We start from the raw sequence: 57671 nt of genomic DNA, 5'->3' as shown, positions 1-57671 counted from the left end.
TGGCCGACTTTCTTGAGTTGAAACTGCAATTACAGTCTGTCCTATTATCTGTTTTAAGACGTCACTTTCAAGATTCAAAGTATTTTCTGCTGTAATTTCTGGTAAATGAGGATAGTTTTCTGCATTTAGCCCCTTAATTGAAAATGATGCAGATCCTGATAGGATTTCTGTCTGATAATTCTCGGTTACTTCCAAAGTTAGTGTATCTTCAGGAAGTTTTTTAATAATTTCACTAAATATTCTTGCAGCTAAGATAACTTGCCCAGGTTCTTCAACTTGTAGTTGTGCCTGATCATCTTCGGCAGGAATAAATGTTTCAATCGAAATATCCGCATCACTACCTGTAAGCGTTAATCCCTTTGCTTCTAAATTTAATTTTATCCCTTTCAGTATAGGAATAGTTGTTTTTGTAGAGATTGCTCTTTGAACATCTGTCAGACTTTTGATGAACGCAAGTCTATTTATTGTGAATTTCATGAAGTGCCTCCTAAGTGTATATATATTAATTATAAAGTAAATAGTAATAGTAGTAGGGCCTGTTGATTCTGTGGAAAACTAGAGAAAGACTTGGAATTTAAAAGATATGCACATGTGTATATCTTGTGTGTAAGTACGCTTTTTGTTCACAGTAATTCACAGCGTACCTATTTTTTTAATTTGCTTTTCAAGTCATTAACTTCCCGTTGCAATTCTGAATCAGTATTTAATGCACCTGCAATTTTTTCATGTGCGTGAATTACTGTTGTATGATCTTTTCCTCCAAATTCATGGCCAATCTTGGGCAAGGAAGCATCTGTGAGTTCTCGCGCAAGGTACATTGCTATTTGGCGTGGAATTACAATATTTTTAACTCTTTTCTTTCCTTTTAAATCACTGATAGTGATGTGATAGTACTTAGCTACTTTGTCTTGGATTACTGAGATTGAAATTTCAGTTGATTTTCCATTAAGTTTTAAATTCTTTAAGGCATCTGCTGCCAAACTAGTGGAGATGGGAAGGTGGGTCATTGAAGCGTAGGCCTGTACCCGCACTAAGGCACCTTCTAGTTCACGAATGTTTGAGTCAATTTGTCCCGCTATATAGCTTAGTGTATCGTCAGGAATATCTAAATCGTCAGCATCGGCTTTGTTGCGTAAAATTGCAATTCTGGTTTCAAGGTCAGGTGGGGTTATATCAACCGATAATCCCCATTTAAAGCGTGATACAAGTCTTTTTTGCAGTTTAGGAATTTCATTGGGTAAGCGATCTGATGAAAGAACAATTTGCTTTTTATCATCATATAAGGCATTGAAAGTATGGAAAAATTCTTCTTGGGTTCCTTCTTTATCAGCAAAAAATTGGATATCATCTACTAAAAGTAAATCAACGCTGCGATATTCTTTGCGAAATTCTTCTTGACGTTTTGTTTGAATTGAGTTGATGAAATCATTAGCGAAAGCTTCACTGGTAACGTATTTGACTGTTGCTTGCGGGTTATTAGTCAACATTTGGTGACCAATTGCGTGCATTAAATGGGTTTTACCTAAACCAACACCTCCAAAGAAGAAAAGAGGATTGTATAAGGCTCCAGGCTCTTCTGCAACTACTAGTGCTGCGGCGTGTGCCATTTGATTACCTTTTCCGATAACGAATGTATTAAAAGTATACTTTTCATTTAGTTTGGTCTCGCGCATAAAAGTTGGGCGCGAATCAACTAACTTAGTATTTTTTTTTGTTCTATTACTAGAAAAGCCGGAAGAAAGCGGATTAGGTTCTTCAGGTAACTTGGCAATCACTGTAATTGTTTGATTGATTGAATCAGCAACAAGAGCGACAACTTGTTTGCTTAGATTTGCTTTCCAATAATCTTTATGTAAGGCAGTCGGGACTTCAATAACAAGTGTTTGAGATGAAAAAGCAATTGGCTTAACGGCTTTAAGCCAGGTATTATAGCTGATTGTAGATAATTTTGTTTTGAATTCATCACAAATGTATTGCCATAGGGTTTCAAGATCGGGCACGTAGATACCTCCTTTATTGTAACGTTCATTATAATAGTCTAGCATTTTTTCTAAAAGTTTTCCACAGGTATGTATAAAAGAAATAAACAAAAAGCACAGGGTGTAAATTAATTATCCACAGGGTAAAAAAAGAAGTACGGATAGTATTTAATTTTTCAACTTATCCACAGCTGATTTGCAAAGCAGAAGTGCTATTAAATAAGGGTAAAAAATAGTTTTCCACAACTTGAAGTTTGTTTGTGGACAAATTAGTAACACCCTGTGAATTGGTGTAGAAGCTTGTTAAGTGTTTTGTGGAAATAAAAAAAGTAAAAAGAGAAATCCACAGGAGATAAGCACTTTTTAACTTTTTTGTGGATAACTTTGCAGGTTGTTTTTTTATTTACTTTAATCCGTAGATAATCTATGATAAAATATCTTGCGTAGATAAGGACTTGACAAAAGCTTGTTTTTTTAGTAAAATTTTCGTTATCATTGTTAAGTGTCTATCAAGGAGGTGGAAAATCCAATGAAGAGAACATATCAACCTAAGAAACGTCATCGACAAAGAGTGCATGGCTTCCGTAAACGTATGAGTACAAGTAACGGTCGCTCTGTTTTAGCACGTAGACGTCGTAAAGGTAGAAAAGTATTGTCTGCATAGGCCACTGACCGTCAGTGGTCTTTTATTTTGATGTAGATTTTTATACGACACATGGAGATGGATTATGCGAAAATCATACCGTGTCAAAAAGGAAGCAGATTTTCAAAAAGTATTCATGCAAGGAAAGTCTTGTGCGAATAGACAATTTGTTGTTTATGTAATTGATAAACCAGATCAGTTACATTTTAGGGTAGGGATATCTGTAGGGAAGAGAATTGGGAATTCAGTAGCACGTAATTGGGTTAAGCGAAGAATTAGGCAGAGTTTAACAGAACTAAAACCTAATTTACGGCAGGATTGTGACTTTATAATTATTGCTCGTCCACCAATTTCAGGCGTGTCAATGGCTGATACCAAGAAAAACTTAATACATGTCCTACGCCTGGCTCATGTTTTGCTGAAATAAGCTTGTGAAGTGAGGGGAATGTAGTGAAAAAAACAAAACGTATTCTCACACTATTATGTGTTGTGGGACTAGTTTTTATTTTAAGTGGTTGTAGTACGTCAACAGTAACTCAGAATAGCTCTGGCATATGGGATCATTACATAATTTGGAGCTTTGTCCAAGCAATCATGTTTTTAAGTAAGGTTTTTGGCAATAGTTACGGTTTAGGCATAATTTTGTTTACAATCATTATTCGTGTCATTCTTTTGCCTCTTATGTTTTATCAGATGAAAAGCATGAGAAAAACAACAGAGTTACAACCCCAGTTGAAAGCACTGCAAGGTAAATATTCCGCAAAGGATACGGAAACGCAGAATAAGTTACGTGCAGAGCAACAAAAACTATATGCTGAAGCTGGTGTTAATCCTGTTGCTGGTTGTCTACCAATGGTAATCCAGATGCCTATCTTAATTGCTTTATATCAGGCTATTTTGAGATCTGAAGTTTTGAAGAGTGGTACATTTTTATGGATGAAACTTGGAGATAAGGATCCATATTTTGTTTTACCTATCTTGGCTGCAATCTTTACATTTTTAACTTCTAAGCTGAGTGTGATGTCACAGCCAGAACAAAATGGGATGACGACTGCAATGACATATGGGATGCCGATATTTATCTTAGTAACTGCAATCTCCTTACCATCAGCATTATCGCTTTATTGGGTGATAGGAAATGCCTTTTCGGCAGGACAGACACTGTTAATAAGTAATCCATTTAAAATTAATCGTGAGCGTGAAGAAAAGAAAAAAGTTGAAAAAGATAAAAAGAGAGTTATAGCAAAAGCAAAGCGAAGAGCATATAAAAGTAAAAGAAAATAAAAATGGTCAGTTTTGAGTAATTGCAAAATTATTCATAAGCTTTAAAATCAGGAAAGAAGCTCATAATTATTGGACGAATAAGTCTAGCAATTATGAGCTTTTTTGTATCTTGATTATTTTGAATTAAAAATCAAATATCTTTACTGTTCTGTTGTTGATTGTATATCAAGGTAGTCTAATAGTTTTTAGTGTTATATAATTAAAAATAAAAATATATTCTTATTTTTTTGATTTTGAGATATGCTAAAATAATTATTGTCAATGATAACTCTGGGAGGATTTGTATTGAAGAGAACGAGGCATGTTGTAGTAAGTTTTGTGAGTATAATTTGTTTACTTGTGCTTTTTGCATTTATACGTTCACTAGGAACAACTTATATTGAATCAAGCCATACATCTTATGAAATTAATGGGATGAAAAATGGTCTCAACTCTACTAAGTTCAATCAAGCAATTGATAGTTATACGAAAAAACATAAGATCTCAGCTATTAAGGTTTTTAGTGTACCGATTGTAGATGGTGGAAATGATACAAGTACCAGGATGTATGTATATGGGGAAAAAAGAAGGCTTCCAGCAGGAACTAAAGCAACAAAGAATGAATTCATGACTAGTGATATTAGATACCCATTGTATTTTATTGGTCATACAAACAGTTCCTCAATTGAAAAAATGTTTAAGAAAAATGGAATTCAATATGAAAAAGTTAATGAGAGTTGGAACTGGGGAATTCTAAATTTCCTAGATATCAATCAAGTCTTTAATTTAATATTACTAACGTTTTTAATACTAGGTATAGTTTTATTACTGGCAAATTTAAGAGAATTAAAGAAAATAAATATTAGAAGTCTTTTAGGAATGTCAAACTTTGAAGATGCATTCCGCAGTTTTTTATCGGATCAAAGCTATTTTGTGAGTGTTTATTTAATTGGTTTGATGATACTAGCACTATATATGCAGTTAAGTGGATTTACAAATACGTACCACATAATGTTATATTTTGCGTTCGTATTATACGTAATTGCAGCAGTAGTAATGATCTTTGTAGCAGTAATTAGGGCAAGGATTCATTCAAGACAGACGATTGTTAATGCTATTAAAGGCGATATGCGGAGTCAAATGTCATTCTATATTAATATGGCAATCAAAATTGTTATTGAAGTTTTTGTTTGTGTAGCTTTTGTCTCATTACTTGGTACCTTAAAACAAGATCGTCAATTAAAAGACCAGCTATCAATTTGGACGAAAGGGAAGACTTATTATACTGTTAATTTAGCCTCGATACAGAGTACAGCTGAGGAAACAAAGCGATTAAATCACAAAGCAGCAATCTTCTTTAATTACTTAGAAAACCATGGGGGAATGTTAGCTAATTATCAAGGTTGGAGCAGTAATCAGGGTAATGTTTCAGATTTGTTTAGTGGGCATGTTTTGAGTGTGAATGCCAATTATTTAAAGGTAAATCATGTTATTGATCCAGATGGAAATCAGGTGATTTTACCAAAAGACACGCAGACAACTTATATTCTCATTCCTACCAACCAGTATGCTGGACGGCAGCAAATTTTAAAATCATACCGTGAATACTTGTGGCTTAATAGTGCTGAGAAAAAGATGGGCGTAAAATTACATATTAAAGCAATTGAAATTAAAAAAGGACAGCAGCTTTTTACCTATAGTACAGCGGCACTAGATCTAGGTTATTATGAAGGAACTGTCAATTCGGCAGTTGTAGCGGTGTTATCAAATGAATCTCTAGGTGGAACAAGTCAAAAGAATGTGGACGCAAATAGTGTTTGGTTAACATATCTTTCTAATGAGGCTTTTCTTAGTCCGAGTGTTTCAACGATTCAAAAGGGAATGAAATTTGCCAGAATAACAAATTATATAGGCAGCATAATTAATACGAAAAGTTATGCAATGAAGCAACTAGCGACAGTTCAGAATAACTTGCGACTTTTAGTAACGGTCTTTGGAATTGCGTTATCAATAGTAGTGATTGAGAATATAGCGCTAAACAGTGTCTATTTTAGCAATAATCGCAAGAAAATCGCCATTCAAAGATTGTTAGGAACGCACTTTTTAAAAATATTTAGAAAGTTTATTTTCTTAATATTTGTAATGAGCCTCGTTGAAGCAGGCATAGTTTTACTGATTACTAAAGATCAAACAATTGCATTGGCACTTTTCGGACTTTCAAATTTTGGTGAATTTATATTATTAAGAATTCAAAGCAGGCGTTTAAATAAGAAAATATCCAGTGTAATAAAGGGGGAATAGAAGAGTGGAACATTCTTTAAGAATTAAAAATGCAAAAAAGGTATTTGATGACTATGTTGTATTTAATAATGTAAACTATACTTTTGAGTCTGGGAAAATGTATGCATTAGTTGGACCATCCGGTGGTGGAAAAACAACGTTATTAAATAGCATCGGACGATTGAATAATTTATCAGCCGGAACAATTACATTGGATGATAAAAATATTAACACGATAAATATTTTAGACTATTATCGAAAAATTATCGGCTATTTATTTCAAAACTATGCATTAGTTGATGAAGACAATGTCATGCAGAATCTAAATATTGTAAAAAAATATAAACTTTCAGAATTACAGAAATATCTTGAAAAATACGGTCTTACTGATAGGTATCTAAAAAGAAAGGTTTATACGTTATCAGGTGGAGAAACACAAAGGGTTGCTTTAACGAGACTTAGTCTACAAAATCCTTCAATTATATTGGCTGATGAGCCGACAGGTGCATTGGACAATATAAATCGGCAATTAGTTTTAACTAGTCTGCAAGAAATGGCAAATGCTGGGAAAATAGTAATAGTTGCGACACATGATGATGTTGTAAAAGATTACGTCGATGAACAGGTTAATATCTTGGACTTTAAATAAAGAAGAGATGGAGTGTGAATGGCTTATCTCTAAAATATTAGATGTAGGTACTATGTAATTTGAACAGAAAACAATATTAAGTGAATCCAAAAAAGGTGCTAGATCAAAATTTCGATCTAGCATCTTTTTTGATTACTATGAATAGTTGTGTTTCTAAAGTCAAAACTTTCTCTCTTTTTGGAGATATCAGCAATTCTACCAGATTACAACTCGTTTTTCTTCTGGCAGATACATTCCATCTTCAGATGAAATATGGAATGTTGAGTAAAAATCGGCCAAGTTTTGCGGTTGAATATTTGCTCTTAATTCATGAGGTGCATGAACATCAATGTTAAGTAGTAATTTCTGCCTTTCTAACGAAGATTTGAGGCACCATACACGAGCCCAGTTGAAGAAGAAATCCTTGAGATTTACATCTTCTTCTTTTTTGGCAGCTTCAAGGGCACAACTTAGACCACCAACATCGGCAATATTTTCTGAAACGACTAATTTACCATTTACTTTACCTGCTGGAGTTTCAAGTTCGTTAAATTCAGCAATCATTGCATCAGCAAGTTTCTGGAAATGTTCTAAGTCCGAGTCACTCCACCAATTATTTAGGTTACCAAATTCATCGAAATGAGAACCATTATTATCAAAGGCATGTGAGATTTCATGTGCAATAACTGCACCTATTCCCCCAAAGTTCTCACTTGAAGATTGATTTAAACTATAAAAAGGTGCTTGTAAAATTGCAGCGGGAAAGACAATGATATTATAAGAAGGATGATAATAAGCATTGACAGTAGATGCACTCATTTCCCATTCTGTCCGGTCAACAGGCTTCTTCCACTTATTGTAGTGGTCAATAATGGATAATTGTGTAAACTTGAGAGTATTACTAAACAAATCATTATCTTCAACGATAAATTTCTTGTAAATTTCTGTTAGTTTATCAGGATAACCAACTTGAATTCCAAGTTTTTCTAATTTTAAAATAGCTTTTTTCCGGGTTTCTTCACCCAGCCAATCGTTATCTTGTAGGCGCTCTTTATAAACATCAATCATCTTTTTGACCATGTCAATCACGTCTGTTTTTGCTTCTGGTCCGAAATACTTATGTGCATAGTATAGCCCAACTACTTGACTATAGACATTAACAGCCTGATAAAAAGCACTTTTTTGTGGTGACATTGGTTCTTTGCTTCCAGAGATCGCCCTAGAATATTCACCTGAAATGATTCGTGCTTCATCGGAAAGAGAAGAGCTCACTGATAATAAAGTCTTTGAGAGGAGCCAACTGCGCATATTATCGAAAGTTTCCGGATTAATAATTTTATCAAAAGCTTCGTAAAATTTTGGTTCAGCAACAATAACTTGGTCAGGATTGTCATGGATTAGTGCAGCTACATATTTTTTCAAATTGACATTATTACTGAATTTAAGAAAATCAGCAAAAGTATACTTATTGTAGCTCTTTACGTAGTCTGCCAACTCGGTGCTATCTTTCACATAAGGAACAATTGATTTATCGAAAGCCAACGTGCCCGCAATTATTTTGTTGGTAGCATCTTCAGCATAGCCAGCAAGCTTAAAGAGCTTGGCCAGCATTTTAGTATAGATTCCAAGGAGAGCCTTAGAAGACTCGTTGTCAGCTTCATAGTAGGTTTTATCTGGGAGAATCAGACTGGGAACATCTGCTGTCAGCGCATAGGCAGTCGTATTTTTCATATCAGGTGCAAGATAAATTGAAAAAGGTGTCGGATAATCTGCCAATGTTAATGAACCAAGTTGTTTTTCCCAAGACGCGAAAGAGTCAAGCTTTTCAATCACAGAAAGGTAATTTTTGGCAGGTTCAAAGCCAGCAGTATCTCTTTTTTTAAAATTAGAAGTTAACGCATAGAATCTTATGAATTCTTTTAGATAAGGATCCGTTACATTATTGGGCTCTTTTAACATTTTTTCAAAATCAGACATTAGTACCTTTTCAATATTGTCTGCCAAGTCTGCGAAACCGCCAGTAGATGATTTATCTGAAGGAATTTTGGCAGTCTTTAACCATTCACCATTCACTGCCTGATACAAGTTTTCTTTTATTAAATCTTTATTTACTGTTTTTGTCATAAATGCACTTCCTTTTTTCAAACTGAATAGAAAAACTAAATTCAAAGATAATTTGATTTAGAACTCAGCTGTATCAGGATCTGCAACGTGGCCAACAATATCTTTTAAATTATCAATTGTAGCCATATCAGAATCAGATAATTCAAAATCAAATAAATGAGAATTTTCCTCGATGCGATCCTCATGAATTGATTTTGGCAGAGGTAAGAAATCGTGTTGTAGGGACCAACGAAGACAGACTTGAGCGACTGTCCTGTTATTTTTTTCAGCAATTTCTGCCATTATTTTATCTGTAAAAATCTTTCCTGTGCCTAGAGGGCTGTATGCCTCTAACAAAATGTTTTCATTCCTACAATAATCGATGAGTTCTTCATTATAATCTCCAGGACAGATTCGAATTTGATTAACCATTGGTTTAACTGTTTGTGTTTCTTTTAAAATATCGAAATGGTGTTCTTTAAAATTGGAAACACCAATGGCTTTTATTTTTCCTGCCTTATATGCATCTTCCAATGCGCGCCAAGTGTCTTGCAGATGTTTCTTCCAATCAGAATCACGGAACATCTTGGGGTTTGGCCAATGAATCAAAAAAAGATCGAGGGTTGAAACTTGCAGATCGCGCAACGATTTTTCAATGGCTGTGGCTGCCTTTTCATAACTATGGTCAGAATTGGATAACTTACTTGTTATGAACAGACTATTGCGAGAAACGCCGCTTTCTTTAATAGCGGCCCCAATGCTTTTTTCATTTCCATACATTTCAGCAGTATCAATATGGCGATAACCTGATGATAACGCTGATTTCACAGCTACTTTTGCAATTGCCCCATCGGGTGTTTGCCATGTGCCGAAGCCAACAATTGGTACCTTTACACCATTATTTAGAGTATAAGTATCTATCAAACTTTTCATCGAAAAACCTCGCTTCCAAGTAATTATGAATCGTTAATACTATTTTACTACATTAACAGATAATATGGTAAAATGCTAAACATCTTCAAAATAAAATAAAGAAGTTAACCAAGTTATTTTACGACTACTATGAAATAAAATGCTATAATAAAAAAGGTAGTGGTGGATGTGTTTTTTATGTAAAACATAACTCAAACAGAAATTTCATAAGAAGGCAGATCAGTCTAACAACAGAGGTTTGGTTTCTTATTAAAAAATATATCGGAATTGTGAGTGTTTAATTGTATAATAAATAACGATATCTTGCGGAAGAAGGAGAACGATGATGGGATTAGAGCATAAGCCGGATAAATTGGATGATGAGCTTTGTTTTGCCATTTATACAGCACAAAAAATTTATAATAAGTTTTACGCTAGTGCATTAAAAGAGTATAAGTTGACTTACCCACAGTACATTACCCTTTTAACATTGTGGGAAAACGGTGAGCCGATGATGATTAAAGAAATTGGTGCAAAGTTAAGTCTTGATAATGGAACATTAACGCCATTATTAAAGAGGATGGAAAAGGATGGCTGGATTGAGCGTAAGCATAGTGATGAGGATGGGCGTCGGGTTTACATTGCACTGTCAAAAAAAGGAAAGAATAAGAAGTACGAGATTAAGGGTAAGTTGACTTCATGTTTTGCGAATGTTGACATGACGTCACAGGAATATAAAAATGATGTCTCCTTGATAAAGAGTATCGGGAGAAGAATTGACCCAGAGAGTTAAAATTAGTTTAATTTTGGGATGTAAATGACGGACCGCTTTAAAATATGGATTATAGTTCTAATGTGTAGATAAGACGATAGAACCGTGTCAAAGATGATTCTTGACACGGTTCTATTACTGACTCTGGATATAATGTAATAAAATTTAATTTTTAATCCAGCCTTGGAGCCTAATTCTAAAAGCGTACGCATGTAAATATTAATTATGGAAATCCGATAGACGTTGCTTGAACGAAATTTCAGGTTATGAATCATAAGAAGATATGTGAAATTATGGGGACTAATAAATCAACAACTGCTCCAATTACAACAACGGCAATAGCTGCCATTGAGCCCTCTACAGAACCTATTTCAAGCGCAAATGCGGCTCCAATTGTGTGACCGGAAGTTCCTAGTCCAAGTCCAGCACCAATTGGATCAGCACCCAAGTGAAAGATTTTGAAGAGATACTTTCCAAGCGCATAGATAATGACAGCATTTAGGATACAAGCCATTGCGGTGATTGATGCATTGCCGCCAATGGCAGTGGAAATAGGCAATGCGATTGCAGTTGTTGCTGCTTGGGGAAGCATTGATGCGATACTAGTATGATTAAGTCCCATAAGTTTTGAAAAAGTGATAATCAATACTAAGGATAGCGTTGTTCCAATCAATAAACCGGCCAAAATATCTTTCCAGTATTTTTTAACAATGTCGTTTCTCTTGTACAAAGGAATTGCAAATGCGATAGTTGCTGGGCTTAAAAACCAGAAGAGGATATCTCCGCCCGGTTTGTATGCTTTCTGATAAAAGCTGGCGATATTTATATTTAGTAACTTTGAGAGTATGAACAGTATAAAAATACCTAATATCATTGCAACAAACAAAGGTTGGAATAAGAAGAAACCGTTAAATTTCTTGAATAGTTGCTGACCTATCAGATATACGAATAGTGAAAGAAAGATTCCAAAAAAGATGTTAGTAAACATTGCCATGACGATCATCTCCATTCGTTACTTGAGCTTTTTCAGCATAGATTTTCTTCGTAAGTAGTTTAGCTTGCTTAGTTTTTTCTTGGTGTGTGTGCAAGAAGATAAAGAAACGGGTTGTATACGCTGTAACGACTAACAAAATGATTGTTGAGAAAAGGACGACTGATACGAGTTGCACACCGGCAGTTTTCATTATATCTAAGTTGGCTGCAAGTGAAATACCGGAAGGTACAAAAAGAAACCCAATGATGCTGATAAGGAAAGTGCCAAGAGATTCGACCCATTCAATTTTGATGATCTTAAATGTTAATAGAGAATATAGAATTATTAAGCCAATAACTGGAGTGGGAACAGGCATTGATGCTGGGAATAGGTTAGAGATAATGTTTGAAACAAAGAGAATAGCAGAGTATATACCCATCTGTAATAAAACGGAAGCTCCATTCTTTTTTGAATTCATCATAAATCATCCTCCTTTAATTATTTTCAAGGTAAGGATAACTTAAGCTGAAACAAAAAAGCATATTTATTGGGTTAAATGTAAAAAAAGGGGAGTGAACAGTTCATTTGAAGGGATGAATGAAGTACTACATGTTTAGAATAGATTTTAAACTTTTTAAGTAAGAACGACCTACAGGGACACGTTGTTGATTGGTTAATATTAGTATGAAATTATGATTGAACCAAGGTTGAACTTCAGCGATGTTATTGATGTTAACAATTGAACTGCGATGAACTTGTACAAAATTTTGCTGATCTAAATATTCACGTAACCAAGATAGGGTTTCATGTGAAACGTAAGTATTGTCCATCGTATAAATTGATAGGAGCCCATTTTCTGTAACAGCTGAAACGACCTCGTTACTTTTTATTACAACCGTACGATCTTCTGTCGGAATTGAAATAAAGCGATTCTTGTCTGGTAGTACGGGTTCTTTTTTTGATTTATCCCTATTTAGAATAGCCACTTGAGCCTTCTTAATTGCTTGGTTAATCCGAGATTGTTCAAATGGTTTTAAAATATAGTCAAGGGCATTGATATCAAAAGCTTGGACGGCATAATTTGAATATGCTGTTGCAAAAATTACAAAGGGGGAAACGGCCAATTGATTGAGTTCATTTGCTAATTTGAACCCATTTTCGTTGTTTAAAGAGATATCTAAAAACAACAGATCAACTTTTTTACTTAAGATGATATCGAGTGCTTCTTGGATGCTCTCTGCTTGATATGTAGTTGTTACTGCAATATTTTGTTTTAAAAGGAATTCTAATTCATTACGTGCAAGCGGTTCGTCATCAATAATAAGTACTTTCATTTTATATTCCTCCAGAGAAATGGTGATGATAAGTCCAAGTTAATTATACAGCAAAGTCAACCACTAGCGAAGACGCAGAAAGACTAGGATTAAGTAACTTTGGACACAATAAAAAAAGCGCAGCAGGAGGAACCATGTAAAATCACGCCAAATCTCTTAAAATAAGCCTTGTCTTTTCGTTTTTTTGAATAAGTACATAAACATGTTTTCCTGGGATATCGTCTATTGAACCAAGATCTAATTCGTAGCCATCTTGGATAATATTTACAGCTAGTATTCGTTCTTTCAAAAATTGCTTCACAGCCTTGCCTAAAAGACTGTGCTCATTTGTTTTTTTAACGGCTGCGTTTAAAGTATAACCATCATTAATGAAGGTTTGAATCATTGAGACCTTCAAAAAAGTAAAATGGCTGTACTTTCGATGGCGGCCGTCACAGCTTTTAGAATCATTTTTATTATCTTCGGACTTTATATACCCTTTTTCTTCCCAATAACGAAGTTGCCGCTGTGAAACACCCGTTGCTTTTGCAATTTCGCCAATTCCCAAAAGAAAGTGTTCATGTTTCAAGATTTCTTTGAATCGATCAACGTAGATATTATTTTGTGCACTATCCATAATAGTCTCCCTTTGTAAGCTTCTATTCAATAATTGTAACTTTTATTACAGTTTTGTCAATTAATTTGACAAAGAAAAAAGATGAGTATATATTTAGAAAAGTGAGACTTGTATTTTTTTCATATAAAGAAAATTAATACTTAATATTAAATGACATTTGGCAAAAGGGAGAGAATTTAAATTGGATAAAGCAATTGATCAAAACGGAAAGCCCTATAATAGAGCACTTCTTGTGACTTTATTATTAGTTGGTTCGTTTTGTACGGTATTGAATCAGACAATCTTAACAACAGCATTTCCGACTCTTATGAAGAGCTTTGATATCAACACATCTACTGTTCAATGGCTGTCATCAGGTTTTATGATGGTCAGTGGTGTGATGATACCAATTAGTGCTTGGCTTACAACCAGAATGAACTCGAAAATGTTATATCAAAGTGCCATGTTTGTTTTTCTAATAGGGACGCTAATTTGTTACACGGCACCTAACTTTGGTTTCTTATTAACGGGTAGACTTGTACAGGCCTTGGGTGTTGGTGTAACAATGCCATTGCTACAGACCTTGATGTTAACCATTTTTCCTGCTAATAGACGTGGTGCGGCAATGGGAATGGCTGGGCTGGTTATTGGTGTAGCACCTGCTATTGGGCCGACTCTTTCTGGTTGGGTTATTGATAACTACAATTGGAGAGCATTATTTGGAATATTAATTCCGATTTCCGTAATTGTCTTTATTGCCGGTTTTTGGTTAATGAAGAGTGTTTTACCAACGAGCAAAATTAAACTTGACTGGTTTTCAGCTATGCTTTCTACAATTGGTTTTGGCAGCTTACTTTATGGATTTTCTGAAGTAGGTGAAAAAGGTTGGGGAAGTGCAGTAGTCTTAATAGGAATCATTGTTGGTGTGATCTTTGTGATTACATTTGGTATTCGTCAATTCCGTTTGGAAAAACCATTTTTAGATTTAAGGGTTCTAAAAAATCCTGAATTTTCAAGTGCGGCGCTTTTAAGCTCTGTTTTGATGATGGCAATGATTGGGGTTGAAATGGTATTACCATTATATCTGCAAACAGTTAGAGGAGAAAGTGCTTTTCATTCAGGGTTAACTTTATTACCTGGGGCATTAATGATGGGAATATTGAGTCCAATTGCTGGTCGGGCCTTCGATAGAATTGGTGCAAAACGTTTAGCAATTACAGGACTATTCTTACTAACAGTAGGAACAATTCCATTCATGTTCGTGACAAAGACAACACCTTTATTATATATAGTTACACTTTACGCAATTCGAATGGCAGGGATAGCAATGTCAATGATGACAGTAACGACCTCTGGGATGAACTCATTGCCTATTAAGATGATGAGTAATGGGACGGCCGTAAACAATACCATTCGGCAGGTAGCAGCTTCCGTGGGGACAGCTATTTTAATTAGTATTTTAACAAATGTTACAAAGAGTGATATGCCAGCTAAAGCAATGCTTAAATCTGATCCGTTAGCTTACAAAAATGCTGCTTTTTCAGCAACTTTAGGTGGTTATCATGCCGCATTCATTGTGGCTATAGGTTTCAGTGCAATTGGACTCCTAGTTGCTTTCTTTGTAAGCAGTAGCACTCCAAAAGAAATGCTGCATAAAAAGCAGTCAGTTGGGGGTGACAAATAATGATCATCTTTAGTTTAATCATTTGTGCCATACTTTTATTTGTTTCAATGATTAATATTGATAAAGCTCTTTTACGAAATGTTTTAAGTGTTATCTTTGCGCTAGGTTTGATCGTTTCAATGATTTTTTTGATTGAAAATGATAAACGTCATTTTGGAATGCATAAAGTGGAAAATGTTAAGACCAGTAAATTGGTTTCAACCGCTTCTTCAAAACAAATTAATTTGTTATTGTATCAAACGGTTGGTACTTCGGGTAAAGAAAAAGTGTATATCTATAAAGCTAAATCAAGTCAGAAAAAAGCAACGACAACTAATCCAGATCCTGCGAATACACAAAATAAGGTACGAAAAACAAGCGGGTCAGCAAAACTTGTTACGAGAACCCTTAGATGGGAATATAAGAGTAATTCTTATAAGTTTTGGTTTGGGATTTTAGGGAATGGGCACAAATTAATTCGCCATTACAATACTTTTAAAATAAATGACACTTGGGCTGTCCTCAGTACACAACAAGCTAAGAAATTGCAAAAATTAGCTAAGAACGAAGACCAAACTAAGGTTCAAGCTCAAGCCAAGGCATATATTAAGGCACAAGTTAAAGAAAAATTAACAGCAGCTATGACCAAGGATCCAACCATGTCGACACAAGAGCAACAGGCATTAACAGCTAAAGCTAGTCTACAGGCACAAAAGGATTTTAAGAAGCAAGCATTGCAAGAATTGATTAGTGAAGCAAAAAGATAAATTTGAGTAGGTTCACGACAAAATAATTGGGTATATGACATGAGTTAGTAAATTTGACTACTAACATGAAGTTACGAACAGCGAGGGTTTTGCTATAAGTAATTTGAAGTTAGATGGAGAATTTTGACGCATGTAACACGGCTACTCTAAATAAATAATGGAGCTAGATCAAAGTTTAACTTTTGGTCCAGCTCTTTTTATCATGTTAAAAGCTATCTGAAGGAGTTCTTTAACAAGTGTACTAATTTGAATAACTTAATTAGATAGTAGCTATATTGTTATTAGGAATATTAATCTGGATTGTTGTACCTTCCTCAGAACTTGTAATCTGTAGATGACTTTCATTTCCATATAGGCCAATTAACCGTCTATTCAGATTAACTAATGCTGTTCCTGTTCCTGTACTTGATGCGATTGTTTCTTGTCCTAAACGTGTGCGCAATTCTGGGTCAATTCCGACTCCGTTATCTTTGACAATGATAACAATATTTTGTTTTGTTTGACAGACCGTGATTGTTATCTTGTTGCCATTTTTTCTAATGGGAAAAGCATGTCTGATTGAATTTTCAACTAAAACCTGAATGCAAAATGGTGGAACCTTGGTTTGTGGACTTGCGGAAATTTTGTAATCAATTATATATTTTTCAGGGAACCTGGTTTGTTCAAGTGAAAGATATGAATTTACGTGTTTTTTTTCTTGCTCTAAGGGGATTTCCGTTTCGGAGATTCCCTGCAGACTTGAACGAAAGAATGTACTTAGCTGCATCAATGAACTGCGAGCTTGTTCAACATTTGTCCGCATGAGCGCACTGACGGTATTAATCGCATTGAAAAAGAAGTGTGGGTTTATTTGAGCCTGCAAAGCTTTAATCTCTGCATCGCTAATTAATTTTGCCTGTTCTTCAGCCATTCCTAGAGCTAGTTGACCAGAAAAAATTGATGCAAGGCCAGTAGCAAGATTTTCTTCAACGGGTGTGAGGCTCTCGGCTTTATTAAAATACATCTTAAGTGCACCAATGGTCTTATTATTGACCTTTAAGGGGAGTACTATTGCGGACGCAAGGGGACAGTCCGGATGGGGACAGCCTATCTCGTTGCGGTGGTAAGCATATTTAGTTTCACCACTTGAAATTACGTGTTTCGATAAATCTGTTAAAACTACCTGACCCGCAAGATGATGGTCTTCTCCAGCACCAATATGTGCAAGGACGTTCACTCTATCAGTAATTCCGACAGCATCAAAATTAGTGAACTCTTTGATGATTTTGCAGACTTGATGGGCAGAGTTGATATTAAGACCCTGTCTGAAATAAGGAAGGGTTTCGTTTGTTAGATTCAAGACATTATGAGTTTGTACAGCCATCAATTGTTGTTCATTTGAAAGGTATGCATTCAATATTGAGATGAATACTGAAACACCAATACTATTGAGTAAACACATTGGGATTATAATCAGCTTAACGAGGTCTAGTCCGCTAAAAACAGCAACGAAAGCCATCTGGATGAGTTCTGCAAATAACCCTAGGAGTGCTGCACTGAAAAAAGAAGGATAAAAGTTGTTTTGACGAAACTTTTTCGATAAAAATCCAATACAAAGACCAACCAAAGTAGAACTAAAGATATAAAAGAAATCTGAGAAGTTTCCTTGAATTACACGATGTATCCCGCCAAAGAAGCCAACAAAACCACCAACAAAGGGACCACCGATTATTCCAGCAACTGTAATCACGAGTGTTCGAGTATTCGCAATAGAATCAGATTGTGGTAAACCAGTTAGAAAAGGAGCTTGAATCAAAGTATTGTCTTTCGCTATTTCAACACCAGTTAGATTTGATATTATAGCAAAAATAGTAAAAATTAGGATTAGAAAAAGCTTAGCTTTACGTGTTTTTTTGTCAATTAGTTTGCGAAAAAAAGGGACGTTGACTAATAGAAATGCTAAAACAAGTATGATTCCAAGTCGTTGAAGTAACAGGATAAACAATGTGAACATTTAACAAGCTCCCTTCATAAATGACAATGTTATAAAGCGATTTTAACATACAGAAATATTTTAATCTATTAGTTGGTAAGCGTATATGATTAATTGACAACTTAAGTAATTTAGTTAGAATTAATCTAACTATAACGTACACCTTGTGAAAATGAGGTTACAGGTGAGATAGCTGTTATTTTAAGATGAACAAAAAAAATTTAGAAGGTGAACTTGAATGATTTTCGAAGATATTCATCATATTGCAATAATTTGCCATGATAGAAAGGAAACACTTAGTTTCTACGTTGATAAGCTTGGTTTCAAGATTATTTCAGATTATAGAAGAATTGAAAAAAATGATGAGAAAATTGATGTAGAAAAGGGGAACCTACGGCTAGAATTATTTATTAAACCAGATGCCCCTAAGCGCCTATCATATCCGGTTGGTGAAGGAACAGGACTAAGACACCTAGCATTCAAGGTTACGAATATTGAAGCGATTGTTGAAAATTTTAAGGCTCAAAAAATTAGAGTAGAAGAGATAAGAAGAGATGACTTTACGGGAGAGAAGATGACGTTTTTCTTTGATCCAGATGGATTACCACTGGAACTGCATGAATGATATTTCTCGAAAGAGTCCAGGCAGTATGCTTCCAAGGTTTAAAAGAAGTCGACTTCAATTTGCAGAAAAAAAGCAGCAATTATTTGAGTAATTAGATAATAATAAGGTTAGATTGTTACAGCAAGATAGAATTTTAACTTTTAACGCAGCTTTATGCTAAAATTACGGATGGATAAAAACATTATTTTTTATGGAACGTCGTTGTGACAGTGCTGTAGCTGGTTTTGATTTCTTCAGGATAGCTAATCGTTGTGACAGCTAGAACCTGTATTTTTGCTCCAATTTTTATAGGTTCAGCAATGGCTTCGACCTTGCCATCTTTTACGGTTGCAAGATGATTTGTATTGATGTTAATCCCAACAGCTGCAAACCCGACTGGGGCGTTTAGATTAGCCAATATACTGGCTGCTGTTTCGGCAAGAACAGCATTAATGCCGCCATGTAATAAACCATAGGGCTGCTTATGTATTTCATCAACCTCTAGGGAAAGGACAACTTGTTGTTTAGATGTTTTAATAGTTTTAATGTTTAAGTATTCAAGCAGATTCATTTGGAATGCCTCCAAGATTAATTTATTCTTATTGTAACAGAAAGGACTATGAAGATGACAACTAGAGAATGGACGAAGGTTAAGAACTACCAAGAAATAATTTTTGAAAGAACTGGGAAAATTGCTAAGTTAACGATGAATAGACCAGAAAAACGTAACGCTTTTACACCACTGACAATTGAAGAGTTAATTGACGCTTTTACGATTTGCCGAGATGACAGTACAGTTGGGGTGATTATTTTAACAGGTGCCGGAGATAAGGCATTTAGTTCAGGTGGAGATCAGAGTATTCGTGGAAATGGCGGGTACGTTGGATCTGATAAGATTGCCAGATTAAATGTGCTTGACTTACAGCATCTGATTAGAATAATTCCTAAACCAGTTATTGCAATGGTTAAGGGATGGTCAGTCGGTGGCGGCAATATTTTACAACTGGTCTGTGACTTAACAATTGCTGCTGATAACGCAATGTTCGGACAAACTGGTCCGAAAGTGGGGAGCTTTGATGCAGGTTATGGATCAGGATATCTTGCACGGGTAATAGGGCACAAACGTGCAAAGGAAGTTTGGTTTATGAACCATTGGTATACAGCTGATGAAGCATATGCGATGAACTGGATTAACAAGGTTGTGCCTTTGGAGCAGGTGGAAGAGGTAACACTTGAATGGTGTGATGAGATACTGACAAAGTCTCCAACTGCCTTACGCTTTATAAAGGCTGCAATGAATGCAGATACGGATGGTTTGGCTGGCATTCAGCAATTAGCTGGGGATGCTACAATGCTCTTCTATACTACCGATGAAGGAAAAGAAGGGCGCGATGCTTTCAATGAGAAGAGAAAACCAGATTTTGATCAATTTCCCAAATTCCCTTAATAATTGAAAGGGGATGCTATGTTTTGGAAAATTGGTTAAATAAACAAGCAGCACTTGTTCCTAATAAAACAGCGTTAGTTTTTGAAAATCGAAGCTGGTCTTTTCAACAATTAAAAGACGAAACAGGGATGCTTAGTGGTAAGTTACAGAATATAATTGACAAATCAACCGGGCGAATCGGATTTTTGGCTGCAAATACTCCTAGCAGTTACTTGACGGTACTAGCATTACAGGAACTGGGAGTACAGATTGTTTTACTTAACTTCAGGTTGAGTTTATTTGAATTATCAAAGCAGATTAAAATTGCAAATGTGGACCGTGTTTTGGTTGATGATTCTTTACAGACAAGAAATAAAGAGCTAGCAGAATTAACAGAATTTGCAGATGTCAGATGTTGGAAGCTATCACAAATAAAACAACTTGCCAAGCACGAACCTCATGTGGTAGAAGAATACAAAGATGACCAAGTAACAACAATCATGTTTACTTCAGGAACAACTGGGAATCCGCATGGAGTATTACAGACATTTAAGAATCATTTCTTTTCAGCTGTAGGTTCAGCTATTAATCTTGGTTTGCAAGCCAACGATATGTGGCTATGCGCAGTTCCAATCTTTCATATTAGTGGATTCTCAATAATGATGCGCAGCTTAATATATGGAATGCCAGTGTTGCTAGTCGAACATTTTCAGGAAAAGCAAATAACGTGGTTGCTGCAAGAACAACCTGTTACTTTGATGTCTGTGGTTCCGCAAATGTTGAAACGGCTGTTAGAATCGTTCCCTGCAGGAGGGTACAATCAGGATTTTAGATGTTTTCTTTTGGGAGGAGCTGCAATTGATGAACAGACACTGCGGCAGTGTATTGCCTTAAAGCTACCGGTTATTCAATCTTATGGTATGACAGAAACTTGTTCACAAGTCGTTGCATTGAGTTTTAGTGATGCGCTAAATGCAGTAGGGTCTGTTGGGAAACCACTGTTTCCTGTGCAGCTTAGAATTAATGAAAAAACAAAAGAAATTGAAATTAAGGCACCTAATGTTGTGTCTGGATACTTAGGAGCTACACATATTTTTGAAGAAAAATTAACAGAAGATGGCTGGTTTAAGACGGGTGATGTTGGACATTATGATGAGGCTAAATTTTTGTTTGTCGAGGGAAGAAAAGGTGAGATGTTAATTTCTGGGGGCGAGAATATTTTCCCAGATGAGATTGAGAATGCATATGCTGGATTTCCAACAATTACCGAATTTGCAGTCTGTGGTGTTCCTGATGATAAGTGGGGTGAAGTGCCGGTAGGATTTTATGTTGGTTCTCAAATGATTTCAGATAATGAATTGATTGCGTATGGGAGTAAAAAATTGGCTCGGTTTAAAATTCCCAAACAGTTTGTGAAAGTAGAAAGATTGCCACGAACAGCTAGCGGTAAGGTAAAGCGCTACGAATTAGCAAAGGAGTTAAGGCAATAAGCAAGTTAAAAGAGAACTTTATCCTCGTTGTTTTGAATTGCCATCCAAATTATAAATTGCAAAAAGTTGTTTATCCTTAGTGGATGATTCTACTAAAGATAAGCATTTTTTTATTTTTGACATTATATTGCCAATCTTTGTCCTAAAAACATAACTCTGATTAAGTGGTTGGTCATGTTTTTACACTATTATTTGGCGATAGTGGTAATTAATACATTGTTTTGAAAAAAAGTTGAAAAAACATTGGATTGTTAGAGAATGCGCTTTCAACTATATTAATCTGTGAACAAAGAAACAATGAGGAGGAAAATTTAAATGATTGATTCATGGATTAATATTTTTAGTAGGGTCTATATTGTAACGGGAGGATCATCGGGAATTGGCAAGGCAATTATAACTGAATTATTGAATAATGGGGCAATTGTTTATGATGCAGATTTAAATGAAGGGGGCTTTAAGGATAAGAATTTGCACTTTGTAAAGACAGACGTAACTAATAAAGCAGAAGTAAATTCTTTGGTAAATAAAGTTATTTCTGAACAAAAGCATATTGATGGATTGGTTAATAATGCGGGAATAAATTTGCCACGTTTGTTGGCGGATGCGACTGATCCAGAGAGTAAGTATGAATTTACAGAACAAAATTTTGAGAAAATGTTTGCAGTAAATGTAAAAAGTGTTTTTCTAGTATCGCAAGCAGTTGTTCATCAGTTTGAAAAACAAAAGTATGGTGTTGTTGTAAATATGTCTTCAGAGGCAGGATTGGAAGGTTCACAAGGCCAGAGCGTTTACTCTGCAACTAAGGGCGCAATCAATGGATTTACACGCTCGTGGTCTAAGGAACTAGGGGAACATAACATCCGAGTTGTTGGAGTTGCACCTGGTATTATGGAAGCCACGGGCTTGCGGACTCTATCATATGAAGAAGCACTAGCATATACACGTCATAAAACGGTTGCTGATATCCGTGCTGGTTACAAGAGTACAACAACAACACCATTAGGTAGAAGTGGAAAGCTTTCAGAGGTTGCTGATGCTGTCAATTATTTATTATCAGATCGTGCAAGTTATATTACAGGAGTAACAATCAATGTTGCCGGTGGGAAGAGTCGTGGCTAAATTAAAAATATGGTGAGATTATGGATAGACAAAATTTTGAAATGTTGGATTTCTTTATTAAAAATGAAGCGTTGGCTTTGGAGGAGATACAAACACGCTTTAATACTTCGAGGGTAACTATCGCAAAGAATATTCGCGAGATTAATAAGGAGCTTGATGGAGTTGCCAAGATTAATGTTAATAAATCAAAGTTTTATCTAACAATAGAAGATTATGCTGCTGTTGTTAAAATTCAAACTAATTTTTTAAAACAAGATTTGGACTTTAATGATCCAAACAAGAGACAAGCAGCAATTCTACAAAAGTTACTAATGCAAAATCAAAAATATATTGCGCTTGATGATTTGGCAAGTGAGCTATCAGTAAGTCATGGAACAGTCAATAATGATTTGAAGGCGTTGAAAGAATTAGTAGCTTTTTATGGTGTAACAGTACAAGCAAGACCTAATAACGGAATTCGGTTGAATACTGAGCATCTATACAGTTATGCGGTAGTCGCTAGGAACATAGTTGCAAAATATTATGACTTTGATTTAATTTTGAACAGTATATTTGATAGTGAGTTAACTGGAGCAGTCAAAGAAGTGGATGATAATAACGATACGGTTACGATGGTCAAACGGAACATTTCGATTATTGTTTGGTTAAGAAAATATGGCATTCAAATTAATAAGCCATGCAGATATTATCACGAAGTAGTCCGAAGTGAAATGATAAGAAAATTAAAAAAAGTAATTTCAAACATTGTTTCAGAAACTTTGAATGATGGGGAATGGGAATTTATCCTTTATCCGTTCAACATAAAAAAATTATCTGCAAGTGACGATGAACTGATTGAATATGCGCTAAACGATGTTGGTGAATTAATGAAGAATGTTTTTCCAGTTGTTAAAGAAAAGCTGGACGTGAATTTGGATTTCGATCGCTTGCTTATTGAATTAAGGTATCATCTATTATTTTTAATTAATCGAGCCATTTATGGGATAAAAGCAGAGGGAGTTATTTCGAGCAGTATATTGAATAAATATCCAGTTGCAGCTGAATTAGCACAAGAAACATTAATGTTGATGACTAAAGAAACCGGTATTAAATTTAACAAGAATGAATTAAGTTATCTAGGTATTTATTTTCAGATGGAACTTGAAGAGTATATGTCTTCACCAGTAATTTACAGAATTGCTATAGTTAAGCCTATAAGTAATGGGATGAGAAAGTTTATTATTGAGCAATTAAAAGAATTGTTAAATGAAAATTTAAAGATTGATTTGTTTAATTCACAGCTTGAATTAGAAACGAGTTCAAATAAATACTTGCTGATTTTTTCAAACAGTTTACCGATAGAGAATAAGTTAGTTAATAAGTCACCGGTAATTAGATTGAATTCGGTTTTTAATCAAGGAACTTTGCGTGAACGCTTGCAGATTTCATTAGTTGACGAAGCTATTAATAATGGTTTTTGCAGGTTTGATGTAACTAAATTTACTGGGAAAGATGATTCGTATACTGAACGAGTCAAACAGCTTATTGTTCATGAAATATCGATTGGACAGCTTAATGAGGAATTCTTAAATGATTGGATAAAGCGTGAGCGCCTTTCAAGTAATATTTTAAGTAGTGGTGTAGCTTTGCCGCATGTAATTGATAAATCAGGGCTTAATAGAATTTTAGTTACGGTTGGGCTTTTTAACAAGCCGGTTACTTATGATAGTAGGAAGGTCAAGGTTGTATTTCTTGTCGCAATTCCTTATAAGCTGGATGCAAACTTAAGCAGGATTTTGGCACAGGTTTATGACTTGATCAGAATCATAGCAACCAATGGCAATATCTTTAATAACTTGAAAAATTATGATCAAAACCGGGGATTAATTCAATTGATGGAGGCGATTTGATGTTACTTTACTTTGGTATAATCTTAGTGGCTGCCTTTTTATTACAAGGCTTACTGGGACTAAGACAGATAAAAAATTTTTCTAAAACGTTCCACAAGTTAAGAATGTTAGCACCAGTGGCAATTGGGAAAAACCCAAAGAAATTAAGATCAGGAACTTTAATTCTGATTGCTGTAGAAAACAATGGTGAAATTAAAGAAGCCCAAATGATGAAAGGGGTAACTATTTTTGCAAGGTTCAAAGAATTGAAAGCGCTTAAAAATAGAAACTTGGCTGAGGTTGCTTCTTCTTATGAACAGTTAAAAAATTTCGACAGATTGACAAGGGTATGTTTACTGGATGCCTATAAAAATTATATTAATTATAAAACCAACAAATTAAAGTTGCAGGATGTTGATACGAGTATCAAAATATGGAGCTTGCCAATGGTAGAGAAAATTAAGTCGCTTTATTACAAAGTATTAGGAAGTAAGCATAAAAAACAAATTAATTAATAAGGAGTCTTGAAATTATGAAATTTATAACAGAATTAGCTTCAGGCTTTATGGGTTTATTTGAAAGCGGCGGTAAAACATTAATTGGTTGGATGACTTCAATTATTCCGGTTGTTTTATTGCTGTTGGTACTAATGAATGCAATTATTGCATTTGTTGGCGATAAGAAAATGGTGAAACTAGCACAGGCTTCTTCCAAAAACCCATTTACGAGATATTTAGTTTTACCTTTTATATCAGCATTCATGTTGGGTAACCCGATGTCACATTCAATGGGACGTTTTTTACCGGAGTATTATAAACCAAGCTGGTATGCTTCAATTGCGCAATTTTGTCATACAAGTAATGGTGTTTTCCCGCATATTAATCCATCTGAATACTTCATTTGGCTAGGAATTGCACAGGGAGTTCAAAAACTAGGTTTGAATACGATGGATCTGGCAATTCGTTACTTGTTAGTGGGCTTAGTAATGAATTTTCTTGGTGGCTGGGTTACAGATTTTACAACTGCTTATGTTTGCAAGCAACAGGGAGTTACACTTTCTAAAAAAGTTGAGTTTAATAATTAACAGTATTGGAGGTTATAATAATGACAAAAGAATATCGGAGTATAAAAGTAGTTAAAGGTTCTGGCGGCTGGGGAGGCCCCTTAATAATTACCCCAACTACAAAAAAGCATAAGTTTATTTATGTAACTGGCGGCAATAAACCAGCTATTGTTGATAAGATTGCTAAGTTGACAGGAATGGAAGCAGTAGATGGTTTTAAAACTTCAATTCCTGATGAAGAAACTGCATTAGCAATTGTTGATTGTGGTGGAACTTTGCGGTGCGGCATCTATCCTAAAAAAGGAATTAAAACAATTAATATTCTGATGACTGGGAAAAGTGGACCTCTGGCACAATTCATGAATGAAGGTAATTATGTTTCTAATGTAGATGTTGACCAAATTACTCTATCCGATGAGTCGGCATCAAGCGAAGATAAATTTGAAGCTGATAATAACGATAGTAACGATGAATCAGTAAAATTTGATAATACTAAAACACTAACAGCTCAAACTAAAAATCCAGGAATTTTAACTAAGATTGGCTTAGGTGCAGGTAAAGTTGTTTCTACCTTTAACCAAGCTGGTAAAGATGCTGTTCAGACTGTAATTAATACAATTATTCCTTTTATGGCGTTTGTTGCCTTGCTAATTGGTATTATTAATGGTTCGGGGATTGGTAAAGTTTTCGCCAATGTCATGGAACCGTTGGCTGGAAATGCTTGGGGATTAATGATTTTAGGATTTATATGCTCTTTGCCATTTTTATCACCATTACTTGGTCCAGGAGCTGTTATTGGACAAGTTATAGGGACTCTGATTGGAGTCGAAATTGGGAAGGGAAATATTCCACCACAATATGCACTACCAGCACTCTTTGCTATTAATACTCAAAATGGTTGTGATTTTATTCCGGTTGGATTAGGGTTAGCTGAGGCCGATTCTAAAACGGTCGAAGTTGGTGTTCCTTCTGTTTTATATAGCCGTTTCATTAGTGGTGTACCGCGAGTCTTTGTAGCATGGCTTGCCAGCTTTGGATTGTATGCCAAATAAGACGTTAGATTTGTGAGGTGGATTTAGATGGCAACGAAGAAAGAAAAAGTAATTTTTTCAACACAGGTTCTTGAGATTGGAACTGAAGTAGATGATTTTAAGACAATTAATATGGCAATTCTTTTTGGAAATGAAGCTCCGAACGCATTACGTTCATCATGTTTTATTATTAATGTAGTGCCAATAACAGAGAAGATTAATCCTGAAATGAAAATAATGTTTGATAATCAAAAGTATATTATTACTGCAGTAGGTAGTGAAGTACAGCATAATCTTGGAAGATTAGGGCATACAACAATTAGTTTTACTTCAAAAGAAACAGCTAAGCTTCCGGGAACGATATATGTATCCGAAAATGATTATCCAGTAATCAAGGTAGGAACTAAAATACAAATCATTGATCAATGATAAACAGTTTTTTGCTCGTAAATAATAACAGAATTATTAAACAATTCAGCAAAATCTATTTAAAAATAGTTCCCATAAACAATGATTTAATGAAGTTGTGGAGTTCTCTCAAAAAGAGGGGACTTTTTATTTTCTCTTTTCCTTGCCGTTCCCATGCATCTTTGCTAACAAACCGCTTGCAAAGGCTGCGAATAAAGAACCAATCAGATTGAAAATTTCTTGCATAATAGTTTCATCTCTTTTTTGATTTGCAGTACTGAATTTAGTTTTAACTTTATATTCAAAGGATTCATTAAGCCAGTTGTATATCTCTTTTTTGGTTTAGAGTTGTGACATATAACGTAGCGCTTTACCCAAAATACGAATTGGATTTTCACGACTTGAAACAATTGGATGGTATTCTGGATTATCAGGTAGTAATAAAATTATGTCTTTAGAATGCTTAATTCTTTTTAAGGTTGCTTCGTTCTCATTGGTTAATAAAACAGCTGCAATTTCACCATCTTCAACATCAGGCTGCTGCCGAATCAATACATTAGCTCCATCAGGAATTGTTGGATTCATTGAACGCCCTTTGGCACGCAAATAAAAAAGTTTACCTGATGGCAAAGTTTCCTTGGGTTCTTCAATATAGCCATCAATATTTTCTTCAGCTGTAATTGGATCACCACAAGCAATTACTCCTAAGACGGGAATGTTGACCGTCCCGGTAATTGGCTGAAAATTACGAGGGATACCTAATAATTCTTCAGGTGTTACTTTAAGAGCTTTGGCAAACTGGTCTAAGCGGTTCAAAGGAAATGACCGTGTTTTATTAAAGTATTTTGAAACAGCAGATTTGGCCATCTTAGTTCTGCGAGCCAGTTCACTAATTGATAGGTTTTGTTCACGACTTAACCTGATAATTGTTTCAACCACCTCAGTATTGTTTTTCATCTTTACACTCCTCAGATTAAATATTTATTCTAAGTATATTATATCATTGTTCTCTAAAAGGAACAATGATATTCTTTTATTTCAATAGTTGACAATGAAGAACGGAGGGGTTAAGCTAATGCTGTTCTTTATTGAGAACGAAAACTGCAGCTATTTTTTAAGGTGGTGAGCTACATGGACAGAAGAATATGCTGGTATGCGTTATATCGTGGCGATGAATTTGTTGATGTTGGAACACTTAATGAATTGGCGATTCGTCATCATACTTCAATTAAGACACTGCGTTTCAAAGCAACTCCGACGTATGCTGCCAGAACAACTTATTCAGATACAATCAGGGTTTATAAACTGGTGGACTCTGCAGGAGGTGAAAATAATGATTGAGAGAATTTTTTTGGAATTATGTACGCTATGGGAAACAAACAGGCATCAACTTAATTTTTGGGTTTCTTTAATTGCTTTCGGTGGAATCATAATGTTGATGGTTGCTAAATGGATATGGCACGTAACGATTTCTGCGGCTGATATTTCGGTAATGATTAGTGCAATTGGTTCATTAATTATTTTAATCGGTAATATTTTGAATAATCAGATTTTAATTTCAACTGGAAGCAAGTTACAAAATCCTCAATTTAAACAAGCTTTGGAAGATGCTAACCGAACAATTGAATTGTTAACTAAAGAACTTACAGTTTTAAAGCAGCAACAAAAGGGAAAAATAGAGCAGACAAAAAGCAAATAGATTTTTGAAAAAAGCGAACATATGTTTGATTTAAAGAAAATTAGGGTTTAAGATAATGACAACCTAAAGGAAAGGAAGTTTTTTAGATGAATCAAATAGTATTAGAAAAGCCAGAGAATTTTTATGATGGCGAAGGTTCAAAGGTAAAAAGAACTGCACAGACAGTATCTTTTGAACAAGTTTTTGGTAGTTTGGGAATTCCAGTAATTGTAGGAGGTGAATATGTAAATCTTAGCGATACATGGTTTTTTGTTGATGCTCAGGGAAACAAGGTTAAAGGTTTAAATTTAATTGATGGCAACTTACAGTATTTTGATCAAACTTCGGGTGCACAAGTCAAAGGTGAGTACGTAAAAAGCGGAGGAACAACTTTTTATTTTGATAAGGATTCAGGAAATGCTATTCCATACACTCTGAAAGAAAATAGTAAAAAAACTGCTTATCAAGCAAATGGGCGACCAGCAGGTTCAGGTTTTTTCACTGACCAAGATAAGTTGACTTACTATTTTGACAAGCGTGGTTCATTTGTAACCGGAATCCAAAATATTGGTGGAAAAGTCTACTATTTCGATGAGGACGGTTATCTGGTTAAAGACCAAGTAGAAACAATTAAGGGTAAAGCCTATTATTCTGCAGCTGTGACCGGAAGGGTTGAACGGTTAGTCTTACAGCAGATACCAGCGAAAGTTGATTCAAACAAGGCTGTTAAAAGATTTGCGGTACACAATGGTGCAAAGACAAGAAATATCCAAAGTTTTGAGACGTTAAATGGTTATCTAACCGCTGATTCTTGGTATCATCCTAAGGAAATTCTAGCTGGTGGGAAAACGTGGAGAAAATCCAAATTTGAAGAATTCCGCCCACTTCTAATGGCATGGTGGCCAAATAAGGGTATTCAAGCAGATTATGTAAATTATATGATTGAACGTGGAGTTGTTGAAAGCAGTCATGTATTTTCCGCAACCGATAGTTGGTTAGGGCTTAATAGTGCTGTGCAGACTATTCAAATCGCTTTAGAAAAAGACCTAACCTTAACTAAATCTACTAAATGGTTACGTCAGTTAATGCATAGTTTTATCAAAACAGAGTCAATTTGGAATAAATCAACAGAAGATGTTAGCTCTGATGGACTGCAGTCTTTGCAAGGTGGCTTTTTGACATATCAGAATAGTGATAGAACACCCAAAGCAAACTCTGATTATCGGATTTTAGGTTATGTTCCTTCATATATTAAGGATCACGGTAATAAAGGTTCTGAGTTCTTATTGGCTAACGATATTGATAACTCAAACCCGATTGTTCAAGCGGAGGAATTGAACTGGCTTCATTATTTGCTGAATTTCGGTTCAATCACAGCAGAAGATTCATCTGCAAATTTCGATGGCATTCGTGTTGATGCAGTTGATAACGTTGATGCAGATTTATTGCAGATTGCTGCTGACTACTTTAAGGATGCCTACCATGTTAATGAAAATGAACAAATAGCGAACGCTCATTTATCAATCTTAGAGGATTGGGGTAGTGATGATCCACAGTATATCTATGACCAAGGTGCTAATCAATTGACGATGGATGATTATTTTGTCGGTCAAATGAATTCTTCTCTGGAAAATACACCGGGTTCGAATGATAAAATGGGCCGCTTTTTACAATGGTACTTGATTAACCGGGCGGAAGATAGCACTGACAACACAGCAATTCCTAACTATACATTTGTCAGAGCACATGATTCTAACTCGCAAGACCAAATTCAAAAGGCTGTTCAAGCAGCAACCAGTGGCGAATATGGCGACTTTACATGGGAGCAACTGGAGCAAGGGCTACAGCTATATTATGAAGATCAGGCAACAACTGATAAACAATATAATCGTTATAATATGCCGAGTGCTTATGCACTGTTGTTAACCAATAAGGATACCGTTCCGCGTATCTATTATGGGGACATGTATCTTGAAGGTGGACAATATATGGCTAATAAGACAATTTACTATGATACAATTACCAATTTATTGGCAAGTCGGATTAAATATGTTGCAGGCGGACAAACGATGGCAGTTGATAGCAATGATATCTTGACCAGTGTTCGTTTTGGAAAAGGGGCATTGACGGTCGATGATCAAGGGACAGCAGAAACTCGGACAGAAGGAATTGGAGTGGTTGTTAGTAACAATACCAGCTTGAGTTTAAACGATGATGAACAGGTGATACTGCACATGGGGACAGCACATTCTAACCAAGCCTACCGCGCAGCTGTTCTAACCACAAAAGATGGAGTCATTAACTATACTTCAGATGAAAGTGCACCAATTGCATATACTGATGATAATGGAGACTTGACTTTTACAAATCAAGACTTAGTAATTAATGGAAAAGTGGAGGCTAATACAAGTATTAAAGGCTATGCTAATCCGGAAGTTACAGGTTACCTAGCAGCTTGGGTGCCTGTTGGGGCAACCGTTGAACAAGACGCACGCACAGTAGCAGAAACAACAGCTTCAACTGATGGAAAGGTCTTTCATTCAAATGCAGCACTAGATTCAAATATTATTTTTGAAGGCTTCTCAAACTTTATTTCTTATCCAGATTCACATGATAGCAATACAAATGTAATTATCGCCAAAAACACTTCACTATTCAAAGCATTAGGTTTCACAAGCTTTGAATTGGCACCACAATATCGTTCAAGCGGTGATAAAACATTCTTGGATTCAAGAATTGATAATGGGTATGCTTTCACTGATCGCTATGATCTTGGCTTTGGAACTCCAACGAAATATGGTACGGTAGATGATTTGCGAAATGTTATTAAAGCATTACATGCAGTTGATATCCAGGCAATTGCTGATTGGGTCCCAGATCAGATTTATAACTTGCCTATTGAAGAATTGGTAACAGTCAATCGAACAGACGAAGAGGGAAATCAATTGGCAGACTCTGAAATTCATGAATTGCTGTATGTTGCCAATACCATTGGTGGCGGAAAATATCAAAAGAGATATGGTGGTAAATTCCTAGATGTATTGGAAATCGAACATCCAGACTTATTTAATAATATTCAAGCCTCAACAGGCAAAACGATTGATGCAAGTATAAAAATCGAGCGGTGGGCAGCAAAATATTTCAATGGAACAAATATTTTAGACCGTGGGATTGGATATGTGTTACGCAATGAAGACAATGAGTATTTCTTTGTGGATAAATCTAATTCAATTCAACAAAAATTATTGCCCGGGAAATTAGATATATCAGATGTAATTGAATAAAATAGTGGGTAAATAATAGAAGAACTAGATCAGATGTTAAACTTTGACCGAGTTCTTCTATTTTTAATGAACTCACATAATACTTAACATATTGTTCACTATATCTTTCAGAGAAGATATCTACTATAGTTGATGATTTTACCACAGCCGATTACATTTGCCATTTATTCGTGAGTCTTGTTGATTGTTTTTTGTCATAATTTTTCCCAAATACCAATTAAACCTGTGATACTTACATGAACAGTGTTAGTTGACATGAGAGCTGAAATAAATAGAGGAAAAATAAAAGCAATTACGAATATCTGTAATACAGGAGTAATGTTTTTCAATTTTAGTCTTTTCGTCCGGTCTTCTTAGCTAAATTTGATGATAATTCTGTAAACGACATATGCGATAAGCAATAATATCAATATGCCTACTATGGCAACGATAATTGAAGTGATCATCCTTTTCCCACCTTGTTGTTAAATATTATACAATCTTTTTATTTAGCGGTGTACCCACTAATAAAATGTATTTTTTATACATAATTCCACTTTTATATATATCTAAAAGAGTAGGGTATAATTTGAAAAAAGAGGAAAAAATACTAGAAATATATTTTTGGTTTTTCTTGACTTTTCCCATCGAGAAATAGCCCGTCTAGAAGTGCTTATTTTATTAGGAAGATCCAAACAAATTCCCCCGATTCTATGGTTTAACATAACTACTTCTAAGATTTCTAAATATTGTCGGTTCGACTTGAGTAAATTTATGCAAAAAAATAATATTTAACTTAGAAGTATATCTTATTAATTTAGTATCTACAAGGATATCGTGAATTTCACCCTGCAAAGTGTGAAAACGAGGGCAAAATTTATGATAGTAGGGTTCCATTTTGAATTTTAGAATTGGAAAGGATATTTTTGAATTTTCTTCAAATGTTTTTCTCTTTTGGTAAGGCTTGAATTAGTTACATTACCAAAATTTATCCAAGTTCCGCGTTTAATTCCGAGTTGTTTGAGTGTTTTAGAGATGAAAATTTTTTTGATAGCATTACCCATAAATAATCGAAAGTAAAATGTTGGGGAAGTAGATGTTGTTAGGACATATGCATGAGTTAAGTTGGTTAAACAGCCATGGATGCCGTATTTAGAAACAGTATGAGAGAGCCCTTCCCCCTCTTTCATAACTTTATCAATGAACCCTTTCAACATTCCGGGGATACTATTCCACCAAATTGGTGTAATGAAAATGATTCCTTGTGCATTTTTTAAAAGTTCAAGATATTTTGTAACTAAGGGGTCATGTGTTTCTCCGGTGTGGAATAAGCGAAGCTCCTCTAGATCATAAAAAGGTTGAAATTTATCACAGTAAAGGTCAATAATTTCTTAGGGAATTTTGTGTTGGGCTAAATTATTCTTAACAGCTTCTAGTACAGCGTGATTCAGGCTTTTTTGATATGGATGACAGTAGACAATTACAATATTATTCATAGTTTATTTCCCCCTAATTAACTCGGTTAAAGTGTGTTCGATTAAGGAAGTCTCTTTAGTGGTTACCTGATTTTTAATCAATATGGCATATCCTTGGATGAATGACCAGATTTGAATAAATAAAGTTCTGCTGGTTTCTTGTAGATTTTCCTTGTTGACAAGATCATTAATCAGCTTCATTGTTAGTGTTAATAATTTGAAAGAATGCTGATTGCTTGAATAGACGGAGTAGGAACCTAAAACTTCAGGGTTAAAGAATAAAAAATCAGCTAATTTTGGTTCAGTTATAAAAAAGTCGATTAATTCACTTCCTAATACACACAGTGCTTTTTGCGGATATGCTTCCTGATCCATAATCTTGGGATAGACCTGATTGTAAATTTGTTGTGAGATTCGTTGAGCTACCTCCAAAAATAAGGAATTTTTATTTTTAAAATGTTTGTAGAAAGAACCAGTAGTTAAATTCAAAGTTTTTACAACGCTTCTAATTGAGAAATTTTGGATATTTTCATTGCGTATTTTTTGAATAGTTACTTCAATTATTTTTTCTCTCGTATCATTTTTGTTCATTTAAACTAACTCCTCCTTTTTAAAGGATAACGCTGTTACCTTTTGAAAACAATAATAATAATTTTCGTTATTTTAAATGTCATCGATTTATATATTTGAAAATGGAGTAGGTCTTAAGTATGAGTAAGGTAAGGAGATAGAGAAAAGGGGGAAAAACTAAAATGTCAGAAATGAAAAAAATAGCGCTGATAACAGCGCGGTTTATTAACCGTAAACACTGTAAGGTAGTATTTAAGTCCACTAAAAAGCCTCTAACGATTCGTGGTCGTTGGAGGCTTTGGTGTATATATTGTTTACTTATTCTTTGTAAATTCTTTGTAGCATTAAACAAAAAGGAAGTGCAAAGAAGTAAAGTTCAGGTGAAATCGTTTTTTCTATTTTGAAATCTCTTTTTCATAGGTTTTATAACCCTCAATAAAATTGGCAACTTCTAGAGCTTTGTTTTTTGAAATTAGATTGACTAAGTTTATTAAATTTTCTGGAAAATGTTTAAACGTGTGATTTTTTTGATAGTCTTTTTTAGCTTGGTTATAACCTCTGGTGTAATCGTCACTTTCGTTTACATCATCATGATATGAATAGTCATTTGTATCTTTCCAGTTTTTATAAGCTTGCTCGGCTTCTTGATAATCACCATTGTCGTAATGATTTTTAATATAGTCATGTAGTTCTTTAATGTTTTTAATTATAATTATGCCCCCAATATTATTTTGTCATTATATCATAGAGTGGTATAGGTTGCGTAACTTTGAAAAAATGAATGTATTAAAAAACCATGCGAAGTCTTGTTTAAAAATTAAATAGATTTAATGTTTATTAAATAAAGAAAGCGCATGGATCAACTGTTCCAGACGCTTTCTTTGAGACTTGCAATAGGTCTATCACTTTTTTAGTTTTTCATTAAGGATTTTCAGTTCTTTTCGCCTACTGGAAATAACTTCACTAATCGCTTCTATTTGGAAGGACTTATGGCACAACCCCTTTGTATGGTTTATTTGTGTATTTATAGACCATGAAGTTACTTATCAGATGGTAGTAATTGTTTCTTTATTCAGTTACTAACTGTTGAACAGTGTCAGATACATGGATTTGTGTCTTAAATTTTTTGAGATCGTGATTATTGGTCTCTGTATTTCCCTTATTGTTTAGTAGGGCGTCTAACGCTGCTAAGTTGCTAGCATATGTCTGGTTAATGTAAGTGCGAGGAACGATGCGAGCAATTTTAACATAACTGCCCTTGTGATAAGCCATCACATAAGGATCTTTAACTCCGGGATTAAGGCCTGTAGTTAAGGTTAACTTGGTCCATTCATTTCCCATCGTATTATCGGTGAACCAAGCTGTCCAATAATCATTAGTCTTTTTATTGGATATTTCTTTTTCACTAGGTAGTTTAGTGTATCCGACTTTATATGATAAAAACGGATTGACTCGATCAATCGTCCCAATGCCTTTATAATATCCCAGACATAAAATCCCAATACCAACAATCACTAGTGCAATCAAGGCACCTAAACCAAACGTCCAACGGCGGTAACGACTTTTAAGCTTAACGTTATGATCTATCTGGGTAGCCAAAGATGGTTCTTTATCTTTTTTCATTTCAATCTCCTCGTTGAATAGAAGTTTTTCGAGCGAGATGTTAAACAATTGACTCAAAGCATGTAGGGTCTCTAAACTCGGCATGTTCTTTCCGGTTTCCCAAGTTGAGACAGTTTGGCGGGTCACATGTAATTTTTTAGCTAACTCTTCTTGGGTTAAATTAGATTGTTTGCGTAACATTTTGATATCGTCTTTAAAGTTCAAATCTCACTCCTCCTAAATCATAATCAAAGATCTAAGGTAATCCTAGCAAGAATTACTAGCATTAGTCACGCAAATGTTACTTGCACAACTGGAATAGTTCGGTTAATGTCGCTAATAAAGCAAGGAATAACTTTGTTTAGCATAAAAAATAAAGTCATTCTTCAGACCATAATAACGTTCTGAAGCGTGGCTGTAGGAATGGGTCAAGGTCTATTTGTTTCAAATAATGTTTAACAAGGGCGAGCAATGATTCTCTGCTTGCTCTTTTTGTATTTTATAGACATAATTATTTTGAAATCAGGAGGGGTATTTATGAAATTTGGTGATCGTCTTAAAAATGCAAGAACAGAAATGAATTTAACTCAAGAACAAGTTGCTAATGACTTCTTTATTACTAGACAAACAATTTCTAGTTGGGAAAACGAAAAAACCTATCCTGACATTGCTAGTTTAATTAAATTAAGTGACTACTACCACATTTCACTAGATACTTTATTAAAGGAGGACATTGGAATGCGCGAATATTTGGAGAAAAAAGAGGTAAAAAAGAAACTCAGACCTATTTATCGTGATATTACTTTTATTATGCTATTAATTTTTTTACTTTTAGTAAGCAGTGGACTAAAATTTATAAAATTAGGTTCTTTCGCTGCAGTTGTATTACTTATGGGATTGTTTCTTGGAACTATCCTAGTCCGATTAAAAGAATTTGATAAATCATATTCACTAGGAATTAAATATAAATGGCAAAAATACACTTCCGGAGAAAAAGGCATAAAGTATGGACTTATTCTACCAGGACTTATTATTATTTCAGGAACTATATTTTTTTTATTGAAACAAACCTCTATTGCAACATCACTAATAATTATTGGACTTACACTATTGTTCTTTACGCTAAAACGAAATAAATTCTAAACTTTCATGAAATATTAGTTCGTATTAAATTTCAAGGCCATAACTCAGTATTTGCCTCTGATAATGAATTTGCTTATCTGTTCTAAAAGTATAGACTAAATATTGAGGTTACAAACCTTAGTATTTCCCTTATTAAGAGAGAGTGAGGAATCTTCTTATGAAAAAAACGCATTACTTGATATGATAGAGAACACTACTTTAAATAGTTCTCAAGAACAAGCTCTTATTGACTCTGCAATTAAAGAGCTCTATATTAAGAAAAATAAATCCGCAGTTCTTTCAAATCTTAAACGTGAGTTCAGTAAATTAGCAATGCAACAAAAGCTTTCTGCTGAAGGTGTTCAATTCCTGTCAAAAATAAACAGACCAGATTTTAATATTGATATGGCCAAATCATCAACAACTTGGTTTTAACAATCAAATCAATAAAATGGAGACCATAATTCTCAAATAATGCCTAACAAGAGTAAGCAATGATTCTCTGCTTGCTCTTTTCGCATTTTATGGACATAATTATTTTGAAATCAGGAGGGGTATTTATGAAATTTGGTGACTACTACCACATTTCATTGGATACTTTATTAAAGGAGGATTCTGGAATGAAGGAATACTTGGAAAAGAAAAGCATAGAAAAATCTATTCGTCCGATATCTAGATATCTATTATATTGCTTATTATCGATCTACTTTATCTCACACTACTCATCCTCAAAATTATTAATGTAGTTCAGTTCAGCAATGATGTTGCCTTGTTTCTAAATATATTTGGAATTTTAAATGCTATCGCTTTGATTCAATTAAGCTCTTTTAAAATAAAACTGGATACCAAAAATAAAAAATTAATAGCAAATAGAAAGCTAAGTTTAGGTATATGTGGAATATTACTCATAGCAGGAATGCTATTTCTTTTATTAACCAAACAGACCTTGATTAGTGGTATTCTAGCAGGAATGGGATTCGCTATTCTTGTATTTTATTTATTTTCAAAAATAAATTCTAAACTTTCATAAAATATTAATTTGTATTAAATTCTAGGGCCTATAATTACCAAATAATATCTCTGTTTGCTCTTTTTATTTATCATAAATGTAATTAATTATTCTGTTACCTAGTGGCACTAATTATTAGGCGTGTTAAATGTCCATCTAGAAGTGTATACCATAAAACCACGATTGAGTTTTTAATTTAATATTCTAAAAAATAAAAATAATGACACACTAAAAAAAGCTGCGCCTATTATAAAGGCTATAATTCTTGTTGCGTTCTTTATATTTATTTTTCTGGCAATAGCCCCTATCCCTAATATTATTAAAAAAAGAAAATCATATTCAGATCCATTTGGATCATTTATAGTATCTCGTAATGTTTTATCATCTTTTGTTAGCGAGAAATAAATTAAAGCTATTCCAAAAATAAATGCAACCCCAATCCCCATTAATTCTAGAAATTCCATAATTAACCTCCTAACTAGCTTACACATAAAATATAGCTTTAAGTTTAACATATACGGCTAGAATTTTTTTCATTGAAAAACTTTACATCTTTGTTTCTTTGGTTACATGACCTCTTCAGCGACATTGTTAATAGGTTTTAATACATTTAAAGGTATTAATAATAGTAATTTTTAGCTTTTTAATTTTTAGCATTCCTTTATCAGAATTGGCATTCTTCTATAATAACTATAAGGTCATACCCCAAGTAGTATGACCTTGAGTTGTTTTTAAGTATAGCAAGGTAACTTTGCCTATTTTTCTATTGTAGATAAACGCAGTCTGACGCACAGTTCCATTTTCGGTAAAGAATTGTCCAACGTAAACTTATACGTCACTTACGCACAACAAGGTCGCTTTATTCACTTGAAAAATTGTATAATTACGCTGGGCAACTTTGAAATTATGGAGTAAAGTATCCTGCACCTTTTTGAGAATATTTGAATCTTTGATTGGTAAGACAACTTGTTGCATATTTCTAGCCCCTTTAAATTGATTTTTAGTACAAGTTAAAGTACGATATTAGGTACAAAGAGAGGGTGGTAATATGACATTAGCACTAACACAAAGTGATTTTCGCGCTAACCTAAAAAAATATTTAGATCAAGTTAATGACGAAGACGAGACCGTTTATATTGCACGCTCAAATAGTCGAGCAGTGGCCATCGTTTCGCAAGAAAAAATGGACTGGCTAGAAAGAGCATTAAAAGCGAAAGAAGGCTCATTAGAATATGCAATTGCACGTGATCAATTAATTAAACGACATGTTTTACCTGACGATGAAATTATTGAATCAAATGATGATTATTGGGGTCAGTTTAAAGCATGAAAAAACTAAGATTTAAACCACGTGCCACTTTTAATGCCGATCTAAAACGGTTAGCCAGTTTAGACAAAACTATTATCGATGAAGTTCGAGCAGCTATCGATCTTTTACTTGAGCAACAGCAGTTATCACCAGAATTTGAAGATCATGAGCTTAATCGGCGAATGAGCGGCTATAATGAATTTCATTTACGAGATACCCCGAGAAACAGAACACCAAACGAAACTAACGATGTCTTGGTTGTTTATACGATTGATAAAGATGAACTAGTCTTAATCGGAATTCGAGTTGGTTCGCATGATCGTTTATTTCCTGGGCAAAATCGGGCTAAAAGTTATCGAAAAAATAACAAATGAAAAAAGTTATTTGTAGCATATAAAGTAAAATAGCCCCTAACATTTTAATTATAGTGTTGAGGGCTATTTAACAACGATCAGCCTTAAAATTGGCTAGTTGCAATAATTATAAAAAAGCAACACGATAAATGTAATACGATGGTAAATGCAGAGGGGGCGAATTAAATAATACTATTATTAAAAACAAGACGATTTCAACTCGTGTAATATCCGACATTAGTGAACGGGCTAAAACTAATCTAGCGAAACTTTTACTAATAAAGACCAACAAAAAGATAATCTAACAAAATTGCCAAATTAGCAACGACGACAATTAATAATTACGGCAGAAAACAAAGAATTAAAGAAATATGTGCAAAAATTAGGCGACTCTCCTGAACCTTCTAAGCCATTTTAAAAACAACAAGTAATCCGAACAGAATGCAGGCAAAACACTAAAAAGATAAGGGGTTAATACTATGAAAATTGTTCTTTTAGATGGGTATGAATTAAATAAGGATTTAGATTGGGGTTTATTGCAAGAATTAGGTGATTGTACTTTATACGATCGTACGCCAGTTAATGATAAAAATGAGATTATAAGACGAATTAACTCTGCCGAAATTGTCATTACACATAAAACTCCACTAGATGATGAAGTGATTAGTCAAGCGCCACAACTAAAGTATATTGGCATTATGGGTACTGGTTATGATGTAGTTGATATTAAGAGTGCTCACAAGAATAAGGTTGTGGTGACTAACATTCCCACATATGCAAGTGACGCAGTAGCGCAATTTACTTTTTCATTACTATTAGAAGTAACTAGCCAAGTTGGGTTACATAACCGGCTTGTTCATGAAAATAAATGGGCACAGGTTCCTGATTTTACTTTTTGGGATAAGTCGTTATTGGAATTAAAAGGTAAAACTTTAGGATTAATCGGTTATGGACATATTGCGCAAAAAGTTGCTAAATTAGGACATGCCTTTTCTATGAAAGTTATTTTTTACAATCATCGTCCTAAAAACGTAACAGAAACATGGGCTAAACAAGTACCTTTAGATGAACTTTTAAAAAGAGCAGACGTGATTAGCTTGCATGTGATTCAAACACCTGAGACCATTAATTTAATTAATAAAGATAGTCTTGATAAAATGAAAAAGGGAGTCATTTTACTGAATACAGCAAGAGGTAAGTTAGTTAATGAAACAGATCTTACAAATGCTTTAAATAAAGACAAAATTTATGCTTATGCCACTGATGTTGTGCAAAAAGAACCTATTGCTAAGAGTAATCCCTTGCTAAAAGCCAAAAATTGTTATATTACTCCACATATTGCTTGGGCACCACATGAAACGAGAGAACGATTGCTGGATATAACGATTGATAATATAAAAGCATATTTGTCAGATGAGCCACAAAATATTGTCTTATGAAAGAAATAAAAAATGGACAAACTAACGATATACGCTAATTCGTCCAAAAAATTGAAGGGTACCTTAATTGCTCACCTTTCATATTTAAAATTGGTAAAAAATAATATTTAAAACAGTAAAATTTCTAGATTCAGATGTTATTGATTACCATAATAAGTTTTATTAGTATAATAATTCTTCTTTCTATATATACTGTCTTTTATATTTGTTTTTTTGTGGGTTTTATCTTTGGAGCCTTATTTTCAGGATGAATAGTCCCATCAATTAACGCTGTTGGTATTTTTGATCATTAAGTTTTATACCTCTTTGCTTGTTACTTTTTTTCTACACTAATGGAACTTTGACAGCTATTCTTATTTTTTTATTTGGTTTACATCTAGCATTCAAAATATTTCATCAGAAACATTAATTCAGGTTAGAACTAAAGATGAATTTCTAGGGAGAGTTATGACAACTTTTAAAACCATTTCCTCAATTGGAGAGCCAATCGGTACCTTATTGGTTGGCTTCATTTTTATTGGTGTTAAAACAATTGATCTATTTTCAATTACTTAATAATTTAGCCAGGGATTCCAGTAGCTTTAGCATTTCCTCACTTTACCAAGCACATTGTTCTTTAATAAATTACATATTTTGTCCTTCTAATTATTAATTCAAATTAAGTATAAACCTAGTGAGTTTTTAAACTTAATGAAGCATTATTCTTCCTTAAAATAAAACAATTCTTCAAATTGTTTATCCAAAGCAATACATAAAAGCAGTGCCAGCTTTGCTGATGGGACAAATTCCCCAGTTTCGATGTTACTAATTGTTTGGCGTGATACCCCAACTAATTTTGCCAGTTGTGATTGATTCAGGCTCTTTTCTGCTCGTGCAACCTTTAAACGGTTCTTTAAAATTATGTTTTTCAAGATAATCTACTTCCCAATTATAATGAGCCATGCAGTGTAAACAACTGCTACAACTAATAGAATTGACGTTAGAATAGATATTATAGAACGTTTCTTGATAACTTGTGATATTTCAATACCTAAACCACCAAGTAAAACCAAAAAAAACACAGTATTCAGAGATTCGTGATGAAGTAACTGGATAATTAGGATGAAGAGTAATCCCAGTGAACAAAAGCCAAATATAATACTTTGATCCTTCAGAATGGTATTCCGTTTTCCTTCATCATCATTTGCTAGTTGAGCTGCTCTCAATATTTTATCCTTGTTCATTAATAAACACCTTCCATATTCCTATTTTTTGTAAAACAAACTATTCATTTTGACAAGTATACCTGACTTTTTTGCTTTATGTCAATAGTTATTCTTGTGCCAATAACATATTTGAGCTGTTTAATTTATAAGTACTGAAATGTAATATTGAATTAACATTTGCAATAGTGCACTCATTGCTGTAAAATATGTTTTACAATATGACTATTGTTTTTTACATTTTAAAAAAGGGGATATTTATCTAATGATTAGTATTTTAAGTGGCTGGTTAATAGAAACAACAATAGGAATTTTAGTAATAGGAATACTGTCCTTCTTTGTAGGTAAAAAACCGATCAGCCAGAAAAAGGTTGAAGAATTGGAGTTTTTAATTAGAACTAAAGCAATTACATTTTCATGGATTGGATTAATGATGACACTTGCGTTTTCTGCTTTTGGTAATCTTTTTGATCCTGAGTTGTCTAATTATTCTAGATGGGATCCAATCTTTTATATTGGGTTAAGTCTAATCCTTTATATGATTAGCTATTTCATCAATAAAAGGAAGTATTCATAATTTTGAAGAACAATATATACGAGCAACGAGTACTAAAAAGATGGTCTCAACAAAAGTTAGCAGAAGCCTGTAATGTTTCTAGACAGACAATAAATGCTATTGAGAAGCAAAAATATTCACCTTCCTTAGAACTCGCTTTCAAATTAGCCAAGGTATTTGATACAAAGGTTGACGAATTATTCTATGAATCAGATTAATTATACAAAAGGCTGAGTCAAAAGTTAAATTTTGATTCAGCCCTCTGTTTATCATGAATAAACGTGTTTCATAAGTCAAAATACTCCGCCTAACTTTGTCATAACATGCCGAATCAAACCTAACTAAGGTCTCTTTACACTTTAATCTAGTACAGATATGAGTTGCTTAATTTCAAGGTCTATTTGTAAGCTATCCTCCGCAGAATCAATTTGTTATATATTTATTTGACTAATCAGTCAAATAAATATATAATTCGTTTTATGGGAAGAAAAAAAAGTTTTGACACAAGCGATGTTCTTTCTCAAATTGGGCAATTGTTTATAGAAAAAGGGTATAATGGCACGTCACTAGATGACATTGTTGAACGTACAGGACTTCTTCGAGGTAGTTTGTATGCAACATTTGGAAGTAAGCAGGGTATGTTTATTTCTGCTCTCAAATTAAGCTTAGAAGGGAGTAACAATCAATTAAAATGGGGGCTTCTTATAGTGGCGATGCTAGAGGTGACATCTAGAAATACAAAAGTATACGATCTTGTCCAAACTTGGTATACAGAACATCAAAACGAACAGATAGCAGAAAAAATAGGCTTAGAGTTATTAAAACATAGTGGATTAATAAAGTGAGGTAGCTAAAATGTTAAATATAGTAAAAATAGAAAATCATAAATTATTAGTGGCTCCACAAGGTATTAACAAAATAGCGGCATTAAAAAATAAAATAGAAATTCCAATGCAACATGTGCTTGGGGCTTCTATTGATACGGGAATTCTAAATGATAGCAAGGGACTAAGGGCACCAGGCACATCTCTTCCAGGTTATTGGGCTGGTAGTTTTAAAAAAGATGATGAAGAAAGCTTTTTTAATATTAAAAGAGAGAATAAACCAGTAGTAATTCAGTTAAAAAATGAAAAGTATACTCGTTTAGTTTTAGGAGTTGATGACCCTGAAGATATTGTCGATTTAATTAACAATAATATTAATTAAATACTATACCTAAAGAAAGATCTGTATCTTCATTTGGCACAAACTGCAATTTCAGATACCAGCGCCCATTTAGTCCCAATAGTTACATGGGAATGTGTGTAATGGCGCTCGGATAATTGAAAAACACTAACATAGTAGACAAGTCTGGCTTTACTGATATAAATTTATTAAGTTTAAGAGTAGTGAGGATATTCATACACGCAAAAAAAGATATTTTAAAGGGGGGCATTCTCTAATATAATTTTCGAATTACGTAGGTAAAGTAATAAGGAAACTAGATGGGGGGAGTAATTATGGCAGTTAAAACAAAAGAAGTTAAAGTTAATGGTTGGGCAATTATCACTAATGAGGATAGTAATGTTCTTGTTAGCGATACTGGTATTGTAGGTGTTACCAGTCCAACTGATATTACCGACGTTATCGTAATTATTTTGAAAGACAACGAAGTGGAATTAGGTCGCATGTTTTACGGTGCAAAAGTAAAGGTTTCAACAAACAAAGAAGTAACAATTTTATTTGATGAAGAATAGCAAAGGTAGTTAAATAGGAGACTTAACAGGTATAGGTAATTATTCGTTATGAAATTAGTATTGTCTGTAAAGATGTTACCTTTGGGAGTGGAATTTGACTCCATCTCTCTATTTATTTCTTATAAACATGTCCATAAGCCAAAATTTGAGTACTAACTTTGTACTACCTTAATAACTCAGCATATAATTTGCAAATAAGCCTTTATCTCTTCTTGGGCTTAAATACTTTCTAAGTTTTAACCCTCTGTATCAGTTACAGCAACATTAATTTTACAATCTTCAACTAAATATGTTCCAATATTTTTGAGAAAATCTTGCAGATGCTCTGTTTTATTATGAGCCTCAACTGCAGCTTGATTAGCCCAATTTTCAACAATCATGAACTGATTTTTTTGATATACGTCCTCAAAATGGGAATAAAAAACATTTCCCTCATCCTGAAGAGATTTATTAACTAGATTTTCTACATATGTAAGATATTCTTCGCGTTTTGCAGGGATAACTTTTAAAAGAACATTAATAATAATCATAATAGTTCCGCCTTTCTTCGATACAGATATATTCTAGTATTTTTCAAAGGGTACTGCAAATATCCTATAATAAGTTAAGCACGTTTATTCGTACTAAATTGAGGGACCAGACCAAAATTTAACTTTTGACCCAGTCCCAGCTTGAAGAATGTTATCTGTTAATTAGGATATTAAATACTAATCTAATGTTTAATATCTCTTTTTTTGTGCTTAAAATGACATGTATAGAGAAAGTAAAATTATTATCCTTTTAGAAAATAGAAGAAGGTACAGAAGTTTTTATGGTAACCTATAAATTTCCTTCACGGACATGTTCGCGAACCTGTTCAAAGATCGTAATAATATGCTGATCGGATAGTTCATAGTTGATTTTTTGACCATTACGAATCCCTTTCACTAGTCCAGTTTGACGCAAAAGCTTTAGTTGATGGGAGATGGCTGACTGTGTTATTCCAATTTCATCAGCAATTTCATTAACTGTCAAATTATTGTTGGATAGCAATGAAAGAATTTTATAGCGTGTTTGATCGCCGAATGCTTTGAATAGCTGTACGCTACGTTCTAGTTCAATGGTACTTGGTAAGTTATGTTCAGCTGATTTTGTCATTTAGTTCACCTTTAGGTAAGAATAAGTTTTATAGAAATCCCGATTTGAAATTATATCAGCTCATTATACCCCAAAATGAATAATATTAAAAAGGACAAACATAGATAATTAAATGGTTTCAGTCAACTTTTTTTGCTAACTTATCAATCAATGCGAAGAACTTTTCATTATCTACATCATATACAAGGTTTGCTTTGCGCCCATTTTCTGTTAAGAAAGTCCGTCCATCACTAGGAGTCTTGGTGCTGACATCACAGTGAACTTCTTTGGTTTTAACAAGACTTGAATCGTAGAAGTAACAAGTCGTTAAAACATCCCACAAATAATAGGTAGAATAAGTTTCAAAGAGGCCTAGTTCAGGAACAAAGGCATAGCTGTTGCCAATAAAATCAAGGCCAGGATAGCGACGTTGCGCTGCCCAGTGTAAACGAACAGCTTGGGTTAATGGGACATTATTTGTACTTTCAAGACTAACTAAATCAATTTGGATATCTGAGTCAAAAACAGTCTTAACAGCCGCAGGGTCCCAAAAAGCATTCCATTCTTGTGTGTTGTCAGAGTCAGGTTCTTCAACGTTTCCTTTTTCTAAGAATGTACCGCCCATCCAAACAAGGCGCTTAATTTTTTCGGTAATACTTGAATCAAGTTCTAACGCACGAGCTAGGTCTGTTAATGGACCAGTAAAGACCAAAGTGACTTTATCTGGGGTATCTTGTAGTTTGTGAAGTAAGTCTAAATGGGCCGCTTCATCGGCTTCAGGAGTTATTATCTTGCCACTTTCATTGAGAATAGGCAATGCATTCTCGGAATATGTTGAAATACGCCATTCTTTTGGGAAAGGATGAACACCGCGAGAGTTTGAAGTTGCCACGGCTAGGTTAGCACCCTGTCCAAAACGGTCTATGATTTTACGACTTGCCTGAACAGATGGTCCTACATAGCTATCTGCATCAACAGCTCCGACACCAATTAAATCAATGTTGTCCATTTGCAAAAGCAAGAATAAAGAAATTAGGTCATCGACGCCACCATCATGATTAAAATATACCTTTTCTGACATATGTTATTTAGACCTCCATAAAATATTTTAATTCAATGCAAAATGAATTATACAGAAAATGGTACCGTTCGTCAAAATAGATAATTATTCATAAGCTGACATCTTCTGTTAGAAAATGCTTTGTAAAAAGCGAACGATTATAAAAAAATTGTAAAAAATATATTGATTCTACATAACCAATTGTGTATACTTTAGATTATTAAGAAAATTATATTTTTGGGGGCTGTATTTTAGTGAAAAAAAGAGTCTTAGCAGTATTAGCAGCGACAATGATGGCAGGGGCAATTCTTGTGGGTTGTGGAAATAGTTCATCATCTAGCAAGGGAACAAAACATTCAGCAGCTTTGGTAACTGATGGCGGTGGGATTGATGATAAGTCATTTAATCAGTCGGCATGGGAAGGCTTAGAGAGCTGGGGAAAGAGTCACAATCTCCAAAAGGGTATTAATGGTTACAATTATGCTCAATCTACTGACGATTCAGACTTTTTGCCAAATATTAACAAATTAGTTAAGGCAAAATACGCAACAATCTTTGGAATTGGCTACAAGCTTGATAATGCTATTACAAAGGCTTCAAAAGCAAATCCCGATGTTAACTTTGCAATTATTGATTCAGTTGTAAGCAATCGTAAGAATGTAGCTTCTGTAACGTTCAAGACAGAACAATCTTCATTCCTTGCGGGAGTTGCTGCAGCTAAAACAACAAAGACGAATAAAGTTGGTTTTATTGGTGGAATTCAAAGTGATGTTATTACAACATTCCAAAAGGGATTTGAGCAAGGTGTCAAAGCTGTAAATCCTAATATTAAAGTTGACGTTAAGTATGCTGGTTCATTTACAAAAGCTGATGTCGGTCAATCGTTAGCAACGGCAATGTATAACAATAATGAAGATGTTGTTTACCAAGCAGCTGGTGGGACTGGTGCTGGTGTCTTCACTGCTGCGAAGAATGTAGCAAAAAATGGTAAAAAAGTATGGGTTATCGGTGTTGATCAAGATCAAAAAGCCGATGGTAAATACAAAGGTGGTAACGTTACTTTAGCTTCTGCCATTAAAAAGGTTGGAACAGCCGTCAAGGACCTTTCGAATGATGCAATGAAGAACAAATTCCCTGGTGGGAAAACTGTGACTTATGATCTTAAGAGCAATGGTGTTGGACTTGTAAATGATAACATGTCTGCAAGTGCATGGAAGGCAGTTCAATCATATCAAGAGAAGATTGAAAATGGGACAATTGAGGTTAGCGCTAAATAATAGATTAAAGAATGGTTGCAATTGATAAATGCATTTTGGTACTATTAATTAACAATTGTTCGTATAAAATGGTGAAGTATTGGGGGGATTACCAATTCTTCACCATTTTAGTGCAGAGGGTGAACGATGAACTTTAAGGAGGATCACATGGAAGATTATGTCGTTGAGATGAGACACATCACGAAACAATTTGGTAGTTACAAAGCAAATAATGATATCTCATTACAATTAAAAAAAGGTGAAATATTAGCACTTTTAGGTGAAAATGGTGCGGGTAAGTCGACTTTGATGGGGATGCTTTCAGGTTTATTGGAACCAACTGATGGTGAAATATTAATTAATGGCAAAAGTGTCAAGATGGACAATCCCAGAAATGCTAAAAAATTGGGGATAGGGATGGTTCATCAGCATTTTATGCTAATCCCAGCATTTTCTGTACTTGAAAATATTATCCTCGGTGATGAACCTACGAAAGCAACAAGGATAGATTATCGAAAAGCGGCTAACGATATCGAAAAATTGGCAGAGAAATATCATTTGGATATTGATGTGAATGCAAAAGTTCGAGATATTACAGTTGGAATGCAGCAAAGAGTCGAAATTATGAAGGCATTGTACCGCAAAGCAAATATTTTTATTTTTGATGAGCCGACAGCGGCATTGACGCCTCAAGAAATCGAGCAGTTGATTAAAATTTTACGTGCACTTGCAGCAGAAGGTAACTCAGTTATATTTATCACGCACAAACTTAAAGAAATTAAGGAAGTTGCTGATCGTTGCGTAGTAATTAGAATGGGGAAAGTTGTTGAAACTGTTCAAGTTGCAGAGACAAAAGAAGAAACGCTTGCTGAAATGATGGTTGGCCGTAAAATTAACTTTGCAGTGGAAAAGGAAGAAACTGATAAGTCGAAGACGGTTTTAGCAGTTAGTAACTTGAGTGTTGAAGCCCATGCATTACTCAAAGTTAAGGATTTGAATTTGATTGTCCATAGTGGAGAAATTGTCGGTGTGGCCGGGGTTGATGGAAATGGTCAGAGTGAATTAATTGAAGCAATTACGGGCCTGCGTAAAATAAAAAAAGGATCCGTAGAGTTAAAAGGCAAGGCTTTGCAAAATCTTAATGCTCGTAAAATTTCAGAAGCTGGCATAGGTTGTATTCCAGAAGATCGGCAAAATGTTGGGTTAATACTTCCTTTTACAATTGCGGAGAATCTGGTTTTGAAAAGCTATCATAAAAAGCCTGCCAGTCAACATGGACTGTTGAATTATAAGAAAATTAATGAGATGGGCAGGCAACTCATTAAGTCTTTTGATATTCGTTCACAAAGTGAGAAAGAACTTGCGGGTGATCTTTCCGGAGGTAATCAACAAAAGGTAATTGTTGCAAGAGAAATTTCTGCTAGCCCAGATCTTTTAATTGCAGCTAATCCAACTCGTGGTGTTGATATAGGTGCTATTGAATATATACATGAGAAAATAATTGAGCAAAGAAATGCTGGTCGCGGAGTGCTTCTAATCAGCTTTGAACTCGATGAAATCTTGAAGCTTTCGGATCGGATTGTAGTAATGCATGAAGGCCAAATTGTGGGTGAGATTGACCCCAGACATACATCTAGCGAAGAACTTGGATTAATGATGGCTGGAAAAGCACCAATCGAACAAGAAGGATAGGGGGAACATACAGTGCATACTAAATCACTTAAAGGATTGACGATACCGTTAGTTTCAGTTTTGGCCGGGTTTATAGTTGGGGCAATTTTGATGCTAATATTTGGATATGATCCGCTTCAGAATTACCAAAATCTATTGGTTGGGTCATTCGGTGGTGTTTATTCAATTGGTGAAACGCTGCGAAACATGATTTCTTTAATTTTAACTGCTTTGGGTTTTGCAGTAGCAAGTAAGGCTGGTTTTTTCAATATTGGAGGCCCAGGACAGTATCTGATTGGCTGGTTTGGTGCAATTGTTTTTACACTGAAGTTTTCATATTTGCCTGCAATCATTTTGATAATTGGAGCACTTTTGTGTGGTGCCTTAGCGGGTGGCTTATGGTCTATGGTTGCTGGGATCTTACGTGCATACTTTGGAACTAGTGAAGTTATTACCACAATTATGCTGAATTATATTGTTTTGTACATTGTTAATTTTGCGGTGAAGAGTTGGCTGGCTGGCAAAGGCAGTGATTCTTCACCAAACATTGCTGCTAAAGCAAATTTGAATACACCATTTTTACAACGTATTACCGATAATTCAACCTTTAATTGGGGTTTCTTTATTGCTTTGGCAGTTGTGGGTTTGGTTTGGTTTTACTTCAATAAAACTAAATCGGGGTTTGAGATTCAAGCCGTTGGGTTAAATGAATCGGCTTCGCAATATGCAGGTGTCAATGTAAAGAAAACAATCATTACTGCTATGCTAATTTCTGGTTTATTAGCAGGACTTGGTGGTGCTATTGATGGGTTGGGGAATTTTCAAAATATTTCAGTCTCTAATAACTTGCCTAATGTTGGTTATAATGGTATGGCTGTAGCATTGTTAGCAGCCGAAAATCCAATTGGAATTGTCTTTGCCGCACTGCTTTTTTCAGCTTTACAAATTGGTGGTCTAAGTATTTCGGTATACTCTAATACCCCAAGTGAAATTGTTGATATAGTTATTGCTTCAATCATTTTCTTTGTCGGTATCAAGTATGCATTTGAGCTTATAGCTAAAAAGGGATGGTTCAAGCGTAAGAATAGGGAAGAGAAAGGTGGTGCTGAAAAATGAGTTTGACAACTATTTTAATGACAGTCTTTTCGACGACCTTTGTATATGCAGCACCTCTGATCTTCACTGCCCTAGGTGGAACCTTCTCTGAAAGAAGTGGTGTCGTTAACGTTGGTCTTGAAGGCATGATGATTATTGGAGCGTTTGGAAGCACGGTATTTAATTTAACTTTTGCAAGTACTTTTGGAAGCCTTACTCCGTGGATATCGTTGTTTATTGGTGCCTTATTCGGATTGGTGTTTTCATTGCTACATGCTATTGCGACTGTTACCTTTAGAGCCGACCACATTATTAGTGGGACGGTTTTGAATCTTATGGCACCAGCACTGGCAGTATTTCTTACAAGAGTTCTATATGAGGGCAAGGGACAAACACCTGTTATCAATCAGAGTATGGGCAGCTTTACCTTTCCAATCTTATCCAAGATACCGTTTGTGGGGAAGGTTTTATTCACGAATACATCACTTATCGCTTTTATTGCAATTATTGTTGGTGTTTTGTGCTGGTATTTCTTCTTCCGAACAAGTTTAGGGTTAAGAATGAGATCTGTTGGTGAGAATCCAATGGCTGCCGATACGTTAGGAATTAATGTAGTTAAGTATAAATACATGGGTGTTTTGATTTCGGGCTTCTTTGGCGGTATTGGCGGTGCTGTAATGGCACAGTCGATTACATTGAACTTCTCAGCAAGTACTATTTCAGGGCAGGGATTTATGTCGTTAGCAGCCATGATTTTTGGGAAATGGAATCCCCTAGGTGCGACAGGTGCAGCACTATTCTTTGGGTTAGCTCAGAGCTTACCAATTATAGGTGCCTACATTCCTGTGTTATCGCATGTTAATTCAGTTTGGTTCCAAATTGCACCTTATGCGATAACAATTATTGTTTTGGTAATTTTCTTAGGCAAAGCAGTTGCACCAGCTGCGGATGGTCAGAATTATATCAAAGGAAAGTAAACAGAAATTGTGGTTTAAATTAAATAGGATAATATGGAATGCAGCGGTAGAAATTAAGTGCTAATTTGAAAATAGACGAAAATCATTGATTTATGGAATATGTATTAGGAGGCTGGGTCAAAAGTTGAATTTTGATCTGGCCTCTTCCTATATGTAGTCAAATCTAATCTAAATTAAGTATAAAAACTAATTATAGTAATATCCACGATAAAATTAGAAGCAAATTAATGAATAAAATGTAAATTTATAGATAATTGTTCGTATTTTATGGAATAACAATGAGCTTGAAAAAATAGAAATAATAATTTCAGCTAATAATAATTAACATTTGATGTTAGATTTCTTTTGATTCCAAACAATAGAGGGATTAGTCTTGTGTTTTTATTATTTTATAACTAGAATTAAAAGAACATTAGAGTGTTTAATCGATATTTTATTTTATTGAAGTCAGATTGTTAGCAAGGTGGGAGTAAAGATGGAGAATTCCAATAATACGATGTATAGCCCATCCTTTGAGCACGATGCTTGTGGGATGGGATTTATTACCCAAATTGATGGGAAAGCAAGTCATGAATTAATCGAACGAGCGCTGATTATGTTGAAGAGAATGAATCATCGTGGTGGGACAGGCTCAGAGCCTGATACGGGGGATGGAGCAGGGATATTATTTGCGATGCCTGATAATTTTTTTAGAACATACGCTAATAAGCAGAAGATAAATTTGCCAGTTTTTGGTGAATACGCTGTTGGGATGTTCTTTTTACCACAAAAACAGGCTGAAAAAGAAGCAATGCTCTCGTCTATTGAAGATGAAGTTAGCGATGCAGGATTTCGTGTTATTGGAGCAAGAGATGTTCCATACGTATATGAGAGCTGCGGACCAACAGCACAAAAAACGATGCCAGGTTTTGTGCAGGTAATCATTGGGAAACCATTTGATATAGCTCCAGGGAGAGAATACGAAGACTCCCTTTTTCGATTACGTAGGCACTTGGAAAAGACCTTCTCTGCTGAAGAATTTGCAATTGTAAGTTTATCAAGTAAGACCATCTGTTACAAAGGAATGCTGCATGCTTACCAAGTAGGAGAATTCTTTCCAGACTTACACGCTGAATCGATGGAATCTGCAATTGCATTGATTCATTCGCGTTTCTCTACCAATACTTTTCCGAGCTGGGAACGTGCACAGCCATTTAGATTTATTGCTCATAATGGTGAGATCAACACCTTGAAGAGAACTGAAAATTGGATGGTGAGTCATAATATAGAAATATATAACGATGAAGATTCTGATTCGGCTAAGTTAGAAAATTGTATGGAGTATCTGTACCGAAATGGTAGGGATATTCCACAAATTCTGTTGATGATGGTTCCAGAGGCTTGGGGCAAGGATGCCCACGTGTCTGCAAAGCAAGCAGCATTTGATGAATATAATGCAGGGTTTGTTGCCCCATGGGATGGCCCAGCAGCATTGTGTTTCACAGATGGGGTTCAAGTTGGTGCGGCACTGGATCGAAATGGATTACGACCATCGAGATATAATCTTGTAAAAGGCAACTTCTTGGTGGTTGCTTCTGAGTCAGGTGTTTATGATGTTGCACCAGAGGATATTATTGAAAAAGGAATCTTAGGACCTGCTGACATGATTCTTGTAGACACTAGTCAAGGCAAGTTCTACAGAACAGCAGAGATTAAAGAAAAATACTCAAGTAGTCAACCCTATGCCAAGTGGCTTAAAGATGAACAATTAACGCTTGATGATCTATCAGAAGCAGACGTTGATGAAAACATCTCAGAAAGCGCACTGCGGACATTATGGAGACGTCATGGCTATACGGAAGATGTTATTCGTGATGCATTGATTCCAATGGCTCAAAAGGGTGAGGAACCAATTATTTCAATGGGATATGATTCTCCATTGGCTGTGTTAAGTAAGAAACCGCAGTCACTATTTACCTACTTTAAGCAGCAATTTGCACAGGTCACTAATCCGCCAATTGATGCAATTAGAGAGAAATTAGTTATTGGGACTGAGATGTTTCTTGGTGCAGACGGAGATATAACAAAGGATGTTCCTCTAAATGCAAAAAAAATCAAACTTGATTCACCAATTCTAAATGCGAAAGCATATGAGAAGTTAAGACATTTGAATGGGAAAAATGGGTTCAAGGCTGCTGTTGTAACAATTTGTTATGACATTGCAGGGCGACCGAACCGTTTAGAACAGGCACTAGATGATATGTTCAAGGAAGCTGAGTCACAAATTGAGCAAGGTGCGAATCTGCTAATCTTGAGTGACCGCGGAGCAACAAGAGAACAATTGATTATTCCCGTATTGTTAGCTGTCTCAGGCTTGAATAATTATCTGGTACGTAAAGGAAAAAGAGAATTGGCGTCAATTATTGTTGACACGGGTGAGGCTTGTGAGATTCATCATTTTGCAACGTTACTTGGATATGGTGCATCAGCAATTCATCCGTATGGTGCCTATGCAACATTGCTTTCTTATAACCTAGGAGATAAGCTTGAAAGTTATCGAAAAGCGGCTGAAAAGGGAATCGTTAAGGTTATGAGTAGAATGGGAATTTCTACCATTATCGGTTATCAGGGTGCACAATTATTTGAAGCGGTTGGCCTTTCTGAGAAGGTAGTTAATAAGTATTTTACTGGGACTGAAAGTCGGATTGGTGGGTTATCTTTAAACCAAATTGAAGAGGAATATCTAGTTAGGTATCGTAAAGCATTTAATACAAGAGCGATTGAAGACTTGCCATCAGGCGGGAGTTTCAAGTATCGGCGTGATGGAGAACATCACCTGTATAATCCCTTGACGATGTACAAGTTTCAACAAGCTGTCCGCACAGGCGACTATGCGATTTATAGGGAATATGTTGAAGATGTGAGGAAAGAAGAGCAAGATTCACCAACTACTCTTCGTTCACTATGGGAGATTAAAGGAGGAACGCACGATGCGGTGCCATTGTCTGAAGTCGAGCCAGTCAGCCAAATTGTGAAAAGATTCAAGGCGGGGGCAATGAGTTTTGGTTCTCTCTCTAAAGAAGCACATGAATGTATCGCACAGGCGATGAATGAATTAAATGCTAAGAGTAATAGTGGTGAGGGCGGGGAAAACCGTGCAAGATTTAAGCTGCAGCCAGATGGAAGAAATCTCAATAGTAAGATCAAACAAGTTGCATCAGCAAGGTTTGGCGTGAATGCTGAATACTTGATGAGTGCTGAAGAACTGCAAATTAAAGTTGCTCAAGGGGCAAAACCTGGAGAAGGTGGACAACTTCCTGGAACTAAGAATTTTCCATGGGTTGCAGAAATTCGTGGTTCTGTTCCTGGAGTGCGCCTGATTTCACCACCACCTCATCATGATATTTATTCAATTGAGGACTTGAAACAGTTGATTCATGATTTGAAGCAGATTAATCCTTTTGCAAAGGTAACTGTCAAACTCGTATCAAGTACAGGTGTAGGAACAATTGCTACAGGAGTTGTCAAGTCCGGAGCGGATAAGGTAACCATTAGTGGATATGATGGAGGAACAGGTGCTGCTCCGCGTAATTCTGTTAGGGATGCGGGACTTCCATGGGAAATGGGATTGGCAGAAGCTCATCAGACACTTGCTTTAAATAATTTGAGGCAGCGAACAACAATTGAAACAGATGGCAAGTTAATGACGGGCCGGGATGTTGCAATTGCAATTATGCTTGGTGCGGAAGAGTTCAGCTTTGCCTCATTAGTTTTAGTATCCATAGGATGTATTATGATGCGCGTATGCAGTGTTAATACATGTCCAACAGGAATAGCAACGCAGAATCCAGGATTACGTAAGTTATTTATTGGTAAACCGGAGCATGTCAAGAACTGCATGCGATTCATCGCCCAAGATTTACGTGAGGAAATGGCTTCTTTGGGATATCGGACGATTGATGAATTGGTAGGACATACTGAAAATATTACTCCACGCTTTATTGCTAAAGGGAAAGCTAAGTCACTTGATTTCTCCAGAATCTTAAGTACATCTGTTGGAATTGAACGCAAATCAGTTGACCCATTTGTCCCTAAGTATCAATGGCCAGAACTGAATGCTTTTGCCGAAATGGCACTGGCAAGTGAACAGCCTGTTGTTATTAAGCAGCCAATTAATAATCGAATGCGGACTGTTGGAGCAAGAATGGGTGGATGGATTGCACAGCGCTTTGGCAATGAAGGTCTACCTGCCGGACAGCTTAAATTTGAATATACTGGAGTGGCTGGTCAAAGTTTTGGCGCATTCATTACTCGTGGGTTAGAACTAGATCTAACAGGGGAAGCAAACGACTATGTTGGCAAAGGTTTAAGCGGTGGTCGATTGGTTGTTCGCGCACCCAAAGTTGCCCAACAGCTTTATAGCAATGCCCCAATTGTCGGCAATGTTGCTTGTTTTGGTGCCACTGGCGGTGAAGCATTTTTTAACGGACGAGCAGGTGAACGTTTCTGTGTTAGGAACTCGGGTGCACATGTGGTTGCCGAGGGAATTGGCGATCATGGTTGTGAGTACATGACTAATGGAATTGCGATGATTTTAGGCTCAACCGGAAGGAACTTTGGAGCTGGAATGTCTGGTGGGATTGCATATGTATACGATCCAGCGGGAAGTTTCCCACAACAATGTAATTTGGAAATGATTGAGTTGTTTGAGATTGATAATGAGCAGGACAAAAAGATTGTCAAAGACTTACTGCGTAAACATTTTAGATACACTGATTCGCAAAAAGCCAAGTTTATATTGGATAATTGGGAAGTAGAAGCAGGTCATTTTGTAAAGGTATATCCTAAAGAATTCAGACATATCAATGAGATTATGGCTAAATATGCAAGCAAAAATGTTACTGACGAAGAGCTGAAGCAAAAAGCATTTGACGAAATTGTGGGTGTTCAGCCAACTATCATGAAGTAAGGAGGAACGAAAATGGCAGATCCGTTTGGTTTTTTGAAATACCCGCGTGTAGATAACCCCACACGTTCTGTGGAAGATCGAATTAAAGACTTTGCAGAAATGCAGAACTCACTTAGTGATGAAGAACGACGCAAGCAAGCTGCTCGCTGTATGAACTGCGGAGTTCCGCATTGTCATGCAGGTTTCTTCTATGCTGGTGGTAAGGCTGTTAGTGGATGCCCTAATGATAATCTGATTCCAGAATGGAATGATTTGGTATACCGGAGTGAGGATAAGCGGGCCTTTGAACGACTAACCAAAACTAACCCACTTCCTGAGTTTACTGGGAGGGTGTGTCCAGCACCTTGTGAAGCTGCTTGTAATGAAGCACTTCATGGTAAAGGAATTACAATTAAAGATAACGAAAAATTTATTATTGAGCAAGGCTTTAAATTTGATTGGGTCAGAGAAAGCGGGATGCCACTCCACAGAAATGGCATCAAGATTGCGATTGTCGGCAGTGGACCGGCTGGTTTGTCAGCCGCTTGGCAGCTAAACAAGTATGGTTATGATGTAACTGTATTTGAAAGAGACGATTGTCCAGGTGGATTAGCAATGTACGGAATTCCCAATATGAAGTTGCCTAAAGATATTGTTGCGCGCCGAATTAAGGTGATGGAAGATGTTGGAATAAAGTTTGTTGTGAACACCAATGTCGGAGTTGACATTACTGCCGATGAACTCAAGGAGAGTTATGCTAGAGTATTATTAACCGTCGGTGCACGCCAAGCTCGAGACATTAATGGTGAAGGCCGCGAGTTAAAGGGGATTATGCAGGCACTTGATTATCTTACCTTGGCTACCAAAGAAGTTTTACAAGATGGTGTAGCTGCAAGCCAGAAATTAGCGGGTAAGAAGGTTCTGATTGTCGGTGGTGGTGATACTGCGACTGATTGTATTGCTACAGCAGTGAGACAAGGGGCAACAGATATTAAACAGCTTGAGATCAGTCGACAGCCACCTCTGAAAAGACGAACAAGCAATCCTTGGCCAGAATGGCCGATTGTTTCAAAGAAGGGTTACGGTCAAAAGGAAGCGGATAGTGTAATCAAGGAAGACCTGACTATCTATGAAACAACTGCAATTGGTTTTAAAGGTAGAAGTGGGAAGCTTAGAAAGACTGTTATAAGCAAAGCGCGGTTGTACAAACCAGTTCCGGGAACTGAAAAGGAACTAGAAGCAGACTTTGTAGTGATTGCTCTTGGTTTTACTGGTGCTGAACAATCGGTAATTGATGCTTTTGATATTACCGAAATAAATAAAGACTTTACAACAGATCAAGAAAGAGTCTATGTGGCTGGA

56 protein-coding genes and 3 pseudogenes (2 of these 59 cut by a window edge) are annotated in these 57671 nt (G+C 35.3%); 38 read left to right on the top strand and 21 right to left on the bottom strand.

Going from position 1 to position 57671, the window contains the following annotated elements; all coding sequences use genetic code 11:
* Window positions 1-477, bottom strand: the beginning of a protein-coding gene (dnaN, locus tag FFX44_RS05900; protein WP_289978838.1) for a DNA polymerase III subunit beta. 663 nt of this gene lie to the left of the window's left edge; the window shows 477 of its 1140 coding nt (coding positions 1-477); the start codon lies at window positions 475-477; its stop codon lies off the left edge, out of view.
* Window positions 478-644: 167 nt separating this feature from the next.
* On the bottom strand, window positions 645-2000 hold the full coding sequence (gene dnaA, locus FFX44_RS05895) for a chromosomal replication initiator protein DnaA (protein WP_289978836.1): 1356 nt from the start codon (window positions 1998-2000) through the stop codon (window positions 645-647).
* 508 nt (window positions 2001-2508) lie between these two features.
* Between dnaA and rpmH the strand changes: the two genes are divergently transcribed.
* From rpmH to FFX44_RS05870, 5 genes are all read left to right on the top strand, one after another.
* The gene (gene rpmH / locus FFX44_RS05890) at window positions 2509-2643 is read left to right on the top strand and encodes a 50S ribosomal protein L34 (protein ID WP_289978833.1); all 135 of its coding nucleotides are present in this window, start codon (window positions 2509-2511) and stop codon (window positions 2641-2643) included.
* Between the two features lie 64 nt (window positions 2644-2707).
* Window positions 2708-3049 (top strand): ribonuclease P protein component, encoded by a 342-nt coding sequence (rnpA, locus tag FFX44_RS05885; RefSeq protein WP_289978832.1) that lies wholly within the window; start codon window positions 2708-2710, stop codon window positions 3047-3049.
* A 23-nt stretch (window positions 3050-3072) separates the two neighbouring features.
* Window positions 3073-3906 carry a membrane protein insertase YidC gene (yidC, locus tag FFX44_RS05880; RefSeq protein WP_289978829.1) on the top strand — a complete coding sequence of 278 codons (834 nt, stop codon included), beginning with the start codon at window positions 3073-3075 and terminating at the stop codon, window positions 3904-3906.
* A 285-nt stretch (window positions 3907-4191) separates the two neighbouring features.
* The gene (locus FFX44_RS05875; protein ID WP_289978828.1) at window positions 4192-6186 is read left to right on the top strand and encodes a DUF1430 domain-containing protein; all 1995 of its coding nucleotides are present in this window, start codon (window positions 4192-4194) and stop codon (window positions 6184-6186) included.
* Window positions 6187-6190: 4 nt separating this feature from the next.
* Entirely contained in the window at window positions 6191-6814 is a 624-nt protein-coding gene (locus FFX44_RS05870; protein WP_289978826.1) for an ATP-binding cassette domain-containing protein, read from the top strand.
* Between the two features lie 195 nt (window positions 6815-7009).
* On the opposite strand, the gene FFX44_RS05865 is transcribed toward FFX44_RS05870, so the two are convergent.
* Window positions 7010-8917, bottom strand: coding sequence for a M13-type metalloendopeptidase (locus tag FFX44_RS05865; RefSeq protein WP_289978825.1), 1908 nt, complete (start codon window positions 8915-8917; stop codon window positions 7010-7012).
* A 57-nt stretch (window positions 8918-8974) separates the two neighbouring features.
* Window positions 8975-9829 (bottom strand): aldo/keto reductase, encoded by an 855-nt coding sequence (locus FFX44_RS05860; protein ID WP_289978821.1) that lies wholly within the window; start codon window positions 9827-9829, stop codon window positions 8975-8977.
* Window positions 9830-10154: 325 nt separating this feature from the next.
* On the opposite strand from FFX44_RS05860, the gene FFX44_RS05855 reads away from it, so the two are divergent.
* Window positions 10155-10601 carry a MarR family transcriptional regulator gene (locus FFX44_RS05855; protein WP_289979062.1) on the top strand — a complete coding sequence of 149 codons (447 nt, stop codon included), beginning with the start codon at window positions 10155-10157 and terminating at the stop codon, window positions 10599-10601.
* Between the two features lie 250 nt (window positions 10602-10851).
* On the opposite strand, the gene lrgB is transcribed toward FFX44_RS05855, so the two are convergent.
* From lrgB to FFX44_RS05835, 4 genes are all read right to left on the bottom strand, one after another.
* Complete coding sequence (gene lrgB, locus FFX44_RS05850; RefSeq protein WP_289978818.1) at window positions 10852-11574, bottom strand: antiholin-like protein LrgB; 723 nt, start codon at window positions 11572-11574, stop codon at window positions 10852-10854.
* Window positions 11558-12034 carry a CidA/LrgA family protein gene (locus tag FFX44_RS05845; protein WP_289978817.1) on the bottom strand — a complete coding sequence of 159 codons (477 nt, stop codon included), beginning with the start codon at window positions 12032-12034 and terminating at the stop codon, window positions 11558-11560. The genes lrgB and FFX44_RS05845 overlap by 17 nt, the downstream gene beginning before the upstream one ends.
* A 124-nt stretch (window positions 12035-12158) precedes the next feature.
* Window positions 12159-12887 (bottom strand): LytTR family transcriptional regulator DNA-binding domain-containing protein, encoded by a 729-nt coding sequence (locus tag FFX44_RS05840; protein WP_289978816.1) that lies wholly within the window; start codon window positions 12885-12887, stop codon window positions 12159-12161.
* A gap of 142 nt (window positions 12888-13029) precedes the next feature.
* A complete protein-coding gene (locus FFX44_RS05835; RefSeq protein WP_289978814.1) occupies window positions 13030-13503 on the bottom strand; it encodes a MerR family transcriptional regulator in 474 nt (157 codons plus the stop codon).
* 181 nt (window positions 13504-13684) lie between these two features.
* Between FFX44_RS05835 and FFX44_RS05830 the strand changes: the two genes are divergently transcribed.
* Together FFX44_RS05830 and FFX44_RS05825 are read left to right on the top strand one after the other, a co-directional pair.
* Window positions 13685-15166: an MDR family MFS transporter gene (locus tag FFX44_RS05830; protein WP_289978812.1), complete on the top strand. Its 1482-nt coding sequence runs from the start codon at window positions 13685-13687 to the stop codon at window positions 15164-15166.
* Window positions 15166-15912 (top strand): DUF4811 domain-containing protein, encoded by a 747-nt coding sequence (locus FFX44_RS05825; RefSeq protein ID WP_289978811.1) that lies wholly within the window; start codon window positions 15166-15168, stop codon window positions 15910-15912. The genes FFX44_RS05830 and FFX44_RS05825 overlap by 1 nt, the downstream gene beginning before the upstream one ends.
* Window positions 15913-16171: 259 nt before the next feature.
* Here FFX44_RS05825 and FFX44_RS05820 read toward each other — a convergent pair whose 3' ends face one another.
* Window positions 16172-17905 (bottom strand): LytS/YhcK type 5TM receptor domain-containing protein, encoded by a 1734-nt coding sequence (locus tag FFX44_RS05820; protein ID WP_289978810.1) that lies wholly within the window; start codon window positions 17903-17905, stop codon window positions 16172-16174.
* Between the two features lie 217 nt (window positions 17906-18122).
* Between FFX44_RS05820 and FFX44_RS05815 the strand changes: the two genes are divergently transcribed.
* Window positions 18123-18509: a VOC family protein gene (locus tag FFX44_RS05815; protein ID WP_289978808.1), complete on the top strand. Its 387-nt coding sequence runs from the start codon at window positions 18123-18125 to the stop codon at window positions 18507-18509.
* A gap of 181 nt (window positions 18510-18690) precedes the next feature.
* Here the strand turns inward: FFX44_RS05815 and FFX44_RS05810 are convergent, their stop codons facing one another.
* A complete protein-coding gene (locus FFX44_RS05810; protein WP_289978806.1) occupies window positions 18691-19059 on the bottom strand; it encodes a hotdog fold thioesterase in 369 nt (122 codons plus the stop codon).
* A gap of 54 nt (window positions 19060-19113) precedes the next feature.
* Here FFX44_RS05810 and menB point away from each other — a divergent pair, with 54 nt between their 5' ends.
* The 8 genes from menB to FFX44_RS05770 all read left to right on the top strand — a co-directional run bounded on the left by menB (window position 19114) and on the right by FFX44_RS05770 (window position 26914).
* Window positions 19114-19935: a 1,4-dihydroxy-2-naphthoyl-CoA synthase gene (menB, locus tag FFX44_RS05805; protein WP_289978804.1), complete on the top strand. Its 822-nt coding sequence runs from the start codon at window positions 19114-19116 to the stop codon at window positions 19933-19935.
* 23 nt (window positions 19936-19958) lie between these two features.
* On the top strand, window positions 19959-21404 hold the full coding sequence (locus tag FFX44_RS05800) for an o-succinylbenzoate--CoA ligase (protein WP_289978802.1): 1446 nt from the start codon (window positions 19959-19961) through the stop codon (window positions 21402-21404).
* Window positions 21405-21719: 315 nt separating this feature from the next.
* Window positions 21720-22523, top strand: a complete 804-nt coding sequence (locus tag FFX44_RS05795) for an SDR family oxidoreductase (RefSeq protein WP_289978800.1) — start codon at window positions 21720-21722, stop codon at window positions 22521-22523.
* Between the two features lie 20 nt (window positions 22524-22543).
* Complete coding sequence (locus FFX44_RS05790; protein ID WP_289978796.1) at window positions 22544-24412, top strand: HTH domain-containing protein; 1869 nt, start codon at window positions 22544-22546, stop codon at window positions 24410-24412.
* A complete protein-coding gene (locus FFX44_RS05785) occupies window positions 24412-24906 on the top strand; it encodes a transcriptional regulator GutM (protein WP_289978794.1) in 495 nt (164 codons plus the stop codon). Before FFX44_RS05790 ends, FFX44_RS05785 begins: the two co-directional genes overlap by 1 nt.
* A gap of 17 nt (window positions 24907-24923) precedes the next feature.
* On the top strand, window positions 24924-25475 hold the full coding sequence (locus FFX44_RS05780) for a PTS glucitol/sorbitol transporter subunit IIC (RefSeq protein ID WP_289978792.1): 552 nt from the start codon (window positions 24924-24926) through the stop codon (window positions 25473-25475).
* 17 nt (window positions 25476-25492) lie between these two features.
* Window positions 25493-26506, top strand: a complete 1014-nt coding sequence (locus FFX44_RS05775) for a PTS glucitol/sorbitol transporter subunit IIB (protein WP_289979060.1) — start codon at window positions 25493-25495, stop codon at window positions 26504-26506.
* 27 nt (window positions 26507-26533) lie between these two features.
* Window positions 26534-26914, top strand: a complete 381-nt coding sequence (locus tag FFX44_RS05770) for a PTS glucitol/sorbitol transporter subunit IIA (protein ID WP_289978790.1) — start codon at window positions 26534-26536, stop codon at window positions 26912-26914.
* Between the two features lie 321 nt (window positions 26915-27235).
* On the opposite strand, the gene FFX44_RS05765 is transcribed toward FFX44_RS05770, so the two are convergent.
* Entirely contained in the window at window positions 27236-27850 is a 615-nt protein-coding gene (locus FFX44_RS05765) for an XRE family transcriptional regulator (RefSeq protein WP_289978788.1), read from the bottom strand.
* Window positions 27851-28024: 174 nt separating this feature from the next.
* Between FFX44_RS05765 and FFX44_RS05760 the strand changes: the two genes are divergently transcribed.
* The 3 genes from FFX44_RS05760 to FFX44_RS05750 all read left to right on the top strand — a co-directional run bounded on the left by FFX44_RS05760 (window position 28025) and on the right by FFX44_RS05750 (window position 31855).
* Window positions 28025-28234 carry a hypothetical protein gene (locus FFX44_RS05760; RefSeq protein WP_289978786.1) on the top strand — a complete coding sequence of 70 codons (210 nt, stop codon included), beginning with the start codon at window positions 28025-28027 and terminating at the stop codon, window positions 28232-28234.
* Complete coding sequence (locus FFX44_RS05755) at window positions 28227-28592, top strand: hypothetical protein (protein ID WP_289978784.1); 366 nt, start codon at window positions 28227-28229, stop codon at window positions 28590-28592. The genes FFX44_RS05760 and FFX44_RS05755 overlap by 8 nt, the downstream gene beginning before the upstream one ends.
* An 86-nt stretch (window positions 28593-28678) precedes the next feature.
* Window positions 28679-31855 (top strand): glycoside hydrolase family 70 protein, encoded by a 3177-nt coding sequence (locus FFX44_RS05750; RefSeq protein ID WP_289978783.1) that lies wholly within the window; start codon window positions 28679-28681, stop codon window positions 31853-31855.
* An 884-nt stretch (window positions 31856-32739) separates the two neighbouring features.
* Here FFX44_RS05750 and FFX44_RS05745 read toward each other — a convergent pair.
* From FFX44_RS05745 to FFX44_RS05735, 3 genes and pseudogenes are all read right to left on the bottom strand, one after another.
* Window positions 32740-33330 (bottom strand): annotated as a pseudogene (locus tag FFX44_RS05745) (NAD(P)H-dependent oxidoreductase).
* A gap of 3 nt (window positions 33331-33333) precedes the next feature.
* On the bottom strand, window positions 33334-33900 hold the full coding sequence (locus FFX44_RS05740; RefSeq protein WP_289978782.1) for a TetR/AcrR family transcriptional regulator: 567 nt from the start codon (window positions 33898-33900) through the stop codon (window positions 33334-33336).
* Window positions 33901-34947: 1047 nt separating this feature from the next.
* Window positions 34948-35706 (bottom strand): helix-turn-helix transcriptional regulator, encoded by a 759-nt coding sequence (locus tag FFX44_RS05735; protein ID WP_289978780.1) that lies wholly within the window; start codon window positions 35704-35706, stop codon window positions 34948-34950.
* A 312-nt stretch (window positions 35707-36018) separates the two neighbouring features.
* On the opposite strand from FFX44_RS05735, the gene FFX44_RS05730 reads away from it, so the two are divergent.
* The 3 genes from FFX44_RS05730 (at window position 36019) to FFX44_RS05720 (ending at window position 37633) form a co-directional block, all read left to right on the top strand.
* Entirely contained in the window at window positions 36019-36624 is a 606-nt protein-coding gene (locus tag FFX44_RS05730; RefSeq protein WP_289978778.1) for a helix-turn-helix transcriptional regulator, read from the top strand.
* 180 nt (window positions 36625-36804) lie between these two features.
* On the top strand, window positions 36805-37038 hold the full coding sequence (locus FFX44_RS05725) for a hypothetical protein (protein ID WP_289978777.1): 234 nt from the start codon (window positions 36805-36807) through the stop codon (window positions 37036-37038).
* Between the two features lie 253 nt (window positions 37039-37291).
* Window positions 37292-37633, top strand: coding sequence for a hypothetical protein (locus tag FFX44_RS05720; RefSeq protein ID WP_289978775.1), 342 nt, complete (start codon window positions 37292-37294; stop codon window positions 37631-37633).
* A gap of 170 nt (window positions 37634-37803) precedes the next feature.
* Here FFX44_RS05720 and FFX44_RS05715 read toward each other — a convergent pair whose 3' ends face one another.
* Together FFX44_RS05715 and FFX44_RS05710 are read right to left on the bottom strand one after the other, a co-directional pair.
* Window positions 37804-38076: a hypothetical protein gene (locus FFX44_RS05715; RefSeq protein WP_289978774.1), complete on the bottom strand. Its 273-nt coding sequence runs from the start codon at window positions 38074-38076 to the stop codon at window positions 37804-37806.
* A gap of 265 nt (window positions 38077-38341) precedes the next feature.
* Window positions 38342-38587, bottom strand: a pseudogene (locus FFX44_RS05710) (site-specific integrase); the annotation flags it as partial.
* 73 nt (window positions 38588-38660) lie between these two features.
* On the opposite strand from FFX44_RS05710, the gene FFX44_RS05705 reads away from it, so the two are divergent.
* The 4 genes and pseudogenes from FFX44_RS05705 (at window position 38661) to FFX44_RS05695 (ending at window position 40713) form a co-directional block, all read left to right on the top strand.
* Entirely contained in the window at window positions 38661-38942 is a 282-nt protein-coding gene (locus tag FFX44_RS05705) for a type II toxin-antitoxin system prevent-host-death family antitoxin (RefSeq protein WP_289978771.1), read from the top strand.
* A complete protein-coding gene (locus tag FFX44_RS05700) occupies window positions 38939-39295 on the top strand; it encodes a type II toxin-antitoxin system YafQ family toxin (protein ID WP_289978770.1) in 357 nt (118 codons plus the stop codon). Before FFX44_RS05705 ends, FFX44_RS05700 begins: the two co-directional genes overlap by 4 nt.
* 173 nt (window positions 39296-39468) lie before the next feature.
* Window positions 39469-39543, top strand: a pseudogene (locus FFX44_RS12645) (RelB); the annotation flags it as partial.
* 210 nt (window positions 39544-39753) lie between these two features.
* Entirely contained in the window at window positions 39754-40713 is a 960-nt protein-coding gene (locus FFX44_RS05695) for a D-2-hydroxyacid dehydrogenase (RefSeq protein WP_289978769.1), read from the top strand.
* 698 nt (window positions 40714-41411) lie between these two features.
* On the opposite strand, the gene FFX44_RS05690 is transcribed toward FFX44_RS05695, so the two are convergent.
* Both FFX44_RS05690 and FFX44_RS05685 read right to left on the bottom strand, forming a co-directional pair.
* Window positions 41412-41627, bottom strand: a complete 216-nt coding sequence (locus FFX44_RS05690) for a helix-turn-helix transcriptional regulator (RefSeq protein WP_181387831.1) — start codon at window positions 41625-41627, stop codon at window positions 41412-41414.
* Window positions 41628-41630: 3 nt separating this feature from the next.
* Complete coding sequence (locus tag FFX44_RS05685; RefSeq protein WP_289978768.1) at window positions 41631-41936, bottom strand: DUF6442 family protein; 306 nt, start codon at window positions 41934-41936, stop codon at window positions 41631-41633.
* A 244-nt stretch (window positions 41937-42180) separates the two neighbouring features.
* Here FFX44_RS05685 and FFX44_RS05680 point away from each other — a divergent pair, with 244 nt between their 5' ends.
* The 5 genes from FFX44_RS05680 to FFX44_RS05660 all read left to right on the top strand — a co-directional run bounded on the left by FFX44_RS05680 (window position 42181) and on the right by FFX44_RS05660 (window position 44207).
* Window positions 42181-42492 (top strand): hypothetical protein, encoded by a 312-nt coding sequence (locus FFX44_RS05680; RefSeq protein WP_289978767.1) that lies wholly within the window; start codon window positions 42181-42183, stop codon window positions 42490-42492.
* A gap of 2 nt (window positions 42493-42494) precedes the next feature.
* Window positions 42495-42689, top strand: a complete 195-nt coding sequence (locus FFX44_RS05675; RefSeq protein WP_289978765.1) for a helix-turn-helix transcriptional regulator — start codon at window positions 42495-42497, stop codon at window positions 42687-42689.
* 210 nt (window positions 42690-42899) lie between these two features.
* Window positions 42900-43316 (top strand): helix-turn-helix domain-containing protein, encoded by a 417-nt coding sequence (locus FFX44_RS05670; RefSeq protein WP_223389690.1) that lies wholly within the window; start codon window positions 42900-42902, stop codon window positions 43314-43316.
* Window positions 43317-43326: 10 nt separating this feature from the next.
* A complete protein-coding gene (locus tag FFX44_RS05665; protein WP_289978762.1) occupies window positions 43327-43677 on the top strand; it encodes a PH domain-containing protein in 351 nt (116 codons plus the stop codon).
* A 293-nt stretch (window positions 43678-43970) separates the two neighbouring features.
* Window positions 43971-44207, top strand: a complete 237-nt coding sequence (locus FFX44_RS05660; protein ID WP_289978761.1) for a hypothetical protein — start codon at window positions 43971-43973, stop codon at window positions 44205-44207.
* Window positions 44208-44443: 236 nt separating this feature from the next.
* Here the strand turns inward: FFX44_RS05660 and FFX44_RS05655 are convergent, their stop codons facing one another.
* The 3 genes from FFX44_RS05655 to FFX44_RS05645 form a co-directional block, all read right to left on the bottom strand.
* Window positions 44444-44737, bottom strand: a complete 294-nt coding sequence (locus FFX44_RS05655; RefSeq protein WP_289978760.1) for a putative quinol monooxygenase — start codon at window positions 44735-44737, stop codon at window positions 44444-44446.
* 289 nt (window positions 44738-45026) lie between these two features.
* On the bottom strand, window positions 45027-45344 hold the full coding sequence (locus FFX44_RS05650) for a metalloregulator ArsR/SmtB family transcription factor (RefSeq protein WP_289978759.1): 318 nt from the start codon (window positions 45342-45344) through the stop codon (window positions 45027-45029).
* Between the two features lie 118 nt (window positions 45345-45462).
* Window positions 45463-46404 (bottom strand): nucleoside hydrolase, encoded by a 942-nt coding sequence (locus FFX44_RS05645; protein ID WP_289978758.1) that lies wholly within the window; start codon window positions 46402-46404, stop codon window positions 45463-45465.
* 233 nt (window positions 46405-46637) lie between these two features.
* Between FFX44_RS05645 and FFX44_RS05640 the strand changes: the two genes are divergently transcribed.
* The 6 genes from FFX44_RS05640 to FFX44_RS05615 form a co-directional block, all read left to right on the top strand.
* Window positions 46638-47660, top strand: coding sequence for a BMP family protein (locus FFX44_RS05640; RefSeq protein WP_289978757.1), 1023 nt, complete (start codon window positions 46638-46640; stop codon window positions 47658-47660).
* Window positions 47661-47807: 147 nt separating this feature from the next.
* The gene (locus tag FFX44_RS05635) at window positions 47808-49331 is read left to right on the top strand and encodes an ABC transporter ATP-binding protein (protein ID WP_289978755.1); all 1524 of its coding nucleotides are present in this window, start codon (window positions 47808-47810) and stop codon (window positions 49329-49331) included.
* A 12-nt stretch (window positions 49332-49343) separates the two neighbouring features.
* Window positions 49344-50426, top strand: coding sequence for an ABC transporter permease (locus FFX44_RS05630; RefSeq protein ID WP_289978754.1), 1083 nt, complete (start codon window positions 49344-49346; stop codon window positions 50424-50426).
* On the top strand, window positions 50423-51382 hold the full coding sequence (locus FFX44_RS05625) for an ABC transporter permease (RefSeq protein WP_289978753.1): 960 nt from the start codon (window positions 50423-50425) through the stop codon (window positions 51380-51382). The genes FFX44_RS05630 and FFX44_RS05625 overlap by 4 nt, the downstream gene beginning before the upstream one ends.
* Before the next feature lie 475 nt (window positions 51383-51857).
* Window positions 51858-56330: a glutamate synthase large subunit gene (gltB, locus tag FFX44_RS05620; protein ID WP_289978749.1), complete on the top strand. Its 4473-nt coding sequence runs from the start codon at window positions 51858-51860 to the stop codon at window positions 56328-56330.
* Between the two features lie 12 nt (window positions 56331-56342).
* A protein-coding gene (locus FFX44_RS05615; RefSeq protein ID WP_289978748.1) for a glutamate synthase subunit beta crosses the window boundary here: on the top strand, window positions 56343-57671 show its 5' portion. 96 nt of this gene lie beyond the right edge of the window; only the first 1329 of its 1425 coding nucleotides appear in the window; the start codon lies at window positions 56343-56345; its stop codon lies off the right edge, out of view.

It is taken from the genome of Lactobacillus sp. UCMA15818 (assembly GCF_030400225.1).
In the GTDB taxonomy this organism is placed as follows: Bacteria; Bacillota; Bacilli; order Lactobacillales; family Lactobacillaceae; genus Liquorilactobacillus.
Note: the sequence above shows the minus strand (reverse complement) of the source record. Positions and strands in the feature narration are given on the sequence as shown.

What these genes read in the sequence shown, in the direction of transcription:
- FFX44_RS05730 (WP_289978778.1), top strand. Translation starts at nt 36,019, where the DNA reads ATGAAATTTGGTGATCGTCTTAAAAATGCAAGAACAGAAATGAATTTA.
- FFX44_RS05780 (WP_289978792.1), top strand. Translation starts at nt 24,924, where the DNA reads ATGAAATTTATAACAGAATTAGCTTCAGGCTTTATGGGTTTATTTGAA.
- FFX44_RS05765 (WP_289978788.1), bottom strand. Translation starts at nt 27,850, where the DNA reads ATGAAAAACAATACTGAGGTGGTTGAAACAATTATCAGGTTAAGTCGT.
- FFX44_RS05645 (WP_289978758.1), bottom strand. Translation starts at nt 46,404, where the DNA reads ATGTCAGAAAAGGTATATTTTAATCATGATGGTGGCGTCGATGACCTA.
- FFX44_RS05855 (WP_289979062.1), top strand. Translation starts at nt 10,155, where the DNA reads ATGGGATTAGAGCATAAGCCGGATAAATTGGATGATGAGCTTTGTTTT.
- FFX44_RS05825 (WP_289978811.1), top strand. Translation starts at nt 15,166, where the DNA reads ATGATCATCTTTAGTTTAATCATTTGTGCCATACTTTTATTTGTTTCA.
- FFX44_RS05845 (WP_289978817.1), bottom strand. Translation starts at nt 12,034, where the DNA reads ATGATGAATTCAAAAAAGAATGGAGCTTCCGTTTTATTACAGATGGGT.
- FFX44_RS05725 (WP_289978777.1), top strand. Translation starts at nt 36,805, where the DNA reads ATGATAGAGAACACTACTTTAAATAGTTCTCAAGAACAAGCTCTTATT.
- FFX44_RS05700 (WP_289978770.1), top strand. Translation starts at nt 38,939, where the DNA reads ATGAAAAAACTAAGATTTAAACCACGTGCCACTTTTAATGCCGATCTA.
- FFX44_RS05815 (WP_289978808.1), top strand. Translation starts at nt 18,123, where the DNA reads ATGATTTTCGAAGATATTCATCATATTGCAATAATTTGCCATGATAGA.
- FFX44_RS05820 (WP_289978810.1), bottom strand. Translation starts at nt 17,905, where the DNA reads ATGTTCACATTGTTTATCCTGTTACTTCAACGACTTGGAATCATACTT.
- FFX44_RS05790 (WP_289978796.1), top strand. Translation starts at nt 22,544, where the DNA reads ATGGATAGACAAAATTTTGAAATGTTGGATTTCTTTATTAAAAATGAA.
- FFX44_RS05860 (WP_289978821.1), bottom strand. Translation starts at nt 9,829, where the DNA reads ATGAAAAGTTTGATAGATACTTATACTCTAAATAATGGTGTAAAGGTA.
- FFX44_RS05740 (WP_289978782.1), bottom strand. Translation starts at nt 33,900, where the DNA reads ATGAACAAAAATGATACGAGAGAAAAAATAATTGAAGTAACTATTCAA.
- FFX44_RS05760 (WP_289978786.1), top strand. Translation starts at nt 28,025, where the DNA reads ATGGACAGAAGAATATGCTGGTATGCGTTATATCGTGGCGATGAATTT.
- rnpA (WP_289978832.1), top strand. Translation starts at nt 2,708, where the DNA reads ATGCGAAAATCATACCGTGTCAAAAAGGAAGCAGATTTTCAAAAAGTA.
- FFX44_RS05680 (WP_289978767.1), top strand. Translation starts at nt 42,181, where the DNA reads ATGATTAGTATTTTAAGTGGCTGGTTAATAGAAACAACAATAGGAATT.
- FFX44_RS05835 (WP_289978814.1), bottom strand. Translation starts at nt 13,503, where the DNA reads ATGGATAGTGCACAAAATAATATCTACGTTGATCGATTCAAAGAAATC.
- rpmH (WP_289978833.1), top strand. Translation starts at nt 2,509, where the DNA reads ATGAAGAGAACATATCAACCTAAGAAACGTCATCGACAAAGAGTGCAT.
- FFX44_RS05755 (WP_289978784.1), top strand. Translation starts at nt 28,227, where the DNA reads ATGATTGAGAGAATTTTTTTGGAATTATGTACGCTATGGGAAACAAAC.
- menB (WP_289978804.1), top strand. Translation starts at nt 19,114, where the DNA reads ATGACAACTAGAGAATGGACGAAGGTTAAGAACTACCAAGAAATAATT.
- FFX44_RS05695 (WP_289978769.1), top strand. Translation starts at nt 39,754, where the DNA reads ATGAAAATTGTTCTTTTAGATGGGTATGAATTAAATAAGGATTTAGAT.
- FFX44_RS05770 (WP_289978790.1), top strand. Translation starts at nt 26,534, where the DNA reads ATGGCAACGAAGAAAGAAAAAGTAATTTTTTCAACACAGGTTCTTGAG.
- FFX44_RS05635 (WP_289978755.1), top strand. Translation starts at nt 47,808, where the DNA reads ATGGAAGATTATGTCGTTGAGATGAGACACATCACGAAACAATTTGGT.
- FFX44_RS05785 (WP_289978794.1), top strand. Translation starts at nt 24,412, where the DNA reads ATGTTACTTTACTTTGGTATAATCTTAGTGGCTGCCTTTTTATTACAA.
- FFX44_RS05840 (WP_289978816.1), bottom strand. Translation starts at nt 12,887, where the DNA reads ATGAAAGTACTTATTATTGATGACGAACCGCTTGCACGTAATGAATTA.
- lrgB (WP_289978818.1), bottom strand. Translation starts at nt 11,574, where the DNA reads ATGGCAATGTTTACTAACATCTTTTTTGGAATCTTTCTTTCACTATTC.
- FFX44_RS05650 (WP_289978759.1), bottom strand. Translation starts at nt 45,344, where the DNA reads ATGACAAAATCAGCTGAACATAACTTACCAAGTACCATTGAACTAGAA.
- FFX44_RS05715 (WP_289978774.1), bottom strand. Translation starts at nt 38,076, where the DNA reads ATGGAATTTCTAGAATTAATGGGGATTGGGGTTGCATTTATTTTTGGA.
- gltB (WP_289978749.1), top strand. Translation starts at nt 51,858, where the DNA reads ATGGAGAATTCCAATAATACGATGTATAGCCCATCCTTTGAGCACGAT.
- FFX44_RS05705 (WP_289978771.1), top strand. Translation starts at nt 38,661, where the DNA reads ATGACATTAGCACTAACACAAAGTGATTTTCGCGCTAACCTAAAAAAA.
- FFX44_RS05865 (WP_289978825.1), bottom strand. Translation starts at nt 8,917, where the DNA reads ATGACAAAAACAGTAAATAAAGATTTAATAAAAGAAAACTTGTATCAG.
- FFX44_RS05625 (WP_289978753.1), top strand. Translation starts at nt 50,423, where the DNA reads ATGAGTTTGACAACTATTTTAATGACAGTCTTTTCGACGACCTTTGTA.
- FFX44_RS05660 (WP_289978761.1), top strand. Translation starts at nt 43,971, where the DNA reads ATGGCAGTTAAAACAAAAGAAGTTAAAGTTAATGGTTGGGCAATTATC.
- FFX44_RS05685 (WP_289978768.1), bottom strand. Translation starts at nt 41,936, where the DNA reads ATGAACAAGGATAAAATATTGAGAGCAGCTCAACTAGCAAATGATGAT.
- FFX44_RS05795 (WP_289978800.1), top strand. Translation starts at nt 21,720, where the DNA reads ATGATTGATTCATGGATTAATATTTTTAGTAGGGTCTATATTGTAACG.
- FFX44_RS05665 (WP_289978762.1), top strand. Translation starts at nt 43,327, where the DNA reads ATGTTAAATATAGTAAAAATAGAAAATCATAAATTATTAGTGGCTCCA.
- FFX44_RS05750 (WP_289978783.1), top strand. Translation starts at nt 28,679, where the DNA reads ATGAATCAAATAGTATTAGAAAAGCCAGAGAATTTTTATGATGGCGAA.
- FFX44_RS05655 (WP_289978760.1), bottom strand. Translation starts at nt 44,737, where the DNA reads ATGATTATTATTAATGTTCTTTTAAAAGTTATCCCTGCAAAACGCGAA.
- FFX44_RS05810 (WP_289978806.1), bottom strand. Translation starts at nt 19,059, where the DNA reads ATGAATCTGCTTGAATACTTAAACATTAAAACTATTAAAACATCTAAA.